Source organism: Rothia sp. 11254D007BW (assembly GCF_053548195.1).
In genome coordinates this window covers 626,899-684,569 of the sequence record NZ_JBPWPK010000001.1, presented here as the reverse complement: position 1 = coordinate 684,569, position 57,671 = coordinate 626,899, and the positions used below count along the sequence as shown (strand labels likewise).

The 57,671-nt window shown below is 59.5% G+C and carries 52 protein-coding genes (2 of these 52 only partly in view); 12 read left to right on the top strand and 40 right to left on the bottom strand.

The window, feature by feature from the left end:
• Together ACEE43_RS03160 and ACEE43_RS03155 are read right to left on the bottom strand one after the other, a co-directional pair.
• Nucleotides 1-176, bottom strand: the 5' end (the start) of a protein-coding gene (locus ACEE43_RS03160) for an SPFH domain-containing protein (protein WP_449106876.1). The gene continues 949 nt to the left of window position 1, outside the view; the window shows 176 of its 1,125 coding nt (coding positions 1-176); it begins with the start codon at nt 174-176; its stop codon lies off the left edge, out of view.
• Between the two features lie 30 nt (nt 177-206).
• Entirely contained in the window at nt 207-665 is a 459-nt protein-coding gene (locus ACEE43_RS03155) for an NfeD family protein (protein ID WP_449106875.1), read from the bottom strand.
• A 227-nt stretch (nt 666-892) separates the two neighbouring features.
• Here ACEE43_RS03155 and ACEE43_RS03150 point away from each other — a divergent pair, with 227 nt between their 5' ends.
• On the top strand, nt 893-1,276 hold the full coding sequence (locus tag ACEE43_RS03150; protein WP_237210438.1) for a DUF3054 domain-containing protein: 384 nt from the start codon (nt 893-895) through the stop codon (nt 1,274-1,276).
• 68 nt (nt 1,277-1,344) lie between these two features.
• Here ACEE43_RS03150 and trpD read toward each other — a convergent pair whose 3' ends face one another.
• On the bottom strand, nt 1,345-2,385 hold the full coding sequence (trpD, locus tag ACEE43_RS03145) for an anthranilate phosphoribosyltransferase (RefSeq protein ID WP_449106874.1): 1,041 nt from the start codon (nt 2,383-2,385) through the stop codon (nt 1,345-1,347).
• A 237-nt stretch (nt 2,386-2,622) separates the two neighbouring features.
• Between trpD and ctaE the strand changes: the two genes are divergently transcribed.
• The 4 genes from ctaE to qcrB are packed head-to-tail and all read left to right on the top strand — an operon-like array spanning nt 2,623 to nt 6,913.
• The gene (gene ctaE / locus ACEE43_RS03140) at nt 2,623-3,261 is read left to right on the top strand and encodes an aa3-type cytochrome oxidase subunit III (RefSeq protein ID WP_185172915.1); all 639 of its coding nucleotides are present in this window, start codon (nt 2,623-2,625) and stop codon (nt 3,259-3,261) included.
• Between the two features lie 52 nt (nt 3,262-3,313).
• Entirely contained in the window at nt 3,314-4,108 is a 795-nt protein-coding gene (gene qcrC / locus ACEE43_RS03135; RefSeq protein ID WP_185172914.1) for a cytochrome bc1 complex diheme cytochrome c subunit, read from the top strand.
• A 49-nt stretch (nt 4,109-4,157) separates the two neighbouring features.
• A complete protein-coding gene (gene qcrA / locus ACEE43_RS03130; protein WP_185172913.1) occupies nt 4,158-5,249 on the top strand; it encodes a cytochrome bc1 complex Rieske iron-sulfur subunit in 1,092 nt (363 codons plus the stop codon).
• Nucleotides 5,249-6,913, top strand: a complete 1,665-nt coding sequence (gene qcrB, locus ACEE43_RS03125) for a cytochrome bc1 complex cytochrome b subunit (protein ID WP_237193733.1) — start codon at nt 5,249-5,251, stop codon at nt 6,911-6,913. The genes qcrA and qcrB overlap by 1 nt, the downstream gene beginning before the upstream one ends.
• Before the next feature lie 704 nt (nt 6,914-7,617).
• Here the strand turns inward: qcrB and ACEE43_RS03120 are convergent.
• The 5 genes from ACEE43_RS03120 to ACEE43_RS03100 all read right to left on the bottom strand — a co-directional run bounded on the left by ACEE43_RS03120 (nt 7,618) and on the right by ACEE43_RS03100 (nt 12,679).
• Complete coding sequence (locus ACEE43_RS03120; RefSeq protein ID WP_185172911.1) at nt 7,618-8,019, bottom strand: cytochrome c oxidase subunit 4; 402 nt, start codon at nt 8,017-8,019, stop codon at nt 7,618-7,620.
• A gap of 9 nt (nt 8,020-8,028) precedes the next feature.
• Nucleotides 8,029-9,729 carry an aa3-type cytochrome oxidase subunit I gene (gene ctaD / locus ACEE43_RS03115; protein ID WP_185172910.1) on the bottom strand — a complete coding sequence of 567 codons (1,701 nt, stop codon included), beginning with the start codon at nt 9,727-9,729 and terminating at the stop codon, nt 8,029-8,031.
• Nucleotides 9,730-9,739: 10 nt separating this feature from the next.
• Nucleotides 9,740-10,609 carry an aa3-type cytochrome oxidase subunit II gene (ctaC, locus tag ACEE43_RS03110; protein ID WP_449106873.1) on the bottom strand — a complete coding sequence of 290 codons (870 nt, stop codon included), beginning with the start codon at nt 10,607-10,609 and terminating at the stop codon, nt 9,740-9,742.
• Between the two features lie 233 nt (nt 10,610-10,842).
• The gene (locus tag ACEE43_RS03105) at nt 10,843-11,199 is read right to left on the bottom strand and encodes a HesB/IscA family protein (RefSeq protein ID WP_237185683.1); all 357 of its coding nucleotides are present in this window, start codon (nt 11,197-11,199) and stop codon (nt 10,843-10,845) included.
• A gap of 85 nt (nt 11,200-11,284) precedes the next feature.
• Nucleotides 11,285-12,679 carry a M20/M25/M40 family metallo-hydrolase gene (locus tag ACEE43_RS03100; protein ID WP_449106872.1) on the bottom strand — a complete coding sequence of 465 codons (1,395 nt, stop codon included), beginning with the start codon at nt 12,677-12,679 and terminating at the stop codon, nt 11,285-11,287.
• A 100-nt stretch (nt 12,680-12,779) separates the two neighbouring features.
• Here ACEE43_RS03100 and ACEE43_RS03095 point away from each other — a divergent pair, with 100 nt between their 5' ends.
• Nucleotides 12,780-13,349 carry a DUF3043 domain-containing protein gene (locus ACEE43_RS03095; protein ID WP_377129395.1) on the top strand — a complete coding sequence of 190 codons (570 nt, stop codon included), beginning with the start codon at nt 12,780-12,782 and terminating at the stop codon, nt 13,347-13,349.
• 106 nt (nt 13,350-13,455) lie between these two features.
• Here ACEE43_RS03095 and ACEE43_RS03090 read toward each other — a convergent pair whose 3' ends face one another.
• From ACEE43_RS03090 to hrcA, 12 genes are all read right to left on the bottom strand, one after another.
• Entirely contained in the window at nt 13,456-14,541 is a 1,086-nt protein-coding gene (locus tag ACEE43_RS03090; protein ID WP_449106871.1) for a quinone-dependent dihydroorotate dehydrogenase, read from the bottom strand.
• A gap of 46 nt (nt 14,542-14,587) precedes the next feature.
• Nucleotides 14,588-15,367: an isoprenyl transferase gene (locus ACEE43_RS03085; RefSeq protein WP_237185687.1), complete on the bottom strand. Its 780-nt coding sequence runs from the start codon at nt 15,365-15,367 to the stop codon at nt 14,588-14,590.
• Between the two features lie 3 nt (nt 15,368-15,370).
• Entirely contained in the window at nt 15,371-16,138 is a 768-nt protein-coding gene (gene recO / locus ACEE43_RS03080; RefSeq protein ID WP_449106870.1) for a DNA repair protein RecO, read from the bottom strand.
• A gap of 111 nt (nt 16,139-16,249) precedes the next feature.
• On the bottom strand, nt 16,250-17,992 hold the full coding sequence (gene leuA, locus ACEE43_RS03075) for a 2-isopropylmalate synthase (RefSeq protein WP_449106869.1): 1,743 nt from the start codon (nt 17,990-17,992) through the stop codon (nt 16,250-16,252).
• A gap of 207 nt (nt 17,993-18,199) precedes the next feature.
• Entirely contained in the window at nt 18,200-19,609 is a 1,410-nt protein-coding gene (locus tag ACEE43_RS03070) for an LCP family protein (protein ID WP_449106868.1), read from the bottom strand.
• Between the two features lie 156 nt (nt 19,610-19,765).
• Entirely contained in the window at nt 19,766-20,848 is a 1,083-nt protein-coding gene (locus ACEE43_RS03065; protein WP_449106867.1) for a GTPase Era, read from the bottom strand.
• 39 nt (nt 20,849-20,887) lie between these two features.
• On the bottom strand, nt 20,888-22,165 hold the full coding sequence (locus tag ACEE43_RS03060) for a hemolysin family protein (protein WP_449106866.1): 1,278 nt from the start codon (nt 22,163-22,165) through the stop codon (nt 20,888-20,890).
• A gap of 3 nt (nt 22,166-22,168) precedes the next feature.
• A complete protein-coding gene (gene ybeY / locus ACEE43_RS03055) occupies nt 22,169-22,675 on the bottom strand; it encodes an rRNA maturation RNase YbeY (RefSeq protein ID WP_449106865.1) in 507 nt (168 codons plus the stop codon).
• A 4-nt stretch (nt 22,676-22,679) separates the two neighbouring features.
• Nucleotides 22,680-23,780: a PhoH family protein gene (locus ACEE43_RS03050; protein ID WP_237193767.1), complete on the bottom strand. Its 1,101-nt coding sequence runs from the start codon at nt 23,778-23,780 to the stop codon at nt 22,680-22,682.
• A gap of 82 nt (nt 23,781-23,862) precedes the next feature.
• On the bottom strand, nt 23,863-24,621 hold the full coding sequence (locus tag ACEE43_RS03045) for a 16S rRNA (uracil(1498)-N(3))-methyltransferase (protein ID WP_377129379.1): 759 nt from the start codon (nt 24,619-24,621) through the stop codon (nt 23,863-23,865).
• An 8-nt stretch (nt 24,622-24,629) separates the two neighbouring features.
• Complete coding sequence (gene dnaJ, locus ACEE43_RS03040; protein WP_431464732.1) at nt 24,630-25,760, bottom strand: molecular chaperone DnaJ; 1,131 nt, start codon at nt 25,758-25,760, stop codon at nt 24,630-24,632.
• A gap of 46 nt (nt 25,761-25,806) precedes the next feature.
• Complete coding sequence (gene hrcA / locus ACEE43_RS03035) at nt 25,807-26,799, bottom strand: heat-inducible transcriptional repressor HrcA (protein ID WP_449106864.1); 993 nt, start codon at nt 26,797-26,799, stop codon at nt 25,807-25,809.
• 177 nt (nt 26,800-26,976) lie between these two features.
• Between hrcA and ACEE43_RS03030 the strand changes: the two genes are divergently transcribed.
• Nucleotides 26,977-27,834, top strand: a complete 858-nt coding sequence (locus ACEE43_RS03030) for a DUF3097 family protein (protein ID WP_449106974.1) — start codon at nt 26,977-26,979, stop codon at nt 27,832-27,834.
• A 158-nt stretch (nt 27,835-27,992) separates the two neighbouring features.
• Complete coding sequence (locus ACEE43_RS03025; protein WP_449106863.1) at nt 27,993-28,409, top strand: DUF4870 domain-containing protein; 417 nt, start codon at nt 27,993-27,995, stop codon at nt 28,407-28,409.
• Between the two features lie 88 nt (nt 28,410-28,497).
• Here ACEE43_RS03025 and hemW read toward each other — a convergent pair whose 3' ends face one another.
• Both hemW and lepA read right to left on the bottom strand, forming a co-directional pair.
• Entirely contained in the window at nt 28,498-29,748 is a 1,251-nt protein-coding gene (gene hemW / locus ACEE43_RS03020; RefSeq protein ID WP_449106862.1) for a radical SAM family heme chaperone HemW, read from the bottom strand.
• Complete coding sequence (gene lepA / locus ACEE43_RS03015; protein WP_237185701.1) at nt 29,748-31,604, bottom strand: translation elongation factor 4; 1,857 nt, start codon at nt 31,602-31,604, stop codon at nt 29,748-29,750. Before lepA ends, hemW begins: the two co-directional genes overlap by 1 nt.
• 143 nt (nt 31,605-31,747) lie before the next feature.
• On the opposite strand from lepA, the gene ACEE43_RS03010 reads away from it, so the two are divergent.
• Together ACEE43_RS03010 and rpsT are read left to right on the top strand one after the other, a co-directional pair.
• Nucleotides 31,748-32,431 carry a type II toxin-antitoxin system PemK/MazF family toxin gene (locus ACEE43_RS03010; protein WP_449106861.1) on the top strand — a complete coding sequence of 228 codons (684 nt, stop codon included), beginning with the start codon at nt 31,748-31,750 and terminating at the stop codon, nt 32,429-32,431.
• Between the two features lie 325 nt (nt 32,432-32,756).
• Complete coding sequence (gene rpsT / locus ACEE43_RS03005; protein WP_185172890.1) at nt 32,757-33,020, top strand: 30S ribosomal protein S20; 264 nt, start codon at nt 32,757-32,759, stop codon at nt 33,018-33,020.
• A 101-nt stretch (nt 33,021-33,121) separates the two neighbouring features.
• On the opposite strand, the gene holA is transcribed toward rpsT, so the two are convergent.
• The 6 genes from holA to leuS all read right to left on the bottom strand — a co-directional run bounded on the left by holA (nt 33,122) and on the right by leuS (nt 41,270).
• Complete coding sequence (gene holA / locus ACEE43_RS03000; RefSeq protein WP_449106860.1) at nt 33,122-34,129, bottom strand: DNA polymerase III subunit delta; 1,008 nt, start codon at nt 34,127-34,129, stop codon at nt 33,122-33,124.
• A 54-nt stretch (nt 34,130-34,183) separates the two neighbouring features.
• Nucleotides 34,184-35,113, bottom strand: a complete 930-nt coding sequence (locus ACEE43_RS02995) for a ComEC/Rec2 family competence protein (RefSeq protein WP_449106859.1) — start codon at nt 35,111-35,113, stop codon at nt 34,184-34,186.
• Nucleotides 35,110-36,453, bottom strand: a complete 1,344-nt coding sequence (locus tag ACEE43_RS02990; RefSeq protein ID WP_449106858.1) for a ComEC/Rec2 family competence protein — start codon at nt 36,451-36,453, stop codon at nt 35,110-35,112. The genes ACEE43_RS02995 and ACEE43_RS02990 overlap by 4 nt, the downstream gene beginning before the upstream one ends.
• A 245-nt stretch (nt 36,454-36,698) precedes the next feature.
• The gene (locus ACEE43_RS02985) at nt 36,699-37,304 is read right to left on the bottom strand and encodes a helix-hairpin-helix domain-containing protein (protein ID WP_449106857.1); all 606 of its coding nucleotides are present in this window, start codon (nt 37,302-37,304) and stop codon (nt 36,699-36,701) included.
• Nucleotides 37,305-37,798: 494 nt separating this feature from the next.
• Entirely contained in the window at nt 37,799-38,707 is a 909-nt protein-coding gene (locus ACEE43_RS02980) for a DegV family protein (RefSeq protein ID WP_449106856.1), read from the bottom strand.
• 124 nt (nt 38,708-38,831) lie between these two features.
• The gene (leuS, locus tag ACEE43_RS02975) at nt 38,832-41,270 is read right to left on the bottom strand and encodes a leucine--tRNA ligase (RefSeq protein ID WP_449106973.1); all 2,439 of its coding nucleotides are present in this window, start codon (nt 41,268-41,270) and stop codon (nt 38,832-38,834) included.
• A 233-nt stretch (nt 41,271-41,503) separates the two neighbouring features.
• Here leuS and ACEE43_RS02970 point away from each other — a divergent pair, with 233 nt between their 5' ends.
• Together ACEE43_RS02970 and ACEE43_RS02965 are read left to right on the top strand one after the other, a co-directional pair.
• Nucleotides 41,504-42,427 (top strand): alpha/beta fold hydrolase, encoded by a 924-nt coding sequence (locus ACEE43_RS02970; RefSeq protein ID WP_449106855.1) that lies wholly within the window; start codon nt 41,504-41,506, stop codon nt 42,425-42,427.
• Entirely contained in the window at nt 42,424-43,536 is a 1,113-nt protein-coding gene (locus ACEE43_RS02965; RefSeq protein WP_449106854.1) for a glycosyltransferase family 4 protein, read from the top strand. Before ACEE43_RS02970 ends, ACEE43_RS02965 begins: the two co-directional genes overlap by 4 nt.
• A 52-nt stretch (nt 43,537-43,588) precedes the next feature.
• Here the strand turns inward: ACEE43_RS02965 and ACEE43_RS02960 are convergent, their stop codons facing one another.
• The 12 genes from ACEE43_RS02960 to ACEE43_RS02905 all read right to left on the bottom strand — a co-directional run.
• Nucleotides 43,589-45,673, bottom strand: coding sequence for a primosomal protein N' (locus tag ACEE43_RS02960; protein ID WP_449106853.1), 2,085 nt, complete (start codon nt 45,671-45,673; stop codon nt 43,589-43,591).
• Nucleotides 45,674-45,687: 14 nt separating this feature from the next.
• Complete coding sequence (gene metK / locus ACEE43_RS02955; RefSeq protein WP_237205254.1) at nt 45,688-46,893, bottom strand: methionine adenosyltransferase; 1,206 nt, start codon at nt 46,891-46,893, stop codon at nt 45,688-45,690.
• Between the two features lie 5 nt (nt 46,894-46,898).
• A complete protein-coding gene (coaBC, locus tag ACEE43_RS02950; RefSeq protein ID WP_449106852.1) occupies nt 46,899-48,197 on the bottom strand; it encodes a bifunctional phosphopantothenoylcysteine decarboxylase/phosphopantothenate--cysteine ligase CoaBC in 1,299 nt (432 codons plus the stop codon).
• A 13-nt stretch (nt 48,198-48,210) separates the two neighbouring features.
• Nucleotides 48,211-48,597, bottom strand: coding sequence for a DNA-directed RNA polymerase subunit omega (gene rpoZ, locus ACEE43_RS02945; protein ID WP_377129350.1), 387 nt, complete (start codon nt 48,595-48,597; stop codon nt 48,211-48,213).
• A 155-nt stretch (nt 48,598-48,752) separates the two neighbouring features.
• Nucleotides 48,753-49,328, bottom strand: a complete 576-nt coding sequence (gene gmk, locus ACEE43_RS02940) for a guanylate kinase (protein ID WP_449106851.1) — start codon at nt 49,326-49,328, stop codon at nt 48,753-48,755.
• Between the two features lie 8 nt (nt 49,329-49,336).
• On the bottom strand, nt 49,337-49,651 hold the full coding sequence (gene mihF, locus ACEE43_RS02935) for an integration host factor, actinobacterial type (RefSeq protein ID WP_237193816.1): 315 nt from the start codon (nt 49,649-49,651) through the stop codon (nt 49,337-49,339).
• A gap of 239 nt (nt 49,652-49,890) precedes the next feature.
• Nucleotides 49,891-50,733: an orotidine-5'-phosphate decarboxylase gene (gene pyrF / locus ACEE43_RS02930; RefSeq protein ID WP_449106850.1), complete on the bottom strand. Its 843-nt coding sequence runs from the start codon at nt 50,731-50,733 to the stop codon at nt 49,891-49,893.
• Nucleotides 50,733-54,038, bottom strand: coding sequence for a carbamoyl-phosphate synthase large subunit (gene carB / locus ACEE43_RS02925; protein WP_449106849.1), 3,306 nt, complete (start codon nt 54,036-54,038; stop codon nt 50,733-50,735). Before carB ends, pyrF begins: the two co-directional genes overlap by 1 nt.
• Before the next feature lie 12 nt (nt 54,039-54,050).
• Nucleotides 54,051-55,214, bottom strand: a complete 1,164-nt coding sequence (gene carA, locus ACEE43_RS02920; RefSeq protein WP_449106848.1) for a glutamine-hydrolyzing carbamoyl-phosphate synthase small subunit — start codon at nt 55,212-55,214, stop codon at nt 54,051-54,053.
• Nucleotides 55,215-55,266: 52 nt separating this feature from the next.
• Nucleotides 55,267-55,797, bottom strand: a complete 531-nt coding sequence (locus tag ACEE43_RS02915) for a PH-like domain-containing protein (RefSeq protein WP_237206598.1) — start codon at nt 55,795-55,797, stop codon at nt 55,267-55,269.
• Between the two features lie 15 nt (nt 55,798-55,812).
• A complete protein-coding gene (locus ACEE43_RS02910; RefSeq protein ID WP_449106847.1) occupies nt 55,813-57,120 on the bottom strand; it encodes a dihydroorotase in 1,308 nt (435 codons plus the stop codon).
• 21 nt (nt 57,121-57,141) lie between these two features.
• Nucleotides 57,142-57,671, bottom strand: partial view of an aspartate carbamoyltransferase catalytic subunit gene (locus ACEE43_RS02905; protein WP_449106846.1) — the 3' portion only. Its footprint extends 454 nt past the window's final position; the window shows 530 of its 984 coding nt (coding positions 455-984); its start codon lies off the right edge, out of view — the gene reads right to left on this strand; its stop codon occupies nt 57,142-57,144.

Here is a 57,671-nt window from a genome sequence, read left to right as displayed (position 1 = left end):
ATAAAGGGAACGGTGACGTGGAAGCCGGGGTTGAGGGTGGTGTGGTACTTACCCAGACGTTCGACGATGCCAGCACGGGCCTGGGGAATAATACGTACAGCCTTGAGCAGGGTGATGAGCACCAAGAGGACGAGGGCTGTAAGCAGGATGGTTGTGGTGATGGTTGAAGCTGTCATAGGTTACGACCTTAATCTTTAAGTTAAAGGTTATTTTGTGGTGTGAGGGGCTAGGTAGGCGGTTGCGCCACGGATTGCCACAACGGTTGCTGTTGACCCTTCAGGGAGAACCAGCTGGTTGCTTTCGGGGCGGGCCGTCCAGGTGTCACCGGCGATATGGGCAAGACCTGTCTGCTCTGTGACCGTCTGGGTAATAAGAGCGTCCTGGCCAATAAGCCCATCAGAGTTCATCGCAATATTGGGCGAGCTTTGATGGAAACGCTTAATAAGCGGTGGGCGGAGCCCTAAGAGAAGGGCGATACTAACAACTGCAAAAAGAACAACCTGACCAACAAAGGAGTCGAGGAAAGTGGTGCTCAGTGTTGCCGACAGGGCAGCTAAGGCCATCATTAGAAAGATGAAGTCGAGCATCAAAATCTCGATAATGGCTAGAATAATCGCAGCGGTGAGCCAGAAAGCCCAGAGGTTCTGTGCGAACCAATCAATCATGTGTACCTCCCACAGGTCGGTGTGTGTTAGTACTTATCTATTCTCCCTGATGTGGTTTCTCCGTGCTAGTCATTACGTGAGGTATGAGAGGATTTGGCCAGCTCAGCCAGGCTTTCCATAAAGCCGATAATATACATTATGTAAAGTAAAGCTAAAAATGCTCCCCTAGACGCCCTCGATTACCCCCGCAGCTGCTGAGCTTAGCGCTCCTGCGTTAGAGTAAAACTATGCTCAGTTCAGTTGATTCAGGTAAATATTTTTCCCAGCCCATCCGTGCCCTGGTTGACCTGGCCCTCGTCCTTCTTTTTATTACCATCGGGCTCACCAGCCACCAGGAACCGCTATCCCAGCTATTAGCCACCGCCGCACCTTTCTTGCTGGCTGCCTGTGCTGGCCATCTTGGTGTGTGGGCCGTGAGCTCCAGGCGGCAGCTTCCCCTTTTGCTCGAAGGTTTTATGATGTGGGTCAGCACCCTGGTGCTTGGGCTTGGCCTGCGCCTCTCCTTTGGTGATACTGCCGCAACTGCTTTTGTTCTTGTCTCAGCCCTTACCCTTCTGGTCTTCTTGGTGGGCTGGCGCCTTATCCTTGCCCTGGTGCGTCGCAAGGCCTAAATTCCTCGATGTAGACAGTCTTTAAAAAGGTGTGGCTCCAGAAAGTCTGGGGCCACACCTTTTTGTTGTTATTTACTGTTGCTGTAAGCAATCCAACGTTCAAGCACAGCCTTAGCTTTACCTGATTCTACTGATTGGCGAGCGTCCCGCAGGGCTTCCTCAAAGCGTTCGGTAAAAGGTCTGCCGTCGACCGGACGGTAAGCAGTCAAGCCTGCTGCAGCATTCAGCAAAACCGCGTTGAGGATTGGACCGGGAGTGCCGTCGAGAACCTGATGCACAACCTGGGCGTTATGCTGGGCATCTCCCCCGCGTAGATCGTCCAGGGTGGCGCAATCAATACCAAAATCGGTGGGGGTTAGTGAATGGTGCTCAACTCCCCCATTGAAGGTTTCCCAAACTTGTGATTCGCCGGTGATGGTAATTTCGTCCAGGCCGTCATTCCCGCGGAAGATCAGGGCATGGTCGCCGCGGGAAGCGAAAACGGCGGCAATTTTCTCGGCCATCTCGGGGTCTGCTACACCGATGGCTGAAGCCCGGACACGAGCAGGATTGGTCATGGGGCCGAGGTAGTTGAAGGCTGTAGGTACACCAATGGAGCGGCGGGCAGGTGCTACATGCCGCATGGAGGGGTGGAACACCTGGGCAAACAGGAAGGTGATGCCCGCAGCATCTACCGCACCTGCCACATCTTTAATGTTTAGGTTTAGATTTATGCCTAGCTCAGCCAGTACATCTGCACTTCCACTTGATGATGAAGAGGCCCTGTTGCCGTGCTTAATGACGGGCACACCCGCCCCCGCAATCACCAGTGAGGCCATAGTGGAAATATTGACGGTATTCTGCTGGTCTCCCCCGGTACCCACAATGTCTACAGCATCTCGGGTGACCTCTATGTGTTCCGCCTTGTCAAGCATGCCTTGCGCTAGCGCAGCAAGTTCTTCAGGGGTTTCACCTTTAACATGAAGTCCAACCAGGAAAGCTCCGATAATAGCTTCCGGGGTTGATCCCGCCATGATGTCTTGCATGGCCCAGCTAATCTGGTCTGACGAGAGGTCCTGCTGGGCTACGAGTTGATTGAGAATGAGTTTCCACGTGATGGTGCCTGTCATGGCTCACATTCTACGGTTCTTTTAGTTCCCGGGCGAGCTCATGAGACGGACGCCGGAGAGACTTTTTGCGTCAGGGCAATTGATATTTGGGTTACGCAAGTTTTACACACAACGTGTCGCCAAGCCTGCAGTAAAAACCCCTAGATTAGGGGGAAGATATGCAGGATTTACAACACACCTCCTAGCAAACCCCCTTACCTATTGGTTCACGGGCACTTTTACAGACATAATGTCTATGTGACAACTGCAACCCATACCCCAAGTAAGTCGGCACATGCCGCTCTGAATCGACCCAACCAGGTGTCTGTCGGCACCGTCGTTTGGCTTGCCTCAGAGCTCATGTTCTTCGCCGGCCTGTTCGCAATGTACTTCACTCTGCGCGCTTCTCGCCCCGACATTTGGGCTGAGAACACCCCGCTGCTTGAAGTCCCTCTCGCTCTCGCCAACACCATCGTGCTGGTGCTGAGCTCCGTTACCTGCCAGTTTGGTGTTTTCAAGGCTGAACAGCTCAAGCCCCGCCGCACCGGTTCCCTCTTCAATGTCCGTGAATGGGGCATGGTTGAGTGGTTCCTGCTCACCTTCATCATGGGTGCGTTCTTCGTTTCCGTCCAGGCTTACGAATACGCAAACCTTGTAGCTGAAGGTATGACTATCGCGTCAAGTGCTTACGGCTCAGCTTTCTACATCACCACCGGTTTCCACGCACTCCACGTAACCGGCGGCCTGATCGCCTTCTTGCTGATCATCGGCCGTGCCTATGTTGCTAAGCGTTTCGGTCACTACGAAGCAACCTCAGCAATCGTTGTTTCTTACTACTGGCACTTCGTAGACGTCGTCTGGATCGCCCTGTTCCTTATCGTCTACTTCCTCAAGTAACCGGTAACCGCTAAAAGTAAACCAACTAGCACACACACAAAGGAACAACGACGTGAAGGCACTTTCTCAAAAGCGACGTCATCCGCTCGCAGCTCTCGTGTTGCTTGCCCTTGCCCTCCTCCTATCTGGTGGCCTCTACGCAGTTGCCACGGCTACTAACGAGGCTCAAGCCGCTACAAGCACCACCTACACTGCAGAAGACATCTCAGAAGGCCAGAAACTCTTTCTGGCCAACTGTGCAACCTGCCACGGTACTAACGCAGAAGGCTCAGTAGACGGCCCCGCACTCATTGGTGTTGGCGCTGCTGCTGTTGACTTCCAGGTAGGCACCGGCCGCATGCCCATGCAGATGCAGGGCGTTCAGGCTCAGCTGAAGCCCGGCCAGTTCAACGATGAGCAGACTAAGCAGCTCGCAGCCTACGTTGCATCACTCGGTGCAGGCCCCACCATCCCCGAAGAAGAGTACCTCGATGTTTCCAAGGGCGATGCAGCCAACGGCGCAAAGGTATTCCTCGCAAACTGCGCTATGTGCCACAACGCTGCTGGCGTTGGTGGTGCTCTTACCCGCGGTAAGTTTGCTCCTACCCTGATGGGCGTTTCAGAGAAGCACATCTACGAGGCTATGGAAACTGGCCCGCAGAACATGCCCGTCTTTAACGACGCAAACATCACCCCCGAAGAAAAGCGCGATGTCATTACTTACCTGAAGTCACAGGAAGTTAACGCATCTGTTGGTGGTTTCAAGCTTGGCTCACTCGGCCCCGTGTCTGAAGGTCTTCTGATCTGGACCCTCGGCCTGGTTATCGTCATTGCATTCACCCTCTGGCTGACTTCACGAGCTGCATAAGCTCACGCACACACATAAATTTCGTACCAAGGAAGATTTGAGGCAACACATGGGAAACCATAGTGACGGCGCACATGAAAAGGCTGCCGTAGTTACCTCTCAAGAGGCAAGTCAGGAGAAGTTCGCTAACCCCGGACTTCCCCCGCATGCTCCCCGACTCACCGACGTCGATTCCAAAAAAGCTAAGGGTGCCGAGCGACAGGTAGTTCTGCTATTCGTCATCTCCATGCTGGGCTCCCTGCTTTTCTGGATTGGCTACTTCGGTGTAGAGGTAAGCGGCAACTTCTACGATGTCATGAACCCCGAAGCAAACAACATGCTTCGTCTGCAGAACCTTCTGCTGGGTCTCGGCATCGCTTTTGCCATGTTCGGTATCGGTATCGGTATCGTCCACTGGGCACGCTCACTCATGCCCGACCACGAAATGGTCGAAGAGCGTCACGCGGTTACCTCTGAAGAGGACCGTGCAGAGGCTCAGGAAATCGTTGAAACCATCATCGAAGAATCAGGCATCAAGCGTCGCCCGCTTCTTCGTAACACCCTCATCGGTTCCGTCATCCTCGCTCCCCTGACCTTCGTCACCCTGTTCCGTGACCTGGGCCCCGCAGACCCCTCAGTACTCAAGTACACCCTGTGGGACGAAGGCGTCCGCCTCGTGCGCGACCCCTCCGGCACCCCCATTAAGGCTGCCGACGTTACTCTGGGCTCTGCCTACCACGTCCTGCCCGAAACCCTCTCTAGCCTGACCCACGAGAACGGCTACCTCGAGGAAAAGGCCAAGGCAGTTGTACTGCTCATGCGTCTGGATCCCGCTGACATCAAGAAGGTCACCCCCGGTCGCGAAAACTGGAACGTCGACGGCATCTACGCCTACTCCAAGGTTTGCACCCACGTAGGCTGCCCCATCGCTCTGTACGAGCAGCGCACCCACCACCTGCTCTGCCCCTGCCACCAGTCAACCTTTGACGCGGCAGAAGAGTGCAAGGTTATCTTCGGCCCCGCAGGCCACGCCCTGCCCCAGCTGCCCATCGCAGTTGACTCCGAAGGCTACCTGGTCGCCCAGAGTGACTTCCACGAGCCCGTTGGCCCCGGCTACTGGGAGCGTGCAAAGCACATCAAGGAAATGGCAGGTGAAGCATAATGTCGACTTCAATGCAGTCTGATTACAAGGCGAAGACCTCAACCGGTCGTATCGCCCACTACGTAGATCAGCGTGTTGGTGCTTCAGGCATCATCAAGGAATTTGGTCGCAAAATCTTCCCCGACCACTGGTCATTCATGTTCGGTGAAGTTGCGCTTTACAGCCTGGTTATCCTGATTATCTCAGGTACCTTCCTCACCTTCTTCTTCAACCCCACCATGGTGTCGGTAACCTACGACGGTTCCTACGTTCCCATGAAGGGCACCCACATGTCTGCCGCTTACGCCTCTACCCTGGACATCTCCTTTGACGTCCGCGGTGGTCTGCTGATGCGTCAGATTCACCACTGGGCAGCTCTGATGTTCATGATGGCGATGACCGTGCACATGCTGCGCGTCTTCTTCACCGGCGCTTTCCGCCGTCCTCGTGAACTGAACTGGGTTGTTGGTTGTACCCTGCTCATCATCGGTATTCTGGCTGGCTTCACTGGCTACTCACTGCCCGATGACGTGCTCTCAGGTAACGGTCTGCGTATTATCGACGGTATTTTCAAGTCAATCCCGCTGGTTGGTACCTACATCTCGCTCTTCTTCTTCGGCGGCGAGTTCCCCGGTACGGCTGTGATTGGTCGCCTCTACACCCTGCACATCATGATTATCCCCGCGATGCTTCTGCTGCTCGTGGCTATTCACATGTTCATGGTTGTACTGCACAAGCACACCCAGTACCCCGGCCCCGGCCGCACCGAGAACAACGTCGTTGGCTTCCCCGTAGGCCCCGTCTACGCAGCCAAGGCTGGCGGTTTCTTCTTCATCGTGTTCGGTATCATCGCCTTCCTCGGCGCAACCTTTACCATCAACGCGATTTGGAACTACGGCCCCTACGACCCCTCACCGGTACAGGCCGGTACCCAGCCTGACTGGTACGTAGGCTTCGGTGACGGCGCCCTGCGTCTGTGGCCTGGCGTCTGGCCCTGGCCCTGGGAATTCGAATTCCTCGGTGGTACCTGGGTTCTGAGCGTCCTTCTCCCCTTCGCTCTGATGGCTGGCTCAGTCATGATGGCCATGGTCTTCTGGCCCTGGATCGAGCAGTGGGTTACCAAGGACAACCGCGTCCACAACATCCTGGATCGCCCCCGCAACGCCCCCTTCCGTACCGGTGTGGGTGTAGCAGGCATCATTGGTTACGCATCCCTGATGATCGCGGCAAGCTCCGACCTGATTGCAACTCACTTCCATGTATCGCTGAACGACGTTGCCTACTGGCTCCGCTTTACCTTCGTATTCGGTCCCCTCATCGGCTTCTTCATCACCCAGCGCATCTGCCTGGCTCTGCAGCGTAAGGACCGTGAGCTCGTACTGCACGGTATCGAAACCGGTAAGGTCGTCCAGCTCCCCCACGGTGAGTTCATCGAGGTTCACAAGCCTCTCGACGAATACCGCCGCTACAAACTGGTTTCCTTCGAGTCACCCGAGCCCATCCCGGCTCAGCCCAACAAGAAGGGCAAGGTTGGCCTGATCGAGAAGACCCGCGCAGGTCTCTCAAAGATCTGGTTCGAAGACCGCGTAGTTGCCGTAACTCCCGCTGAGCTCGAAGCAGCTCACCATGAGCACCACGGTGCACATGAGGTTGACGGCCACAAGGCCGACTCAATCGAAAAATAACATACGGTTGTAGTAACAGTGTGGGGCACCCCTGACGGGGTGCCCCACACGTGTTTTAACAGGCTTTCGCTGGCCCTGCGTAAAAGTTATCAATGCCCGGAACCAATCATCGCCTCTAGGGGCTCTCTGCGCCTTGCAAGCGCCAAATACTAGTCGGTGGGTTTAAGTCAGTTGCCCTGCACGGCTATGACAGTTCTGGAAAAAGTAGCGCACTCCCGAGACCGCGTGTGCTGGGCCCGTTCTGCGCAAGATGCAGGGGATGATGCAGGGTAAATGAGGTAGCTCTCCCCCAGCTCACAGGGGGACTTATACCTTTGAACCGCTGTGCTGTGCATTGAGGATGCGGGTCACAGCGCACCGTTTCAACCGGGGCGTCCCGCTGAGATCCTGCTATAGGGAAGTGGTCTCCCAGCTCAGGGAGCCATAACGGCGGGCGCTCTTGGCTGGTAATCACATCAGTAAAAGATTCTTTAAGTGGCTCGGCGTGTCGTACCCCTAGGGTGGGCTGGCAGGGTCAGGCTGGCTCCTGTGCCGTCCTGTGCCGTCCTGTGCCGTCCTGTGCCGTCCTGTGCCGTCCTGTGCCGTCCTGTGCCGTCCTGTGCCGTCCTCCCAACCTCCCCTCAGCAATCTAAAAATGGCACAAAAAAGGGTGGGGCCCCTATCCGAGAGGATAGGGGCCCCACCCCTTGAGCCAGGTAAGACTCTTAGTGGGCGTGGTCGCCGCGGTTGTATTCGTAAACCCAACCCAGAACAGCTGCTGCTGCGAAGGGGATGGCAACGAGTACGATCCACCAGTCGATAGCCAGACCTACAACAACGATGGTGCAAGCAACACCGATGAAGAGGGGCCACCATGACCACGGTGAGTAGAAGCCGTAGTCGCCAGCGCCATCAGCGATTTCACCTTCGAGGTTCTCGTAGGGCATGTCGGGGTGCTTCTTGTCGGTGAAGTTCAGGAAGTACCAGAGGAAGAGACACATCACGGCGGTAGCCAGAATCGCGGGGAAACCGGCCCACTCGGTGAAGTCAGTCATCAGACCGTAGACAATGCCAACGGGAATCAGGAAGACGCCGATGAAACCGAAAATCTTAGCAAGAAGTTTCACAGTGGCCTCCTAGCGTGCAGTTGCCTGGCGGGCTGCTGCAGCGACGTCATTGTTGGTGGACAGTTCAGGGTGGTGCAGGTCAAGTGCAGGACGCTCTGAACGGATACGGGGCAGGGCGGTGAAGTTGTGGCGCGGGGGCGGGCAAGAAGTTGCCCATTCCAGTGAGCCACCGAAGCCCCAGGGGTCATCAACCTCAACACGCTTGCCGTTGCGGGCAGTGGTGTAGACGTTCCAGAACCAGGGAATCATGGAGATTGCCAGAATCATGGAGCCTACGGTTGAGAGCTGGTTCATCCAGGTGAAGCCATCTTCAGGCATGTAGTCTGCGTAGCGGCGGGGCATGCCGTCGACACCGAGCCAGTGCTGGATGAGGAAGGTCATGTGGAAGCCGATGAACAGCAGCCAGAAGTGGATCTTGCCCAGGCGCTCGTTCAGCATCTTGCCGGTGAACTTGGGCCACCAGAAGTAGAGAGCTGCGAACATACCGAAGACGAGGGTACCGAAGATGACGTAGTGGAAGTGAGCGACCACGAAGTAGGAGTCAGACAGGTGGAAGTCCAGCGGCGGGGTTGCCAGGATAATACCGGTGATACCACCGAAGAGGAAGGTGATCAGGAAGCCGATAACCCAGAGCATGGGGGTCTCAAAGGTGATGGAGCCCTGCCACATGGTGCCGATCCAGTTGAAGAACTTCACGCCGGTAGGAATACCAATCAGCATGGTCATGAAGGAGAAGAAGGGCAGCATGACCGCGCCGGTGACGTACATGTGGTGTGCCCACACGGTAACTGACAGAGCCGCAATAGCGATGGTTGCAAAAATCAGACCCTTGTAACCGAAAATCGGCTTACGTGAGAAGACGGGGATGATTTCTGAAACGATGCCGAAGAAGGGCAGAGCCAGAACGTAAACCTCGGGGTGACCGAAGAACCAGAAGAGGTGCTGCCAGAGGACGGCGCCACCGTTTTCGGGGTCGAAGATGTGGCCACCGAGACGGCGATCCATACCGAGGGCGAACAGGGCGGACGCCAGCGGCGGGAAGATCATGATGATCAGGATTGCGGTGATCAGGGTGGTCCAGGTGAAGACCGACATACGCCACATGGTCATACCGGGGGCGCGCATGCAGAGGATGGTGGTCAGGAAGTTGACGCCACCCATGATGGTGCCGAAGCCCTGAAGAGCCAGACCGAAGATCCAGAGGTCACCACCGACAGAGGGGCTGTAGGTGGTGCTGTTCAGCGGAGCGTATGCGAACCAGCCGAAGGAAGCTGCACCCTGGGGGGTAAGGAAGCCAGCGATGGCGACCAGTGAGCCGAACAGGAAGAACCAGAAGGCCAGGGAGTTCAGGCGGGGGAAGGCAACGTCGGGTGCACCAATCTGCAGGGGTACCAGGACGTTAGCGAAACCGGTGAACAGCGGGGTACCAAACATGAGCAGCATCAGGGTGCCGTGCATGGTGAAGAGCTGGTTGAACTGTTCCTTGGTTTCGAGGAACTGCATACCGGGGGTGAAGAGCTCCAGGCGCATAAGCAGAGCCATGACACCGGCAAAGCAGAAGAAAATAAACGCGGCGATCAGGTACATGTACCCGATGGTCTTGTGGTCGGTGGAAGTCAGCCAGTTGACGATAATTCGTCCCTTGGACTTAGGAACCACCCGCGGGACAACGCTACCGGTTGTCTCAGCTGAATACTCAAGAGTAGTCACGGGTTACCTCTTAGTTGTTGGTGTTCATGTTGGGGTTACGGTTGTACTCGTCACCCAGACGGCCAATGTTGCCTTCATCTTCCAGTGACTGGACGTAGGCGTCGTAGTCTTCCTGGCTGACAACTTCAACGTTGAAGAGCATCTCTGAGTGGTACTCACCGCAGAGTTCGGCGCACTTACCCTGGTAGCGAGCGGGCTCGGAACCGGTGGTGAAGTACATGTGGTTGGTCATGCCGGGAATGGTGTCGCGCTTCTCAAGGAAGGCGGGAACCCAGAAGGAGTGGATGACGTCACGGGACTTGAGCTGCAGGTCTACGGTTGAGTTGACCGGCAGGTAAAGGGTGGGGAGGGTTTCCTCAACGCCTTCCTTGCCTTCCTTGTCGAGGCGAGCCTGGACGCCGGCGAAGTAGACGTTTTCGTCGAGGTAGTTGAAATCCCATGCCCACTGCTTACCGTAAACCTCGATGGTGACATCGGCGGTTTCAGACTTGGGAGCGGTGATTTCGCGCTCGGCACGGTCTGAGAAGGTGAAGAAGCTGACGATCAGGATGATCGGGATAGCGGTGTAGAAAATTTCCAGCGGAGCGTGGTAGCTCACCTGGCGGGGGTAGCCGGTTTCGTACTTGCGACGGCGGTAGGCGATGATGCACCAAAGCATGAGGCCCCAGGTCACAAGACCTACAGCCAACGCGGCGATCCATGTACCAATCCAGAGGTCCATGATGGTATCGGCGTTATCGGTTACACCACGCTGAGTGGGCAGCCAGCCCACTGATGCCTGTTCTGAACAACCGGTCAAGAGCAGCGCTGAAACGGCTGTGGCAGCGGCTACTGCCTTGCCCTTAAGCCCCTTGCTGCTGGTTCGATGCTGCGAACTCACAGACGGCCCTTCCTGTAGCGATGTGCGTGTCACCTGGTGCTGTGTGTGGACAGCATTAACCCAGGTGTTAATTCTTTCAATACGAGCTTACCCTCAAACGGGCGTTTCTGGTGACAACCTGTCAATGAACTGACGTGTCATTACATAAGTATTTCATGTTTGGGCGGGCTGAAACAGAAAAGTGGGGGTATGCCGGAGCATACCCCCACCTGTGAAGCGGGCTGGGCGGACGCTTAGTGGAAGGAATCTCCACAGGCGCAGGAGCCCTGGGCGTTGGGGTTATCGATGGAGAACCCCTGCTTCTGAATGGTGTCTTCGAAGTCGATGGTTGAGCCTTCGAGGTAGGGAACACTCATACGATCAACGATGACTTCTACGCCGTCGAAGTCGCGGACGGCATCACCGTCGAGCACGCGCTCGTCGAAGTAGAGCTGGTAAATCAGGCCTGAACAGCCGCCGGGCTGCACGGCGATGCGCAGGCGCAGGTCGGTGCGTCCTTCCTGCTCAAGCAGGGAACGAACCTTACCGGCTGCAACCTCGGTGAGGTTAACGCCGTGGGTGGGGAGATCTTCAAGTACTGCCTCAGACATGAGCAATCCTTTCGTGGGGTGTTTTGATGTCAATCTTACGCCTCTTGGGTGCGGGGCGCGAGATGTTCGCAGTCAAGTGAATTTCCTAGTTGCCGGTGTGAGCTGCCGCCAGCATAAGGGCCTCAGCCAGGATTGCCTTTTGGAAGTCGGGGATGAACAGAGACTCGTTGGCGCTGTGGGCACGGGTGTCGGGGTCTTCGATACCGGTAATCAGAATGTGGGCATCGGGGTAGACCTCGGTGAGGGTCGCAATGAAGGGGATGGACCCGCCCATGCCGGTGGTGACAGGCTCAACTCCCCAGGCCTCCCCCAGTGCTGCCAGGGCTAGCTGGGCGCCACTGCCAGAAAGGTCGGCCTGGTAGGGCTGGCCGGAGTCTTCTGCGTGGTAGGTCACCTCTGCCCCGTGATGGTTGTGGCGGGCGAAGTGCTCGGCAAGTGCCCGGTGGGCTGCGGCGGGATCCTGGCCGGGAGCCAGGCGGACGCTGATGCGCGCCTTGGCTGTGGCAGCAATAGTATTTGAGGACTCGGCAACCGAGGTGATGTCCATACCGATGACGGAGATAGCGGGCTGGGACCAGAGGCGGGAGGAGATGGACCCCTGACCTGCCAGCTTCATGCTGTCGAGAATGCCAGAATCGGTGCGGAAATCGGTCTCAGGGTATTCAACGTCAGGTTCAGGTGCAGTAACTAAACCTTCAACCGCAACTGAACCTTGAGTATCGTGCAGGGTGGCGAGTAGCTGGATAAGGACGGTGTTGGCGTCCAGCAGGGGGCCGCCGAACATGCCGGAGTGAACCGAGTGGCTGCTCACGCGTACAGAAATATCACCGCTCGCCACACCACGCAGGCCCGCGGTAAGGGCCGGTACGCCGGTTTTCCAGTTAGCCGAGTCTGCTACAACGATGTAGTCGCCAGCAAGCTTGTCACGGTAGGTATGCAGGAAGCTATCAAAGCTGGGTGAACCAGCCTCTTCCTCGCCCTCGATAAAGAGGGTGACGCCAACCTTAAAGTCGTCGCCTAATACTTCACGCGCAGCCTTAAAGGCAGCCAGGTGGGCGATGACGCCGGCCTTGTCGTCCGCAGCTCCGCGGCCGTAGAGGCGATCGCCCTTGCGAGTGGCGACAAAAGGCTCGGTTTCCCAGAGGGAGCGGTCGCCAGCTGGCTGCACATCGTGGTGGGCATAGAGCAAGAAGGTGGGGAAGCCAGGTGCAGCCGGTGAGTGGGCTACGACCGCAGGCATACCCTGCTGGCCTTCCCCGTAGGACGCTGAGAGAATCTCAACACTTTCAAAACCGGCATCTACTGCCAGGCTCTTCACCTTTTCGGCACTGCGCTGTACTTCGGTGAGGTCAAAAGACTCCCAGGCAACAGAAGGGATAGCCACGAGCTCAGCTAGATGTTCAAGCTGAGCTTCAAAGTTCTCTTCGATGTAGGTTGCTAGAGCCGGGCGGGCAGAAAAATCAAAATCGTGTGTTGTCATACATCTCAGAATACGCTCTGACTGTATATCTACGCACGAACTTGGTTATTCTTAAGGGGTGTTTGGTCGTAATAAGAAATCATCAGAAAATGCTGGTTCTGTGGTTGCCGAGGCTACTCCGGTAGCAAGCGAAACCCCTGAAACCACCCAGCCGGGGTACACCGCGCCCAAGGGGCGTCCTACCCCTTCCCGAAAAGAACGTGAAGCTGCCCGCCGCACTCCCCTGGTTCCCGCAGACCGCAAGGCCGCAAAGGACGCCCAGCGTGAAGCCGACCGCGAGTTCCGGGCGAAGCAGCAGCAGGCCCTGCAAACCGGCGATGAGCGCTACCTGCCCGCCAACGATCGTGGCCCCCAGCGCCGCTATATCCGTGACTACGTTGATGCCCGTTTCAACGTAGGTGACATCATGCTTATCGTTATTCTGGCTGTCTTCATTGTCGGCCTTTTCACCCCCAGCATGCGGGAGTACACCACCTTGTTGATGTGGGGCATGATTCTGCTCTGGGTCATCGACTACATGATTATGTGGCGCGGGCTCAAGAAGAAGTTGACCGAAAAGTTTGGTTCCATTGAGCCCCGCTCCGGCTTCTACGCCTTCAACCGCGTCATGATGATTCGCCGTTTCCGCCTGCCCAAGCCTCAGGTTAAGCGCGGCGAATACCCCAAGTAAGGCCACGACGGAGTAAATCCGCTCTAGCTTTCAACCTTAAATTCAAAGGGGCGCTACCTCTCTAGAGAGGTAGCGCCCCTTTGTGTCATGATCTCACGTGTCTAGTCTAGCGGGTTTTCCGCAATTTCAACAGTCCCCGATTGACATGAGCTGCCCAGAGTGGGCCTTCGTAGATAAATGCAGAATAACCCTGCACTAGATTGGCGCCCGCATCCAGACGGTCGGCGACGTCCTGAGCAGTGGTAACGCCACCTACCGAGATAAGAGCCAGTTGGTCGCCCACCTCAGCTTTCAGCAGACGGAGAACCTCAAGTGAACGCTTCTTGAGGGGCTCGCCCGAGAGTCCACCCGCGCCAATTTCCTCAACCTTAGCTTGAGGGCTAACCAGGCCCAGCCCTTCACGAGCAATCGTGGTGTTCGTGGCAATAATGCCATCTAGCCCCAGACGCAGAGCCATCGCGGCAACGTCCTTAATATCTTCATCGGCCAGATCAGGAGCAATCTTCACGACCAGGGGCACGCGGCGCCCCTGCACAACGCGGTCGGCTTCAGTACGTACAGCCTCAAGTAGAGGTTCAAGAGTCTCAATCGCCTGAAGGTCACGCAGACCCGGAGTATTCGGTGAGCTGACATTCACAGCCAGATAGTCAGCCTGGGGCGCAAGAACCCGAGTGCTCACCAGGTAGTCCTCGATGGCGTCCTCAAGGGCTACCACCTTGGTTTTACCGATATTGACACCAATAATGGGGCGTACCTTACCCCGATATTCGGCTTCAAGGTCCGCGCGGGCGGCAGCAACACGGGGCCCAGCTGCTGCCGCACCATCGTTATTGAAGCCCATGCGGTTAATAATGGCTTTATCATCTACCAGACGGAAAAGGCGGGGCTGGGGGTTGCCCGGCTGAGCCTGACCGGTAATAGTGCCGATTTCAATGTGTCCAAAACCCAGGTTACCCAGCGCCGGAATTGCCTTACCACCCTTATCAAAACCAGCAGCAACGCCGAAAGGCGAGGGGAAAGTAAGGCCCATGACCTCGGTAGCCAGTGACGGGTGTGGCGCAAAGTAGCGGCCCCCCAGGCGAGAAATACCGGTGCGGCGAAGGGTCTGCACCCCCCACATGCCCACATGGTGCGCCTTCTCGGCGTCCATGGGTTTGAAGAAGAGTTTGAACAGGGTTGGGTAGATCCGCATATCGGACCCCTTTCAGCCGCGGCTTTCGCCTAGTATGGGAGGAAACTTAGGGTTGGGTCACCTTATCAACGGCCCCTCCGTAGCGGCGGTCACGGAGGGCATATTCTTCTACCGCCTGCCACAGTACCGTACGGTCAACATCGGGCCAGAGCACGTTCATAAAGACCATCTCGGCATAGGCACTCTGCCAGAGAAGGAAGTTAGAGAAACGCTGTTCACCCGAGGTTCGGAGGAAAAGATCAACGTCGGGCAGGTCAGGCTCGTCGAGATAGTTCTGAAAGATTTTTTCGTTGATGTGCTTGGGCTTGAGGCGCCCGGCTGCGACGTCCTCGGCAATCAGGGCGGCGGCGTCCGCAATTTCTGCCCTACCCCCGTAGTTGACGCACATGGTCAGGGTACACAGGGTGTTGTGCCTAGTTTCTTCTTCGCACTTTTCGAGCAGCTTGATAACCGACTTCCAGAGCTTGGGCCGACGGCCGGCCCAGCGGATGCGCACCCCCCAGCTCTTGAGGGTCTCTAGCTGACGTTCTAGAACCTCAGAGGAGAACCGCATGAGGAAGGCGACCTCGTCGGGGCTACGACGCCAGTTCTCGGTTGAAAAGGCATAGGCAGAAACATAGGGAATACCCATTTCGATAGCACCAGCTACCACATCGAGCAGGGCTGCTTCACCGGCTCGGTGGCCCTCATTGCGGGGTAGGCCGCGTTCATTCGCCCAGCGTCCATTGCCGTCCATCACCACGGCCACGTGCTGGGGCACGAACTTGCTCGGAATCGCAGGGGCTACGGCGCCGCTGGGGTGGCTGTAGGGCTTCACCGGTGTCATCAACTAGATTTCCTTCTCTAGGGTGGTCAGAGTTTTGAGCGGCCGCTCAAGCTGCCACTGCACATAGTCCATGATATGCCGTTCTGCCCTCTGCCGGAGCGCGGGCGGGTGCTCGCTCAAAATGCCGGGCCAGTCGCCGGTGGCCAGAGCCGCTAAATAGGCAGGTTCTTCAGGAGCCAAGGGGCTGAGCTGAGGGAAGTCACCGGTGCGCGCACACCCGGTGCACAGCACCCCCAGGGAGGGGGAAAAATAGGTGAGGTCATCCAGGCTACCGCAGGCGGCACAGGCGCCAATGGCCATGCTCCAGCCCGCCCTGTGCAGGGCTCGCAGCAGATAGGAATCAAGGATGCGGTGGGGCGGGTAGGTGCCCCGCGCTAGGGCTGAGAGGGCGCCGGCTAACAGCGTGAACTGCTCCTCTAGGCGCTCTTGTTCGTGGTTGAGCAGTTGTTCTGCCACCTCGGCTAAGACAGCTGCGACCGTGTAACGGGTGTAGTCGTTGATAATCGGCCCCAAATAGGCGCGGCGGGTAACCACCTGCGAAATCGTAGCGAGTTTTTTACCGGGGGCAGCCGAAATATCGACCAGCATGAAGGGCTCGAGCCGGGCACCAATCTTTGAGCTACTCTTGCGCACTCCCCTGGCTACTGCATGCACAATCCCCCGCTGCCGGGTAGCAAGGATGATAATGCGATCGTGCTCCCCCAAATCTTGGGTGCGTAAAACAATAGCGCTATCACGAATGGTCTTAGTCGTAGATAGCGCTGAAGTCACGTCTTTATTCTCCCACATTCAGTGTGCCAGGTCTCTACCCTGACCTGTTATACGGGGCACTGTCAGAAGATGGGCCGTACCGGAAGTCCCGGTACGGCCCACGCTTATGCTCTACTCAGCAGAGTCACGCAGTGCGCGGTTCACCGCTGAAATCATAGCCTTGAGTGAGGCACGAGTGGTCGAGCTGTCGATACCGACACCCCACAGCACCCGGTTCCCCACCGCTGCCTCAATGTATGAGGCCGCCTGGGCGCTCGCCGCAGAAGCCAGGGTGTGCTCCGAGTAGTCGAGCACGCGGACGTCCACGCCCTCCTTGGCCAAAATCGACTGTAGCGCCTCGATAGGGCCGCTACCCTGACCCACTCGGTTGTAGGTATGACCAGCAATATTCAGGCCAACCCGCATAGTGGTCTCGCCGTGCTCCTCAGAGTCAATAGAGAGCGATTCAATGCGGTACTTACCCCAGCGGGCTTCCGCCTCCCTGCTCGGCAGGTACTCATCGGCAAAAATATCCCACAGGGCCTTGCTCTCAACCTCGCCACCCTGGGCATCGGTCTGAGCCTGCACAATAGCAGAGAACTCCTGCTGAGCGCGCTTGGGCAAATCGAGCCCAAAGTCCTTCTTGAGCAGGTAAGCCACCCCGCCCTTGCCCGACTGGGAGTTCACACGAATCACAGCCTCGTAGGTACGGCCCAGATCCTTGGGATCAATGGGCAGGTAAGGAACAGCCCATACTAAATCATCGACGCTCTTACCCTGCTCAGCAGCGTCCTTCTCCATACGCTCGAAGCCCTTCTTGATGGCGTCCTGGTGTGAGCCTGAGAAGGCGGTGAAGACCAGGTCGCCACCGTAGGGGGAACGCTCATGAACGGATAGCTGGTTGCAGTACTCAACGGTTCTGCGAATCTCGTCGATGTCGGAGAAATCAATTTCGGGGTCGATACCCTGGGTGTACATGTTCAGGCCCAGGGTAATCAGGTCAACGTTACCGGTGCGCTCGCCATTGCCAAAGAGACAGCCCTCGATACGGTCTGCACCGGCCAGGTAGCCCAGCTCAGCTGCAGCCACACCGGTGCCCCGGTCGTTGTGGGGATGCAGGGAGAGGATGACGTGCTCCCGGTTGGTCAGGTTGCGGCTGACCCACTCTACAGAGTCGGCATACACGTTCGGGGTAGCCATTTCGACAGTGGCCGGGAGGTTGATAATAACCTCGTTGCCCTCGCCAATACCCAGCTCATCGGTCACAGCATTGCAGACCCGCACCGCGTATTCCAGCTCGGTACCGGTGAAGGACTCCGGTGAGTACTCGTAGGTAATCTTGGTGTCGCCAGCCAGCTGTTCTTCGTACTTCTTACAGAGACGGGCTCCGGTGAGGGCGATATCCAAGATACCGTCCTGGTCCTGGTTGAAAACCACACGACGCTGCAGCACAGAGGTGGAGTTGTAGAAGTGGACGATAGCCTTGGGAGCCCCGTCGATAGCCTCAAAAGTCTTCTGAATCAGGTGCTCACGGCACTGCACCAGCACCTGAATGGTGACGTCATTGGGAATATGACCCTCTTCGATGAGGGTGCGCACGAAGTTAAAATCGGTGGCTGAAGCTGAGGGGAAGCCAACCTCGATTTCCTTGTAGCCCATCTTGACCAAGAGCTTGAACATGGCCAGCTTGCGCTCGGTGTCCATGGGGTCAATCAGGGCCTGATTGCCGTCACGCAGGTCAACAGCGCACCAGCGGGGGGCCTTGGTCATGGTCTTATTAGGCCAGGTGCGGTCGGGCAAAGAAACCTGAATCTGCTGGTCAAATGGCACGTACTTGTGCACGGGCATGGGTGAGGGCTTCTGAAAGTTTTTCATCGTAATGACCTTAGATGTTGAGATCGGTGAGGAAGGGGTATCGTCCCGGGTAGCACTGACCCGTATCGAAGCTACACCCGGGGCGCTTCGATACGGCAGATAAGGAGTACCAGTGTCATCTCACTCATACTGTCACGGTACCACGCAGAGACGGGCGGCGGCAGAACCTGCCACCGCCCGTCCACTATTTGGAACCGCTGTGGGTGCTTAGTAGCTGAAAGACTGCTGGCAGGTCACCTGATCGGCGGTCTGGCCGGTAGCACCCGCTGCAATCTCAGATTGGGGGGCTTCAATGGTGTCGCTCTCAGCCAGGTCTGATCCCAGAACAACGGCAATTCCCACGTACTGGTCCGAGGGAGTCAGGGAGGTTATACCGAAGAGATCGGCAATAGCCTGAGCTTCGGCCTCATAACCGTAGGGGTAGTAAATTGCCGACTCGGTGTAGACCGCATCGGTGGTGGTGGTTGTCACCGAGGTGAAGCCAGCCTGCTCAATCTTGGGAGCCAGTTCTTCAGCACGGTCCTCAACACCGGTGGCATCGGTAACGCTCACACCCAGCGAATAGGTCAGTTCAGCAGCCGGGGCGGACGATTCACTCGCGCTAGCAGAGGCAGTGGCAGCAGGCTCGACGAGGGATTCATCATTTTGAAGCTTCGTAAAGAAAGCTTCTGAATCGGCCGATAGCTGGAGCTTATTTGCATCGTAGATATAGGGTTCGTTGGGGACGGTTGCAAAGACAACCTTGCTCAGATCAACCTTGGCAAAGATAGTTCCGATGCTCACCAGGTTACCCAGGTTAGTTAGTTCCTTATCGATAGTGACATTCTGGGTAATAGCCTCAGCAATGTTGAGCAGCATTGCCGGGTTGGTGAGAGTGCCCTCAGCCTGGACCTTCCGGAGCAGGGAGGCAAGGAAGCTCTGCTGGGCCTGGATACGGGCGGTGTCGCTACCGTCGCCAAAGCCATGGCGAGAACGTAGGAAGGCCAGTGCCTGTTCGCCCTCAACGCTTGAAGTGCCGGCGGGGAGCTTGAGCCCGCTGTAGGTGTCGTCAATCGGCTCGGTCACACAGACCTCAACGCCGCCCACGACACTCGACAGAGCCTTAACGGCGTTAAAATCTACCAGCATAAAGTGGTCAATAGCTATGCCGGTGAGGTTGCTAATCGTGGCTACGGTACAGCCGGGGCCACCGCGTTCGAGGGATTCATTAATCTGGGTTTCGGTGGTAGCCGGGTAGACCTCACCTGTTTCGGCATCCGTGCACTTAGGAATATCGACCATCAGGTCGCGAGGGAAAGATATGACGTTGACGTTAGAACGGTCTTCGCTCACCTGAACCAGCATCATCACATCGGAGCGCGCCCCGGAGGCGGCGTCCTCAGCTGTGCCGTAGGCGCCATTGCTACCCGCACGGGTATCGGAGCCAATCACGAGAATGTCGAGTGGGCCACTGGCAAGGTTCGACGAGAGCTCACCAATGTTTATCTCGGCGGTCTGTACGTTGCTGCGCAAACGCACCAGGGCAAAACCGCTAAAAGCAACCACCATAGCGAGAAGGGCAACGCACGAGAGCGCTATCCACTTGACCCGCTGGGACTTAAGCGGTTGGTTGCTCATATGACGCCCCAAGGGCGTAACAACTCGCTGCGGGGGCTGACCCTGTGGCGCCATAAAAGGTATCTCCGATTCGTCTACGGTACGGGGGTGACCGATTTTCTTCAGCCCAGCTTAGGGGGTAAGGCTGGGAGGAAACTCCTGGTCAGAGGAGAAAACTTAGAAGCCCAGCTTGCCCAGAGCACGGGGGTCGCGCTGCCAGTCCTTGGCAACCTTCACGTGAATGGAGAGGAAGACCTTGGTGCCGAGCAGAGCCTCGATGTTCTTACGGGCAGTTTGACCGATTTCTTTCAGGCGAGCTCCCCGCTTACCGATAATAATTCCTTTTTGGGAGTCGCGCTCCACAAAGAGGTTCACGTGAATATCGAGTAGGGGGTTCTCCTTGCTACGGCCCTCGCGCAGTTCCATTTCTTCAACGGTGACGGCTACCGAGTGGGGCAGTTCGTCCTGCACGCCTTCCAGAGCCGCTTCTCGCACCAGCTCAGCTACCAGGGTGGCCTCAGGCTCGTCGGTCAGCTCGCCGGTGGGGTACAGAGGGGGTGAGTCAGGCAGGTAGGAAGAAAGGAGCTTCGCGACCTCTTCTACCTGGTAGTCCTTGACCGCAGAAACCGGGATGATATCTGCCCAGCCGCCACGGCCGTCATTAACGGGAGCAGGCGCAGCCTTACCCTTCTCACGGGTAGCGGCCGGGCCGCTACCCTTACGGAAGGGAAGCTCCTCCCCTTTCTTCTTGCGTTCCTGACGTTCGCGGCGCTGCTGGCGGGCAGCCCGCTCAGCGCTCATAATCTCATCGCCCAGCGCCGAAACGGCAAGAAGCTGCTCGGTCAGCTGCTCATGGCCCACCTTATCGGCCTTGGTGACGATAGCGACGATGGGCTTGTTGCCCGAGGCAGCCAGCTGCTGCGCAATGTAGCGGTCCCCGGGGCCGATTTTTTCGTCGGCAGGAATGCAGAAACCAATGACGTCGACCTCAGAGAGAGTCTGAGCCACCATGTCGTTCAGACGCTCACCCAGCAGGGTACGGGGGCGGTGCAGGCCGGGAGTATCAACCAGCACCAGCTGGAAGTCCTCACGGTGCACAATACCGCGGATGGTGTGGCGGGTAGTCTGCGGGCGGTTGGAGGTAATAGCGACCTTCTGCCCGACCAGCGCATTGGTGAGGGTTGACTTACCGGCGTTGGGGCGGCCTACCAGAACGGCAAAGCCCGCAGTGTAGTCGTCGGGGAAGGAAGCAAACTCCATGCAGATACTCCAATGATGGGATTAAGTAATGTCTTGGCTTTACTTTACAGGGTGTTGCGACGCAGGGTCCGCCCAAACAGAGAGCGTGCCAATCTTATTGCGGCGCCCACGAGAACCAATAGCCTTAATGTGAATACCCTCAACAACAACTTCGCTGCCGATAATCGGTACCCGACCCAGGTGTTTAGCTAGCAGACCGCCGACCGTATCGACGTCCTCATCATCAAGTTCTAGGCCGAAGAGCTCGCCCAGCTCCCAGATGCTCAGGCGGGAACTAATCTTGAAGGTGCCGTCCTCTTGCAGAGTAATTTCAGGCTTCTCGTTGTCGTACTCGTCAGAGATATCGCCGACCAGTTCTTCAATGAGATCCTCTAAGGTCACAAGGCCGGCGGTTCCGCCGTACTCATCAACGACTACAGCGACGTGGGTAGATTCACGCTGCATTTCCTTGAGCAGGTCCATCACGCGCTTGGATTCTGGCTCATAGCGGACCGGGCGCATCAGAGAGGTAATCCCCAAGCTCTTAAGGTCTGCCCCCGCCTCGCGTGAGGCGGCCAGGGCGTCCTTGAGGTAGAGCATGCCACGCACATCGTCAAAGGACTCCCCCAGTACCGGCACGCGGGAGTAGCCCGACCGCAGGAAGAGGGAGATAGCGTCGTCCAGGCTTTCGGTCACGTCAACCGTCACCATATCGGCACGCGGCACCATAATTGAGCGGATGCGGGTCTCATCGAGTTCAAAGATGGACTGAACCATCTCTGCCTCGTCGTCTTCGATAGCCTCAGAAGAACTTGCGCGGTCAACGAACTCAAGAATCTCATCTTCAGTGAAAATGCCGGTCACCTGCTCGGAGTCCTTAGGGCTGACCTTGCGGGACAGGGCGGTGAGAGCGGACGAGAAGGGACGGGTGAGCACGCCCAGCCCGTAAACCACCCCGGCCATCGCCGAGAAGACCTGGGTGTGCTTGGTGCGGCCCACCAGGCGAGGGGCAACCCCGAAGAAGGCAAAGACCACAACGGTCATGACCAGCAGGGTGACCAGGACGCTCACCCAGGTGCGGCTGAAAAGGTCGTGGACCAGCAGGAAGAAACAGACGACCGAAGACACCTCAGCCAGAACCCGCCAGATACGCAGGGACCGGAAGTAGGGCTCGGGGTCAGTGAGAATAGCCCGAATGCTCTTGTTCTCGGGCTCCTCCCCCAGGCGCTGGGCCTCAGAGCGGGGCAGATAGGTGTAGGACGACTCAACGGCGGTGAGCAGGTAGCCCACTAATACTAAGAGTAGGACGGCACAGGCCAGCAAAGCAGAAGAAAGCACCGGTTAGTGCCTCGTCTCTACAGGTGCCGGGCGCCCCAGAAACTCTTCAAGAATGGTGCGCTGAATACTGAACATTTCGGCCTCTTCTTCCGCGGTGGCGTGGTCATAACCCAGGCAGTGCAGGATGCCGTGGGTGGTGAGTAGGCAGAGCTCATCGAGGGTGCTGTGGCCGGCGTCCGCCCCCTGACGGGCGGCAACGGGCGGGCACAGGACAATATCACCGAGGACGCCGGTGGCCGGCTGGTCGTCGGTGCCGGGGGTGAGCTCGTCCATGGGGAAGCTCATCACGTCGGTGGGGCCGGGCAGGTCCATCCAATCGATGTGGATGCGCTCCATTTCGCTTTCGCCCACAATAGCGATAGACAGCTCAGTCTCAGGCGAGACCTTCATATGGGCAAAGGCATGGGCTACAAGCTTCTCCAGCACACCGGTATCAACAGCCTCAAAAGACTCACGCACAAAGTCGCTCGCCTCTGCGCCGGGCTCTTCAATATCAAACTCAATATTCACAGGGCTAGGCCTTCTCTTCGGGGGTTACATCAATACCTGACTGCTGCAGCAGCTTTTCGGCCGCGGCCTCAATGGTCTGGCGCTTGACCTTGCGATTGCGGCGGCGCTCCATCGAGGTCTTGGCATCATCCCACTTATCGTAGGCACTTACAATATCCGAGACCAAGGAGTGGCGTACCACGTCCTCAGCCTGCAGAACCGCGAAATGGATATCGTCAATACCCTCAAGAATCTGACGAATCTGCTTCAGACCTGAGGACTGACCACCGGGCAGGTCCACCTGGGTGACGTCACCGGTAATCACCATCTTCGACCCAAAGCCCAAACGGGTCAGGAACATCTTCATCTGCTCCACCGTAGTGTTCTGCGCTTCGTCCAAAATAATAAAAGCGTCGTTCAGGGTACGACCGCGCATATAGGCCAGGGGCGCCACCTCAATGGTCCCGGCCTCCATCAGGCGGGGAATGGTCTCGGGGTCCAACATATCGTGCAGCGCATCGTAGAGCGGGCGTAGATAGGGGTCAATTTTCTCGTTCAACGACCCGGGTAGGAAGCCTAGGCGCTCGCCAGCTTCAACAGCGGGGCGGGTCAGAATGATGCGGTTGACTTCCTTTGACTGGAGGGCCTGTACCGCCTTGGCCATGGCCAGGTAGGTCTTACCGGTACCTGCCGGGCCGATGCCAAAGACCACGGTGTTGGCATCGATAGCATCGACATAGGACTTCTGGTTAATGGTCTTCGGGCGAATATTCTTGCCCCGGGAGCTCAGAATATTCTGGCTAATCGCGGTAGCTGGGTGGGAGAGGCTGGCGGTCATCATGCCCATGATGCGCTTGACCACCTCGCCGGTGACCTGGGTGTCGTTCTCTACCAAAATGGTGAGTTCAGCCAGCAGACGGACGGTGGTGGCTACGGTTTCTGAGGGACCGGTAACGATGACGTCTAGCCCCTTAGGGCGAATGGTGAGCCCGGGAAAGGCCTGCTCGATGAGGGTGATATTTCCGTCGTGGGGGCCAAGCACCGCGACCATCTCTTCGGTTGACCGGAAGGAGAAGGTGCGGGCAACAGAGAGGGGGCGGCTGCTAGCCGTAGATGAGGTAGTCATAGATGCCCGTGCGGGCTGTCAGAGCTCCTTGAAATACAAAGCGTACGCGGTAGTTCTTACTTTACCTGTAGCAGAACGGGGTTTACCAGCGTCCTAGCGCAACGTTGAGGGCAGAAATAGCGGCTGCACCGGCGGTAGAACTGCGGAGGATTTCTGGGCCAAGCAGTACCGTGTGGGCCCCGGCTTCTGCGAGCAGGTCGAGTTCTCGGGGGCTGATACCGCCTTCGGGGCCCACGATGAAGTAGACCTCTTTCACCCGATCGGTCAGGTGCCGCTCAAGTGCTTGGGTGAGACGGTAGTCTGCCTGCTCGTGGAGAACCAGGAAGAGGCCGTCCTCCCCCAGCTCGTGGGCAAGGTCGGCTAAATCTGCGGTTGAGTGCTGCTCGTAGACCGGGGGCAGCAGGGCCCGGCGGGACTGCTTAGCTGCTGCCCGCACCGTATTCTGCCACTTTGCCCGTGCTTTGACGGCCCGCTCCATCTTCCAGCGCACAATAGACCGGTCGGCGCTCCAGGGCACAATACCGTGGGCACCCAGCTCGGTGGCCATCTCAATGGCCTGGATATCCCTATCCCCCTTAGCCAGGGCCTGCACAAGGTATATCTCTACCCCCACCGTATCTTCGGTGAGCTCGAGGACCTCAAGCACGGGGCCGTCCTGACCCAGCTCAGTAACCCGGGTGATAGCGCGGTTGCCCTCACCGTCTACTACGTCGAGCCCTTCCCCGAGCTCCGGACGTTTAACGAGGGCATGGTGCCCCTCGTCGCCGGTCAGGTGCAGGGTGGCACCTGGCGTCAGGGCAGCCAGCTCGTCAGGTTCGATGTAGTAGACAGCGTTGCTCATGGGTCGTCCTATTTGAGGTGGTCTTTGAGGCGGGAGAAGAAGCCGCCCTGCTTATGGGTGACGGTTTCGCTAACCTGCAGGTCTTCGCCGCGAAGCTCGGAGAACTGCTTGAGCAGGTTCTTCTGCTCCTCGGTGAGGTCGGTGGGGGTACGTACCTCAATCTGCACACGGATGTCGCCGCGGCCGCCGCCGCGCAGGTGGGTGACGCCCAGGTCCTTGAGAGTGACCACGTCACCTGACTGGGTTCCGGTGGGAATCTGTACCTGCTGGGGGCCGTCGAAGGTGTCGAGGGTGATGGTGGTGCCCAGGGCCGCTGCGGTCATGGACACACCGACGGTAGCTACCAGGTCATCGCCGTCCCGGCTGAAGGTGGGGTCGGGGTTGACGCGCAGCTCAACGTAGAGGTCGCCGTTGGGGCCGCCTGCGGTACCGGCTTCACCCTGGCCTGCCAGGCGGATGCGGGCGCCATTGGTGACGCCGGCGGGAATTTTGATGGTGAGGGGCTTGCGTTCCCGCACGCGGCCTTCGCCGTAGCATTCAGCGCAGGGGTGCTTGATGACGGTGCCGAACCCGCGGCAGGTGGGGCACTCAACGGGCTGCACGACGGTGCCCAGAATTGACTGGACCTGGCGCTGCATGTAGCCCTGGCCGTGGCAGGTGTCGCAGGTTTCGGGGTGGGTGCCCTCGGCGGTTCCTTCGCCCTTGCAGAGGTCACAGGTAACGGCGGTATCAACGGTGATGGGCTTGTTGGTGCCGAAGACGGCATCTTTGAGGTCGATCTTGACGTTGATGAGGGCGTCCTGGCCCTGGCGGACGCGGCTCTGGGGGCCGCGCGGGGCAGAGTTGAAGAAGGTATCGAAGATATCTTGGAAGCCGCCAAAGCCCCCGCCGAAGCCGCCTGCTCCTGCACCGAAGCCACCGGCGGTGCCGTTTTCGTTGCCGGTCTGGTCGTAGATGCGGCGCTTTTCGGGGTCAGAGAGCACATCGTGGGCGAGGGAGACGCGCTTGAACTCCTCGGCAGCTTCTTCCGAAGGGTTGATGTCGGGGTGCAACTGGCGGGCCTTCTTACGGTAGGCCTTCTTGATTTCTTCGGGGCTGGCATCGCGTGAGACGCCGAGGGTTTCGTAGTGACTGCTCACTGGTTCTCTCTTTCGATGGGCTGGTTTAAAGGGGGTAGGCGCAGGGCTAGGCCTGGCCCAAAATCTTGGATAGGTAGCGGGCTACGGCGTTGACCTTGGAGACGGTGCTGGTGTAGTCCATGCGGGTGGGGCCAACGACTCCCACGTGGGCAGCTCCCCCGGGCCCGTAGCTACTGGCGACGACCGAGGTTTCGGCTAGGGATTCGCTGCGGTTCTCAGAGCCGATACTCACGGCAAATCCGCGTTCATCGTGGTCTAGGTCGGTGAGTAACTTCAGCAGCACAACCTGCTCTTCTAGGGCATCGAGCACCGGGGCGATGCTGCCCCTGAAATCTACGGTCGAGGCGGCAAGGTAGGAGGTACCTGCAATCAGTACCTGAGAAGAGGCACCCTGGGCGGCGAGTAGGTGCAGGGCCTCGGTGAGGGGGCTGAGCAGGTTATTGCCGGGGGCGGACGCCGGTGCTGCGGCTATGCTGTCGAGCGTACGGTTGGCGTAGAGGTCAAGGAGCTGCTGGCGGGCTACTGCAAGCTCTTCGGGGTTGTGGGCAAGGGTGAGGGTGCGCTGGTTTACCTGGCCGGAGTCGGTAATAAGAATCAGCAGAACCGTGGTGCTGGAGAGGGAAACCAGCTCGATATGGCGCACGCTGGTAGCCGGGCCGGTGGGGTACTGCACCATAGCTACCTGGTGGGTGAGCGATGAGAGTAGACGCACGCTGGTCTTCATCATCTCATCAACGCTTTCGGCGCTATCGAGAAGGGTTCGAATCGCCCGTTTTTCAGCGTCAGAGAGAGGCTGTAGGGACGATATCTGGTCAACGAAAAGGCGGTAGCCCCGGTCGGTGGGCACCCGCCCGGCACTGGCGTGGGGGGCCTGGATCAGGCCCTGCTCTTCGAGGGCCGCCATATCGTTACGCACGGTGGCGCTGGAAACCCCCAGCTGATGCCGCTCAAGCAGGGTTTTAGACCCCACGGGCTCACGGGTGTGCACGTATTCTTCGACGATGGCTTGCAGAACTTGCAAGCGTCTCGGGTGGTTCACGGCACCTCCTGGGCTCATAGGTCTTCGCCTGGTGGGCGAAGAGGTCTGCGGGGCTAGGTTAGCACTTGATGACCTTGAGTGCTAAGTTACCCGTTAACTCTAATACCACTGAACTAGAATCAGAACTCGATACGCTGACGGCTAATGCCCCTGGATGAGAGAGTGAGAGACACACCGATGGACTACCGCGATACCTGGGGTCAGGCTGACCTCACCTCCCACCGTCCTGCCCTGCCCAAGGTACCTCTTGCCCCCGGCATGGTGCTAGAGGACGCCGCCACCGGCTTTGTGGGGGCGGCAGTGACCCTGCGGGCTACGGCGTCCGGCCCTCAAGTGGGCCTCGAAGACCGGCGGGGCCGTATCAAGTTCTTCCCCCTGGGCCCGGGTTTTTTGCTTGAGGGCCGCAGCATTGATCTAACCAAACCTCAACAGAAACCTAAGACCGCTACACGGCAGGTTTCTCGGTCGGGGTCGGTTGCGGTGGAGAACGCTCCGGCACGGACGGCCAGGGCCAGCCGTATCTGGGTGGAGGGCGTGCACGATGCTGAGCTTATTGAGAAGGTCTGGGGCCACGACCTACGGGTTGAGGGTATCGTGGTGGAACCCCTGCACGGGGTTGACGATCTCGCCGCAGCGGTTACAGGTTTTGGCCCGGCCTCCCACCGCAAACTCGGAATTCTGGTAGACCACCTGGTGGCAGGGAGTAAGGAAGAGCGCATCGCGCAAGAGGCTATGGCTGTGGCAGGTGCCCGCGATAACGTGCTGATTGTGGGCCACCCCTTTGTGGATATTTGGCAGGCCGTCAAGCCCCAGGTATTGGGCTTACAGGCCTGGCCCGAGGTTCCCCGCGGGGAAGACTGGAAGACCGGCATACTGCGGCGTTTCGGGCGGGCGGCAGAGACCCCCGAGGACGTCCGCGCTGGCTGGGATTCCATTCTCAAGAGGGTCAACTCCTACACCGACCTTGAACCAAGTCTCTTAGGGCCGGTAGAACACCTCATTGACTTCGTCACCCTTGACGGGCCAGCAGGCTAGAGCGGGTACAGGCAGTGTGACAAATATCGTCCTGCTCCCCCATAAATTCGCAGGCTTCACATATACCGCCCTCCCCCGGCTTTGACTAAAATTGTGACTGGTGGGCTTAAAAGCCTGCGCATCACTCATTCGCCCTTCAACCTCAAAGAGAAGAATTCTTGAAGACCGCATCAGCACCTTCCTCGACCGCCTACAAGGGGTCACCTGCAACCGCTGCACACCTGTCTGTTAGCGCAGACCGCAATATCGCAACCGCTGCACACTTTGGGGGCGTGCTAGGTTGTATTCCCGCGGCCGTCATCTACTACCTCTACCGAGGCCGCGGCCCCTTCACCGAGCAGGAATCCCGTGAAGCTCTCGACTTCACCCTGCTGCCCACCCTGGTTCTGGCCGTCTCTATTATGCTCAGCAACATTCCGGCTATCGGCTGGCTCTTTGGCCTGATTGCTGCCCTGGCCTGGACCTACCTGGCTATCTCAGCTCTGATCGCCGGTGTAAAGGTAACCCGCGGCAACCCCTACCAGTACAAGGGCAATACCCGTCTTTTCAGCAAGCTCACTCGCCGCGGTAAGTAGGCACCCGGGTTGCTAGAACATGAAGGGGGCGGTCTGACTCAGCTGAGTCAGACCGCCCCCTATCGTTTCCCCTGGTGGGGAAAAGCAGTTAGCTGTCAATATCGGGGAGGAGCTCCCTGGTCACCGCGTCGCCCAGCAGGCGCCCCTGGAGGGTGAGCTGCACTCGTCCGCCTGCTCTCGCCTCGGGGTCAATCAAACCCTGCCCCTCAAGCCAGTTCAGGGACGCCTCGATTCGGGCAGCATCGCCACCCTCCAGCAGGCGGGAAATATCTAGGCCGTCAATGACCCTGACCTGTAGCATGATGTCCTCAAACCTACGGGTCTGCTCCCCCAAAACCTCGCGGGCAGCAGCCGGGCTTTGACCAGTCCGGACTCGGTTGGCATAGGGTACCGGGTGTTTGAGGTTCCACCAGCGGGTGCCGTTTACATGCGAGTGGGCGCCGGGGCCAATTCCCCACCAGTCCTGGTTGCGCCAGTAGGCATAGTTATGGCGGGAACGGTACTCCGGTGACTTGGCGTAGTTCGACACCTCGTACCAGTGGTAGCCGGCCTCATTGAAAATCTGCTCAGCCAGCAGGTACATATCTGCCATCAGGTCCTCATCGGGCATGGTGTAGTCACCCCGCCGAATCTGGGCAGCTAGCTTGGTACCCTCTTCAACAATGAGCGAATAGGCAGAAATATGGTCGGGGGCATACGACACCGCAGCCCGCACCGACTGCTCCCACTGGGCCAGACTCTCCCCCGGTGACCCGTAAATCAGATCAACCGACACCTGCAGCCCAACCTCTTTGGCCCAGGCAACCACCTTGGGAACATTCGCCGGAGTGTGGGTACGATCAAGCACCTCAAGTACCTCAGGTACCACCGACTGCATACCGAAGGACACCCGGGTAAAGCCACCGGCCTTCAGCGTCTCAAGGTCCTCACGGGTCACCGAGTCGGGGTTGGCCTCGGTCGTTACCTCAGCACCCTCTTCTACACCAAACAGCTCAACCGCTTCGCGCAGAATCCTCACAAGGTCAGCTGCCGGCAGCTTGGTGGGGGTACCCCCACCAAAAAAGACCGAGTAGAGCAGACGGTCAGCGACGCCCGACTCCTGCAAAACCTTCCGGGCAAAACGCAACTCAGCGATCGCGTCCTCGGCATAAGTGCCCAAACCCACCCCGTTGCCGAAATCCTCGGTGGCATAGGTATTGAAATCACAGTAACCGCACCGCACCGAACAGAAGGGCACGTGCACGTAGAGAGAAAAATCACGCTCAAGACCGAGGACGGCAGAATCAGCGGGGATTCTGCCGTCCAAGGGGGCCGGAGCGCCCAGGGGTTGGGCTGGCATTACTTCTTGCCCTTGTCCTTACCTTCTTCACCGGAGGACAGGGCAGCGATGAAGGCTTCCTGGGGGACCTCAACACGGCCCACCATCTTCATACGCTTCTTACCTTCCTTCTGCTTCTCCAGCAGCTTACGCTTACGCGAAATATCGCCACCGTAGCACTTAGACAGAACGTCCTTACGCATAGCGCGGATATTTTCACGGGCAATAATGCGGGAACCGATAGCAGCCTGAATCGGCACCTCGAACTGCTGACGAGGGATCAGTTCGCGCAGCTTGCCGGTCATCATCACGCCGTAGGAGTAGGCCTTATCGCGGTGGGTAATAGCTGAGAAAGCGTCAACCTTCTCACCCTGCAGCAGAATATCGACCTTGACCAGATCGGCTTCTTCCTCACCGTCAAACTTCCAGTCCAGAGAAGCATAACCGCGGGTCTTGGACTTGAGCTGGTCGAAGAAGTCAAAGACAATTTCGGCCAGGGGCAGGCGGTAGCGCAGTTCCACGCGATCCTGGGAAAGGTAGTCCATGCCGCCCATGGTGCCGCGGCGGGACTGGCACAGCTCCATAATCGCGCCCACAAACTCGTTCGGGGCAATGATGGTGCAAGCTACCATCGGTTCGCGAATGGTAGCGACCTTACCCTCGGGGAACTCGGAGGGGTTAGTCACGCGCTGGGCGGTGCCGTCCTCAGCCACCACATCGTAGATAACGTTGGGGGCAGTAGAAATCAGGTCGAGGTTGAACTCGCGTTCCAGACGCTCACGCACAATTTCAAGGTGAAGCAGGCCCAGGAAGCCACAGCGGAAACCAAAGCCTAGAGCCGCAGAGGTCTCAGGCTCGTAAATCAGGGCGGCGTCGTTGAGCTGCAGCTTATCGAGGGCGTCACGCAGGGCCGGGTAGTCAGAGCCGTCAATCGGGAAGAGACCAGAGAAAACCATGGGCTTGGGGTCTTCGTAGCCACCCAGCTCTTCTGCGGCAGGCTTGTGGGCACCGGTAACGGTATCACCCACGCGGGACAGGCGGACGTCCTTCACACCGGTAATCAGGTAGCCCACCTCGCCCACGCCCAGGCCGTCGGTCGGCTTGGGCTCGGGAGAAATCACACCGATTTCCAGCAGGTCGTGCTCGGCGCCGGTAGACATCATCTTAATCTTCTGGCGGGGTTCCAGCTTGCCGTCCACCACACGAACATAGGTGACCACACCGCGGTAGGAGTCGTAGACAGAGTCAAAAATCATGGCGCGAGCGGGGGCATCAGCCTGACCCTCGGGCGCGGGCAGTAGCTCAACGATGCGGTCCAGCAGCTCGGGCACACCCTCACCGGTCTTACCCGAAACCCGCAGCACATCCTCAGGCTCAACACCAATCAGGTTAGCCAGCTCCTCGGCATACTTATCGGGCTGGGCTGCCGGAAGGTCAATCTTATTGAGCACCGGAATAATGGTCAGGTCATTTTCCATAGCCAGGTAGAGGTTAGCCAGGGTCTGAGCCTCAATACCCTGAGCAGCATCCACCAGCAGCAGGGCACCCTCACACGCAGCCAGAGAACGAGAGACCTCGTAGGTGAAGTCCACGTGACCGGGGGTGTCAATCATATTCAGGGCATAGTTGACGCCGTCCACCTCCCAGGGCATACGAACAGCCTGGGACTTAATAGTGATACCGCGCTCACGCTCGATATCCATGCGGTCAAGGTACTGGGCCTTCATCTCGCGCGGAGTAACCACGCCGGTGGCCTGCAGCATGCGGTCAGCCAGGGTGGACTTACCGTGGTCAATATGCGCAATGATGCAGAAGTTACGGATAACGGAAGGGTCAGTGGCCGCCGGTTTGGGCGGGTTGGTCGCCAAGGGTGACACGTGTGTTGGGTCCTTTCACGACTCTCAGAAAGCTCATGGGAGCCTACCGGGTCTCTGACGGTAGAAATCAGTTAACCAGTTTCTCACATTTAGCCGGTGCGTGTCTGCTCGCGCGCCGATGAGCAGCGATTATTGTAGTGACCATGAAGATCAACATGCGAACTATCCAGCAGGCACTGAACATCGGCCAGCGCATCTACCGGGAATGGAACAAGTACCAGAACCAGAAGAACAAGCAGCAGGGCGCCGGCACCCGAACCCAGCAGCGTCCGGACGCCGGTAGCGGCAACTTCGGTACCTTCGGCTCAGGCGGTACCCAGCAGGCCCCAACTGGTGGTTCCACCCGACCTTCTGCTCCCTCTAACCCCTACGCCACCGGCTACCCGGCAGGAAAGGGGGCGGGTGCGTCCGCTCCTGCTGGCGGAAGCTGGGAGCAGGGCGGCTACCCCGGCGACTACTTCGGCTCGGTAGCCTTTGACTACTCCCCCGCTCTCGACGGCGACGCCGACCCCGGCGAGGTCGTCTGGGCCTGGGTCCCCTTTGAAGAAGACTACAGCCAGGGCAAGGACCGTCCTGTCCTAGTCATCGGACGTTCCGGTTCCTACCTTCTGGGACTGATGCTCACCAGCAAGGACCATTCCAACTCCCGCACCGTCGACCCCAACTACCTGGACATCGGCGCAGGCGTATGGGACAAGGAAGGACGCGACTCCGAGGTCAAACTCAACCGGGTCATCCAGCTCAACCCGAACGGTATCCGCCGCGAGGGAGCCATCATGGACCGGGCAACCTTCGACTTCATCGCCGAAGCCTACCGCCGTCGCTAAGAGACTTACTCAAAGGGGTTACACAGGCTCGCGCTCGCTGCCGACCCTCTCGCTGGTTCGCTTCGCTCACAAGCGATTCACGCCAGCCGCCGAGCCAGCAGCTTCGCTGCGAGCCTGCTCCACCCAACCTGGCAGGGTCTAAGAAAAATTGTTGCTTATATCTCTGCCCTAAGCATGGGTGGAGCTGATAAAGTTAACCCTTGTGTGTCCGATGGTCATCGGGCACTGCTGACTGGTTGCCATAGGCATCCCCACGCCGCTCAGTCGATGACCGGTCAGCGCAGCCCTCACCGACCAATTAGACAAAAACAGAAAGTTTTTAATCGTGGCTAACATCAAGTCCCAGAAGAAGCGCATCCTCACCAACGAGAAGGCTCGTCTGCGCAACAACGCAATCAAGTCAGATCTCAAGACCTCCATCCGTAAGGTCAACGAGGCAGTTGAAGCTCAGAACGTTGAAGCAGCAACTGAAGCTCTTCGTGTTGCGAACCGCAAGCTGGACAAGGCTGTTTCTAAGGGTGTTCTGCACAAGAAGAACGCAGCTAACAAGAAGTCCGGTCTGACCGTTCTCGTCAACAAGCTTTCCTAAGTTCTATATTCCGGCCCCTCTAGCCGGCGTCTAAGAGCGAAGTGACGCAAGGCCCCGCTCCCTTTCATGGGAGCGGGGCCTTGTGCTTTCTTGCCCTGTCGCTAGTGGGTGCGGGAGGCCTGGGAAATAGCCAGGACGGCTTTTTCTAGGGGGTAGAAAGAGTCAAGATTCTCGCCCTTGAGCTGGGCATCGGTATCGGCCAGCAGGGCAAGGACGCGAGCCAGGTCGGCAGGCGCATACCTGCGGGAATCCCGCTGGGCAGCTTCTACCTGCCAGGGAGCCATCTTAAGGTCGCCCGCCAACTGGTTGGAGTTGCCGCGCACCCCGTGCACTTTGGCAATGTTGCGCATGCGGGCAGCCAGGGCACCCAGGATGGGGATAGGATCGCTTCCGGTATCGATCGCCTGGCGGAGCAGTTTAATGGCTTCCCTGCTGTTGCCAGCTACCGCAGCATCGCCCACCTTAAAGGCGGTGACCTCGGTACGGCCGCCAAAGTAGCGGTCGATGGTGTCTACAGTGATGGTACCCGGCTCATCTGCAATGAGCTGGCGGGCAGCCGAGGCTAGTTCTGAGATATCACTGGTTGCTGCCGCGAGAGCTGCCGCTGCGGGCGGGTCAATAGAGCGCTGGGCTGAGCGGAACTCGTAAATGACGAAATCCAGCCGGTCGCGTTCATTCTTAAGGGCCTTACACTCGACCACCGGGTAGGACTTATTGGCCTTGATGGTATCAATGAGCTTTTTGCCCCTGTTACCGCCTGCGTGGTGCAGTATCACCAGGGTGGAGTCGTGGGGCGCAGCGGCATAGGCAAGAGCGTCCTGCAGGAAGGCGTCGCTCATGGAGGCCACCTGGGTGACCTCAATGATTTTGGGTTCGTCGAAAAGGGAGGGGCTGGCAAGGACGTCTAGCTGCCCGGCCCGGTAATCTTTGGCCGAGAGACTTGTGAGCTCGTAACTTCCCTGGGCCTCTGCAAAGAGCTGGCGAAGCCGCTGGGTTGCCCGGGAGGCAAAGTATTCTTCGGGCCCGTACAGCAAAACAAGCGGAGCAAGCGGGACCGATCGCCAACCGTTATCTGGGCCAGCTGAGCGGGTGCGGGGTGTGCGTGCCATGTATCCTCCTTGGGTGCCTTTCTATCTTGTCAGATAAAGCGCTTTTGTGCAGGTTTAGCCCGAGGCGGTCACCTCAATCCCCCGGTCACTGGTGGTCAGCGCCAGATGCCCCGAAAGGTCAGTGCGGGCAGCGGGGATAGAACGTCGGTTCAGGAAGCTGAGAATACTCTCATGCGGGTGCCCATAACTGTTGCCTGCTCCCACAGGGATGAGCGCTAGGGAAGGGCTGGCTGCGATGATCAGGTCGGTGCCGCTGCCCGCCGAGCCGTGGTGGGCTATTTTAAGGACGTCGGCAGGCACCTGCTCTGCCGATTCGGCAAGAAGCCGGTGGGCGGCGTCCGCTTCAAGATCCCCCGTGGTGAGCACGGTCAGCGGCCTCTGACCGGTCGCCCTGGCAGGCAGAGACCAGTGGATGACGAGGGAGGAATTGTTGATCCAGCTAGAGGAACCGGTCGCACCGGGAATCCTCTGGGCCTGGGCCGGGGGCCAGAGCACCCGGCCCAGGGGCTGACCGGCTACCTCGTACCGCCCTGCGGTAACAGACTCTGAGGGGAAAGCCGAGCCCGCAGCAAGCCGATAGGCAGCTATTCCTTGCGTGACCGGGGTCTGCTCCCCCTGCCTGCTGTAATGGGGTGACGTCACCAGCGTCGGCTGGGCGAAGTCACTTTGAACCTGTTGTAGTGCCCCATCGTGGTCGCTGTGGGCATGGGTAATGAGCACGGCTTCCAGCTGGTCTACTCCGGCCCAGTCAAGGCAAGATTTGAGGGCCGAGTAATCGTTGCCGGTATCGAGAAGGTAGGCCGATTGCTGGCCGGTGCGGATGAGGTGGGCGTCCCCCTGGCCTACATCGCAGGTAATCCACTGCCAGTTATCAGGGGCCCGGTGTGCAGCCGGCCAACGGTCGTGGAGCAGGAAAACCGCTAGACCTATCACGAGCACTAGAAGGGTCAGATCGACGAGGCTTTTGTTTCTCCTGCGGTTCACGTCCTGCCCCCTAGCAGCCGAGGCAAGCGAGCCTGAGGCAGGGAGTTGAGAGACCTATCCGCTGCGAGAACCAGCCAGCTGATACCCACAACGGCCAGCAGGGTCAGCCCTAGAGTAAGCGGTGAAAGCGCTAGGGGCAGCTGGCTGGCAGGTAACTTGTAGCACCACGCAGCAACCGCTAGTAGCCCCTGGGTAAGAAAGCCACCGAGATTCATGTGGGCATCGAGCAGGGGTTGGGCTAGTCCCAGGGCGTAGCCGATGAGGGCCAGTAACCCCAGCACAGTAATAGGTGCTACCAAAGGGGCGGCTAGGAGATTAGCTAGGACCGTATAGGGGTAGAAGGACTCGGAAAGTATCAGGATAACCGGCGCGCACCAGAGGCTAGCTGCACAGGGTAGGGCTACCACATCTGCAAGCAGAAGGGGAAGTACCCTGCTGAGGAGACGCGAGATTGCCGGTGCCAGGATCAGGAGGGACGCTGTAGCCACGACCGAGAGAATAAAGCCATAGTGGGTGGCAAGGGGTGGCGCTGCCAGAAGAAGAGCCATCACGCAGGTCGAGAGGAAAGCCAGACGATAGGCTCCGTGGCCAAGAATCAGACCTAGAGCTCCCAGCAGCCCCATTACCCAGGCTCTGAGTACAGAACCGTCAAGCCCTACCAGCACGACGTAGGCCGATGACGCGGCTACTCCGACTGCTATGAGGGCAGGGCGCCGGGGCCACAGCGGGTAGAGCAGACGGTAGGCGACGACAAAAATCAGGGTAATGTTGGCTCCCGAAACAGCTGTCAGGTGCGTTAGACCGGCTACCCGCAAAGATGAAAGAGCCGGTGCAGGCAGGGAAGAATCATCGCCGTAGGCCATACCCAGGAGCAGGCCAGCTCGTTCGGCACCTAGCTGGTCCACTGCCCTATCGCGCAACCCGCTCTTAAGTTCGAAGAGAGGGGCTGCAGAAGCCGGTTGCTCCAGTAGGCTCACAGTTCCCTGCAACCTGTAGTAGGTTCCGCTGACCTTCAACTCCCCCACCGCACTGACAGTGCTCCCCGGAATAAAAAGTTTATCTGTATAGACGGTGAGCGGTGCCCGCTGGTCCCAGGTTCTTGAAGCCTGTCTCATCTCCACGGTTACTACCTGCAACCTATACCCACCCGTCGGAGCAGGCCTGGCCTCAGTTACTTCAGCTGTCACTCGTACTCCCTGCCCGTTTAGAGCCTGCATCAGCTCCCACTGTTGAGGGTAGCCCCTGGTCTGAAGGGCAACCGTCTGTAAGGCAGCGAGCAGGCAGGTTAGCGCCAGGGCATACGACACAAAGATCGGTGCCTGGGCCAGTGAACCTTTCACCTTCACAACACTTTTCCGGGCTAAAAGCTGCGCACTGCACCAGAAGCCCAGGGCAAGGCAGGCGAGCAAGGCTCCAGCCCAGATCGCCCACCGGGATCCGGCAAGAATCCACAGGGCAGTAAAACACCAGAGACCAACAGCAGGTACCACAAGACGGGCGTCGGTCAAGCGCGGTTGTACCCGCCGATGTTCGGCCCGTTCTGCTTGAGCCTTTTGCCAGCTCCGCCCAGCAGCCAGAACCCTTTTCATACCGTCACCAACGGGCGGAGAGCTTCAAGAGTGGCTGGCCCAATACCCGAAACCTGATCCAGCTCATCCACCGAGCTGAAACCCCCGTACTGCTCCCGCCAGCTAATAATCGATGCAGCCAGCACCGGGCCGACCTTCGGCAGGGTCTGAAGTTCTTCGGCACTTGCCGTATTGATATTCACTAGCCCGGCGGCGTCCGCACCCCGGTCTGTACCGAGGCCCATACCCGCGAAACTATGAGCGGCCTCTGTGCCTCCCGCCGAACTAGGTAGTGCCTCGCCCTGCACCGGAATATAGACCTGGCTCCCGTCACTGGCAGAGGCTGCCAGGTTAATCGCCGATGTATCAGCATCGCCCCTGAGACCACCGGCAGCTGTAACCGCATCGTTCACCCGGCTTCCAGAATCCAGCTCGTAGACTCCCGGAGTCTGCACCGCGCCGGCAACATGAACCACCACAGGCGCACCTCCCCCTTGCGTCTCCGTTGAGGCAGCGGCCTCCCCGGTGCCCAGTCCCTGCCCAGCCCCATCACCCGGCACCGGGCTGCCCCCATCGCCCGGCACCACGGCGCCCTCAGAAGGAGCCACAGGAACCGCTGACACAGACGAGCCACTACCAGAAAACACCACAGGCCACAGAGCAACCAGACCCAAGACAAGAGCAAGAATCACCAGAGCACCCGTGGGTACCCGCCACCGGGTCACCGAAGCCTGCGGACCAAGACCGGGGGCCTCCGAACCGGAAGACGCCAAAGCACGCTCAAGAAGCGCCCGATGACGGGGATTCCGGGAGGCGCTCGCAGAGGCCTCACCGTGGCGCCTGCTGCGCAAGAGATAATCGGTCTGACTCGGCTGATCTGCATAGGTATCGGCAGTTTCATCCGAGATAGACGGTAGGGTATCAGCGGGGTACCTAGAGTTCTGAGACATGGCCCCAGGCTAAGAGCTTCCGAGCGGCTAGGCCAAGGCCGACGGCACCTGTGGATAGAGCCCCTCTCACCAGCCTGCGGAAATTAGCCCCAGAAACTTCGCAGGTGGTGCACTCGAGTCACAAGATGTCGCGCTCCAGTCCTCTATCCACAGGGGTTCTGTACCACCTAGAAAATAACGGCTGCCAGGGCCCCCAAACCCGTATGGGCAGAGAGCACCGGGGGCAGGGGCGTTAGCACGGCCCCCAAGGCGATAGACCCCAGGGTCTGTTTAAACTCCCGCGCCTGCTCCTCATTGCCGCTGTAATGGATGGCAACCACCTGCCCCTGGCGGCGCAGCAGATTGGCTGACTCCCTATCTTTCAGAGGCACGTCCAGGGGGAGCTCACCCGCCCGCTGAGCACTGGCCTGTTCGGTCAATGCCGCAAGCCGTTCAATCGCCTTAGCCGTAGTTCGTGGACGCTCCACATAGTGCAACTTCCCATCGAGCACGGTAGCTACAGGGCGAATTTGAAACATTTGCCCCACCGTAGCCAGAGCGGGGCTGACACGTCCGCCTCGTTTCAGAGCATCCAGGGTCGGGATAAAGAAAAAAAGCTCAGTAGCGGCACACAGCTCCTCGGCAAGAGCCGTCGCCTGCTCAACATTATGCTCGTGAGCTAGCAGGCGGTGTAGCCGCACCACCGGCTCCCCCAGCCCCATCGCCAGGTTCAGCGAATCAACCACCACCACCGGCACATCGACCAGTTGCGCCGCTAAACGGGCCGCATCGCAGGTACCCGACAGCTCCCCCGATAAATGAACCGAAATAATCGCAGAGTAGCCCTGGGCTGCCAGCTGCTCGTAGGCGTCCACCAGGGTACCCGGCGCAACGCCGGAGGTCAGCACCTGCTCCCCCTGAACATGGGCTAAAGCGATAGCGGCATCTACCTGATCGGCCGGTAGGTCATTTAAAGCACGGTCGCCCACCGATACAGGTAGCTCAACCAGACTAAACCCGCCCTCGGCCTTGAGTAGTTCAAGGGTGGGGGCGGGTATGGCGGACGATGAATCGGTGACCAGGGCTATAGAACGCACCTCACTACTCTACCGCCTAGCCAAGCCCTTGGAGTGACTCAGTCCATAGCAATCACCCAAAAGATAGAAAATCGGGTGCCCCTCGCTACGGAAGGAGCACCCGATGATATCTATCTAGATCTCACTAGATCACAATGTTGACCAGCTTGGGGGCACGCACAATAACCTTGCGCACCTCAGCGTCGCCTAGGGCTCGCTGAACGGCCTCTGATCCCAGAGCTAGGGCTTCCAGGTCGGCTTCAGAAATATCCTTAGAGACCTCTAGGCGGTCCTTGACCTTACCCTTGACCTGAACAATCGCGGTGACGGTATCGTCTACCAGCTGGGCCGGATCAACCTCGGGCCAGCCCGCAGTCAGAACAGGGGAATCGTGGCCTAGCAGGTGCCAGGCGTCCTCGGCGGTGTAGGGAGCGTAGAGTGAGAGCAAGATAGCGATAGCTTCGGCAGCCTCGCGGACGGCGGGGTCGGCTGCGCCTGCACCTGAGTCAATGACCTTGCGGGTAGCGTTGACCAGCTCCATGGTCTTGGCCACGGCAACGTTGAACTTGCCGTTCTCTACCAGGGCATCGACGTCGTGGACGGTGCGGTGCACCAGCTTGTGCAGGGCAGCGTCGCCGGTTGCGCCGTCCGCCCCGACCTCACTGGTGACGTCCTGGGCAACGCGCCAGGCGCGGGCCAGGAACTTCTGCATACCTGCGGGGGAAACGTCGGCCCAGTCGACATCGTCCTCGGGTGGGGAGGCGAAGACCATGACGGTGCGGACGGCATCGACGCCGAACTTATCGAGCTGCTGGCCCAGGTCAACACCGTTACCCAGTGACTTGGACATAGCCTTACCCTGGTTGAGCACCTGGCCCTGGTTCATCAGGGCCTTAAAAGGCTCAGAGTGTTCAATCAGACCCAGGTCGCGGATGACCTTGGTGAAGAAGCGGGCGTAGAGCAGGTGCAGAATCGCGTGCTCAACACCGCCGACGTACATGTCGACCTGGTTCCACTTCTTCATCTGCTCGGGGTCGAAGATAGCCTGGTCGTAATTCGGTGAGACGTAGCGCAGGAAGTACCAGGAGGAATCCACGAAGGTGTCCATGGTGTCTGAGTCGCGCTTGGCGTCCTTACCGCAGACGGGGCAGGGAACGGTGTTCCAGTCGGTGGCAGCTGCCAGGGGCGACTGACCCTTGGGCGCCAGGTCTTCACCGGCCAGGTTATCGGGAAGCAGGACGGGCAGCTGCTCTTCCGGAACCAGCTGTTCACCGTGCTCTTCACAGTGGATGACGGGGATGGGGCAGCCCCAGAAGCGCTGGCGGGAAAGCAGCCAGTCACGCAGGCGGAAGTTGACCTTGCCGGTGCCCACGCCCTTCTCTTCAAGAATCTCAATGGCCTTTGAGATGCCGTCAGCCTTGTTCAGGCCATCCAGCGGGCCGGAGTTGATGTGCACGCCATCGCCGGTGGTAGCGACGCCGGTTTCTGCCGGGTCGTCCTCACCGGTGTCGAGAACGGTGATGACAGGAATGTCGAACTTACGGGCGAAGTCCAGGTCGCGCTGGTCGTGGGCGGGAACCGCCATCAGCGCACCGGTGCCGTAGTCAGCCAGGGCGTAGTCCGAGGCCCACAGGGGCAGCTTATCGCCGGTCAGGGGGTTGATGGCGTAACGGCCCAGGAAAACACCGGTCTTCTCACGGTCGGTGGACTGGCGGTCGATATCCGACAGAACCTTGATCTCTTCGCGGTAGGCTTCCAGGGCTTCCCGCTGGTCGTCGGTTACCAGGTCGAGGGCCAGATCGGCGTCGGCTGCCACGATGAAGAAGGTTGCGCCGTAGAGGGTATCGGGGCGGGTGGTGAAGACGTCTACGGTGGTGGCGGGCTTGTTACCGGCAGCCTCAACCTCAAAAGTAACCTCGGCACCCTCGGAGCGGCCGATCCAGTTACGCTGCATAGCCAGCACGCGGTCGGGCCAGTGGCCCTCCAGCTCCTTCATGTCGTCCAGCAGTTCCTGGGCGTAGTCGGTGATCTTGAAGTACCACTGGTTCAGAGACTTTTTGGTCACGGGGGTGTGGCAGCGTTCGCACTCGCCGTTGACAACCTGCTCGTTGGCCAGCACGGTCTGGTCCTTGGGGCACCAGTTAACCTGGGAGTACTTACGGTAGGCCAGGCCCTTCTTGTAGAACTGCTGGAAGAGCCACTGGGTCCACTTGTAGTATTCGGGGTCAGAGGTGTGCAGGCGGCGGGACCAGTCGGTCATAATGCCGTAGCGCTTGAAAGAGCCGGCCTGGGTCTCGATGTTCTTGTAGGTCCACTCTTTGGGGTGGGTGTTGTTCTTGATGGCTGCGTTTTCTGCGGGCAGGCCGAAGGAGTCCCAGCCGATGGGGTGTAGCACATCGTAGCCCTTTTGCTTCCAGAAGCGGGCGGTGACGTCGCCAATGGCGAAGGCTTCGGCGTGGCCCATGTGGAGGTCGCCGGAGGGGTAGGGGAACATGTCCGCTACGTAGCGGGTTTCCTTGCCTTCTTCGTTGGTGGGTTCAAAAACCTTGGTTTCTTCCCAGTAGGGCTGCCACTTGGCTTCCATGGAGCGGAAGTCCCAGGTGGTTTCGTTCTGTTCGGTAGGTTCTACCTCAGCAGTCACCGTGTTTCCTGTCTGTCGAGTGGTGCTTACGCTTTTTGGGCGCGCACGAGTCTGAGCTGTCAATAGTTTGCTTCCTAGTGTACCGCGCTTGGGCTTGCTTTGCCCGGTGGCAGTTTGACCACTGAGAAGTATGCGGTGAGGCGGTACAGTGGTGGGGGTAGAGAGAAGGAGTCACTATGTCTGCAAGCCCCCGCTCGGCCGGTGTTTTTGAGCCGGTACCTCAGCAGGTTCCTGCTGGGACGCGCTACGAGGGCTGGGTTGGCGGCACCTATAGCCGCTGGTGGGTGTATGGAAAGGCGGACGCCGCTCCCCTGGTTTTGGTGCACGGCTTTAGGGGCGATCACCACGGCCTCGAAATCATTGCCACCGGCCTGAAGGATTTTTGTGTTTATATCCCTGATCTGCCGGGCTTTGGTAAGACCGCCCCGATTGAGGGGGCTGAGCATACGGTGAGCACCTATGCTGCCTGGTTGGTTGATTTCATTGAGACCGCTGTGGGCAGCCCGGTGCATCTGGTGGGTCACTCTTTTGGGTCAATCGTGAGCTCTTATACTGCCCTGGTGCGCCCCCATCTGGTAGAGCGTTTGACCCTGATTAACCCCATCTGTCAGCCTGCTCTTGAGGGGGATCAAAAGGTGATGAGCCGCCTGGCTGAGCTCTATTATGGTACGGGAGCTGCCCTACCTGCTTCCCTGGGTTTTGCTCTGCTGCGCTCCCGCCTGGTGACCAGATTGAGCAGTGAGTTCATGATGAAGAATCACGACCCCGCCCTGCGCCGGTTCATCAACGGCCAGCACGATGCCTACTTCGGTGCCTTTGCCTCCCGCGAGGCGGTTCTACAGGCCTACCGGGCCTCTATCAGCACCACCGCAGCTGATTTCACCCCGGCCCTGCCGATGCCGGTCCAGCTCATTGTGGCGGAGAAGGATGACCTGGGTACTCTGGAACTTCAGCAGGCCATGGCCCGTAAACTCCAGCGGGGGCGGCTCGATGTCATTCCCGAGGTCGGCCATCTGATTCACTATGAGACTCCCCTGCGGGCTGCCTCCCTGATTGCTGACTTTCATTCCCAAGGCCTAGAGGAGGGGCAGGTAGCATGAAACTTTTTATTGATGCCCGCTATACCCGCATCGGTTTTCACGACGGCATTAGCCGCTACACCGCGTCCTTACTCTTTGCCCTCAAGGAGCTAGCGGACGCCGGTGACCGGCGCCTGCCCGAAGGCCTGGAGCTCACCATGGTCATTAGCGATCAGCGTCAGCTTGAGATGCTCCCCGACCTGCCGTCCGTGAAAATCTGTGCACCGACGTCCGCCCTGGAACCCACCGCCGCCCTGCAGCTCAACCGCTACTTACCCGACGTGGTCTTCTCGCCCATGCAAACCATCGGGCTGGGTGGGCTGGGCAGGCAGTTCAAGCTGATCCTGACCCTGCACGATTTGATTTACTACTCCCACCCCACGCCGCCGGGCTTCCTCCCCCTGCCGGTGCGGCTGGGCTGGCGGGCCTTCCACACCACCTACGCGCCCCAGCGCTACCTGCTGAACCGAGCGGACGCCGTCGCTACGGTCTCGCAGACCACGGCAGCTTTGATGCGGGAGCACGAGCTGACCACCAACTCCGTTACAGTGATACCCAATGCCCCCCAGGCTAAGGATTTTGTGACCCAGGAGCAGGCGCTCGAGCTGGCCCCGGCCCGCACCAAAGACCTGATCTATATGGGCTCTTTCATGCCCTACAAAAACGTTGAAACCCTGCTGCAGGCCATGAAGTTCCTGCCGGACTACCGCCTGCACCTACTTTCCAAGGCAGCCCCGGCGCGCCTGGAGGAACTTGCACCTCTCGCGGGAGAAAACGTGGTGTTCCACGGGGGAACCAGCGATGAAGACTACCGCCAGCTGCTAGGCACCGCTGCCGCCCTGCTCACTGCCTCGCGGGAAGAAGGCTACGGCCTGCCGGTGGTAGAGGCCCAGTCGGCGGGCTGCCCCGTGGTGCTGTCGGATATCCCGATTTTCCGGGAAATTGCCCCCTCAGCCCGCTTTGCTGAGACCAGCTCTCCCTTCGCCTTTGCGCAGGCGGTACGCGACCTAGAAGACCGGCAAGTCCAGCAGACCAGCATTGTGAACGGTCTTGCGGACGCCGCCCGCTACACCTGGGAGCAGAGCGCCCTCACCCTGCTGGAACTGGCCTCTTCCCTGCATCGGCAGTAGAAACCTAACCGCCTCAGGCGCTTGCCCCAGCTGCCCCAGGCACCGGGCAGACCTAGAGAATATCGAGCCCGTCGCAGCGTATCTGCACGGGCTCGCTCTTTTTCAGGGCAGCTAGTGAAGCCTTGATAGAGCGCAGGTGGTGGGTGAGTTTGGCACCCACGGCATAGGGGAAGAAGATAATGGCGCGGTAGAGGTCGCTGTCGGTCTCCCCCTCGTAGTAGCCGGTTGAATCGGCCAGGGGCATGGGGCCGTTGACGCGGGCCTCATCGGGCAGGGTAATAGCCTCCAAAAAGACCTGCACGGCACGCTCACTACCGGTAATGGCGGCGGTGCGGACGGCCGGGGGCAGGCCAATCTCGGCACGCTCGTCCATTTCCCAGAGGGCAAAGCCCATGGGGTCCCAGCGCACCAGGGCTTCAAGAGCTGCGGAGGGGCTGGCCGTGGTGACGACGCGGCCGCCCACGGCAAAGGAGCGCACCAGGGCTGCTGCGTTGAGCCAGCGCCGAAGGGCGGTTTCGGGGGCGCGCAGGGAGTCGAACTGCAGCATCCGGTCGGCATCGAGCAGCAGGGCGGCTGCATAACCGCCCTCAGCTACCGGTTCGCCGCCGGGGGTGGCAATGACCAAGGCCGGTTCTGGGCCGATACTGGTTTTGATGTTCTCGCCGCTGGAGGTGATCACCGGGACGCCTGGGAATGCCCGACCCAGTTCTTCTGCGGTTCGCAGGGCACCGGCGATACCGGTACGCCAGCGGTTATACCCGCAGTCAAGACAGTGCCAGTGGTGGGCCAGGTGGCCGCACCAGCCGCACTGGGGGGCACTTCCCCCGGTGGGCTGGGTCAGGGGGCCGCGACAGTTATCGCAGCGGGCGGGCATGCGGCAGCGCTGGCAGGCCAGGGCGGGGATGTAGCCGGCACGGGCCACCTGGATTAGCACGGGCCCCGTAGCGAGGGCGTCCTTGGCTACGGCGAAAGCCTGGTGGGGTATGCGGGCAATCGCTGCCAGGGGGTCGCGGGCAAGCTGATAGTCGTCGCCGGTAGGCATAACCCGGGGAGTAAAAGACCTGACCAGGGCCCTGTCTGCCCCCAGGAAGCTAGCCCAGCGGGTGCGGACCAGGCGGGCAGCCTCACTAGAGACCGCATAGCCCATGAAGAGGGCCGCTGTCTTTTCGAGGGTGGCCCGCAGTAGAAGAACGTCACGGGCCTGGCAGTAGGGGGCCCGCTGCTCAACCAGGGAAGAGTCCCCGTCATCCCAGCAGGCAACTAAACCCAGGTTCGCTACGGGAGCGTAGGCGGCTGAACGAGTACCAATCACGATACGCACCTGGCCGCTTTGGGTTTTCAGATAACTGCGGTAGCGGGGGGTGGGCTTGTCGTTGGCGGTCAACCGCACGAAGGCGCTCTTATCTACGAGCTCTTCGAGGGCGGCTGTGAGCCGGTCAAGGCTCTTATGGTCTGGCACCACGGCTAGGGCTCCCCTGCCGGTGGAGGCGGTAGCTACCAGGGCGGACGCCAGCAGCTGCTCCCAGCTCCTTTCAGGGTGGGAAGGCAGCACGGCCATCACCGCCCGGGCCTGATGGCCGGCAAGCAGGTCCTCACAGAACTCTGCCCCCTGGGCGTAGTCGGAGAAGCCGGTGAGGTCGGGGCAGTCTGGTGTGGGCGCTTCAGCCGGGTCCTCGGACTCTATAAAAGCTTTCTCAACGCTAGCGACCCGCGGGGGTACAGCCAGGCGGAGCACATCGGGCACCAGCCCCGCGTAGCGCTCCGCTAGGGCGTCAGCTAACTCAAAGACTTCAGGGGTAACAACAGGCAGGGGCGAAATCACCTTGTGCAGGGGTACCAGGCGGGCGGGGGCGTCCGAATGTTCTACCCGCTCCCGCAACCAGCCGGTAACCTCCCGCCCTCCGAACTTAACCCGCACCCGCACCCCGGGCTGGGCCTCTTCATCAAGAGCCGCTGGCACCCGGTAGTCAAAGAGCCTATCGAGGTGGGGCACGTGGGTGTCGATGTGCACGCGGGCAATCGGCAGCTGCACCGCAGCGTCCTCGGCTGCCGTGGAGCCGACTAGGTGCGCATCGGGTATGTCGAATCCCTGCAACAAATCAGGTTGCAGGGATTCGGGGGTGGGTGCCGTTGTCATACAGACATTTTAGCCTAGAGGCCTACAGCCGCCTTGAGTTCGCTGACGCGGTTGGTGCGTTCCCAGGTGAACTCGCGCTCTTCGCGGCCGAAGTGACCGTTGGCTGCGGTCTTGGCGTAGATAGGACGGCGCAGCTCTAGGTCGCGAATGATGGCCAGCGGGCGCAGGTCGAAGACCTCGCGGATAGCCTGTTCAATCTTGAAGGTTTCGACCTTTTCGGTGCCGAAGGTTTCAACGTAGATACCGACAGGTGCAGCCTGGCCAATAGCGTAGGCGACCTGAACCTCGGCACGGTCGGCGAGACCGGCAGCAACGATGTTCTTGGCAACCCAGCGCATGGCGTAGGCGGCAGAACGGTCAACCTTGGAGGGGTCCTTACCTGAGAAGGCACCGCCACCGTGGCGAGCCATGCCACCGTAGGTATCCACAATAATCTTGCGGCCGGTCAGACCGGCATCGCCCACGGGGCCACCCTGAACGAAGCGACCTGCGGGGTTGATGATGAACTTGGCCTGAGACGAGTCAAAGTCGAAGCTGGCCAGAACCGGCTCAATCACGTGCTGCTGAATATCGGCTGCAAGCTGGTCGAGATCGTAGTCTGCGGTGTGCTGGGTTGAGACCACAACGGTATCAATCATGACGGGCTTGAAGTTCTCGTCGTAGCCCAGGGTCACCTGGGTCTTACCGTCGGGGCGCAGGTTGGGCAGGGTGCCGTCCTTGCGTACCTTGGTCAGCTGCTCGGCCAGGCGGTGCGCAACGTAAATGGGGGCGGGCATGAGCACTTCGGTCTCATTGGTGGCGTAACCGAACATGATGCCCTGGTCGCCTGCGCCCTGGCGGTCCAGATCGTCGGCTGCGGTGCCCTGGCGGGCTTCAAGGGAGTTGTAAACACCCGAGTTAATGTCGGGTGACTGCTCGCCAATCGATACAGACACGCCACAGAATTCGCCGTCGAAGCCGTGGGTGGATGAGTTGTAGCCGATGTTGAGGATAGTCTTGCGCACAATGCTGGGGATATCGACGTAACCATTGGTGGTCACCTCACCCGCTACGTGCACCTGGCCGGTGGTGACCAGGGTTTCAACCGCTACGTTAGAGAGGGGGTCTACGGTCAGCAGGGCGTCCAGGATTGAGTCAGAGATCTGGTCACAAATCTTGTCGGGGTGGCCCTCGGTCACGGACTCACTGGTGAATAAACGAAGATGATTATTTTCAGTCACGGTTTTTACTGTACTTCTCTCAGCCCGGTGGGGCTACTTGGTGAATGATTGTTGAATTCTTGCGCTATATGACGAAGTATTGCGCGGGAGACGTCGAGCTTGCTGCCCTGGAGGGTTACCTCGCGGTCATTCTGGCCCGAGAGCAGGGTAATAGTGTTGCTATCTGCCCCAAATCCCTGTGTTTCGCTCACGGTGTTCACCGCCAGGTAGTCGCAGCCCTTGCGCGCCAGCTTGGCGCGGCCGTAGGCGAGTGGGCTGGTGGTGGCATCCCCGGTCTCGGCGGCAAAACCAACGATGGTGTGGGGTGCTCGCTGCGGGTTTTCCTCGCGGTAGAGCACGGCTTCTTTGAGGACGTCGGGGTTACGCACCAGCTGTATGACGGGATCCTGGGTGGGGTCGTCCGTCTTTTTAATCTTGGTACCAACGTAGTCAGCCGGCCTAAAGTCGGCTACCGCTGCCGTCATCATCAGGACGTCGGTATCAGCCAGGTGTGCAAAGACAGCATCACGCAGTTGAAGGGCACTCGATACCCGGGTAACCCTGTCTAGGTGACCCGGTATCTCAACCTCTACGTGGGCTGCAATGAGGTGAACCTTAGCGCCGAGTTCACTGGCTGCGGTAGCCAGTGCGATCCCCTGCTTTCCCGAAGAGCGGTTGCCCAAGAACCGCACCGGGTCAAGCGCTTCGCGGGTACCACCAGCTGTAATGAGCAGGCGTTGCCCAGCTAGGGGCAGCTCACCTGCCTCAACCGACTGACCCTCCCCCGCGGCGTCCTGATTCCAGCCCAAAAGGGCTAGGGCCTGGGCATATATATCCTCGGGTTCAGGCAGGCGCCCCACCCCGGAGTCGGGGCCGGTCAGACGGCCCACGGCAGGCTCGATGACGTGGTAGCCGTAGGATTTCAGGGTCGCTACGTTGGCCTGGGTAGCCGGGTGCTCCCACATCTGGGTGTGCATCGCCGGCGCTAAAATGACCGGGGCGTGAGTGGTCAGCACGGTTGCGGTCAGCAGGTCGTTAGCCCGCCCAGCCGCTAAACGAGCCATGAGGTCGGCTGTCGCCGGGGCAACGATTACAGCGTCAGCCTGCTCAGCCTGCCGCACGTGATTCACCTCGGGAACCCGCTCAAAGACGTCCACCGACACCGGGCTGCCGCTCAGGGCTTCAAGAGTAGGCTGCCCCACAAACTTGAGGGCAGCCTCGGTGGGCACCGCAATAACCTCGTGCCCGGCCTTACCAAAAAGACGAAGGAGCATTGCCGCCTTATAGGCAGCAATGCCCCCTCCAATGCCAATAACAACTCGCATGAGCTACTGCAGATTAGGCCTGATCTGCATCTTCAGCGTCGACATATTCAACGAAGGGCTCGTCGATGTAGAAGTCGCCACCGGCCAGGAAGGCGCTGGGCTCATCCTCGTGCAGCAGGGTGCCGTTTTCATCGAACTGGCCATCAGTAATATGGCGGGCCTCAATCAGGCCTTCGTTGATTTCACGCATAGCCACAGAGAGCGACTTTTCGTTGGGCTCAGAATCTACCAGGGGGCCAACGTGATCGTACAGGTTCTCGTGAAGCTGTGAGTAGTAGGCGTTAATCTGGCGAGCACGGCGAGCACCAAAAATCACCAGACCGTACTTCGACTCAGCTTTTTGGATCAGAGCGTCTGCGCTGGGATTGATGATACCTTCATCGTTGTGTGCGTTTGCCACGTAAGACTCCATCTTGACTGTGCTTGCTCACCACCGGGTCTACCGGTGGCATAAAACTCTACCTATACTATCGGTCAACCGTTTTTTTGTCACGCAAAAGGGCGGCGGTGCAGGGGTGATATTCCCCTAAACCGCCGCCCTAGCGACTCCCTGGCTTACTTGCGGTGAGCACCCATGAGGCGCACGATTTCTTCCGCCGCTTCTGCCACGGTTTCGTTGATGACGGTGTAATCGAACTCGGGCTCGGCAGCCAGCTCAATCTTGGCGGTATCGAGGCGGGCCTCCTGCTCCTGCGGCGACTCAGTTCCCCGACCAATGAGGCGGGATACCAGTTCGTCCCAGCTGGGAGGAGCCAAGAAAATGAGCTGCGCTTCGGGCATGGCGTTGCGCACCTGGCGGGCGCCCTGCAGGTCGATTTCAAGTAGCACGTGCTTACCGGCGTCGAGCTGCTTCTGCACCATGGAGCGGATCGTGCCGTACTTGTAGGAATTGTGGACGGTTGCCCATTCCAGCATCTGGCGGTTCTCTACCATCGACTCAAACTCTTCGTCTGAGACGAAGTAGTAGTGCACGCCATCCTCTTCGCCCGGGCGGGGGTCGCGGGTAGTGGCGGAGACAGAGAACCACACCTCGGGGTAGTGCTCACGAATGTAAGCAGAAACGGTTCCCTTGCCAACGGCGGTGGGGCCAGCTAGCACGGTCAGTTTAGGTGCGGAAGTCTGTTCAGCCATGGTTTCCCTTATCGGTCGAGAAGATTGATGAGTGCCTTGCGCTGGTGGATACCAAGACCACGCAGACGGCGGGACGCAGCAATGTTCAGTTCGTTCAAAATGTTCTCGGTACGAACCTCGCCCACACCCGGCAGGGAGGTGAGCAGGTCGGTTACCTTCAGTCTAGCGACTGCTTCGTCAGTTTCGGCACGCTTGAGAACTTCTGCAATAGTAATCTGCTTGTTCTTTACGGCGTCCTTGATTTCGGCGCGGGTGACGCGGGCCTTCTTGGCCTTTTCGCGGGCGGCGGCGCGCTGTTCTTCGGTGAGGGGCTGAAGAGGCATAATCGTTGTCCTTCTGTGCGAGATGCCTATAGGGCAGGAGTGGGGTGTGTTGGAATAAACAAGCAACCGAGCAGCTTTGCTCATTCTTGGGGGTTGTTGCTTATCTATTTGCGAACCAACAATTACAAAATAGCATGTCAGAAACGGTTATGGAAGATAGTTACCCGTCGGTAACCTTGTTTTAAACAAAAATGGTGGGAATTTGAAACAAATTCCCACCATTTTTGTTGGTCTAGACTCTACCGGGCGTTTACAAGCTCGTCACGAGCCTTTTCAGCGGCCTGACGAAGCCCCTGAACCGACGGCCCCGCCGCCAGCACACCTCGGCTCGAGTTCACCAGAACCTGGTTCTCGATACCGGCAAAAACGGTATAGAGGTCCCGGGCCGTAGCCCCCTGGGCACCGAAACCCGGTGCCAGAATGGGCCCGTTGAAGGTTGAGAGGTCAATCTCTAGCTTCTGCAGGGCATCAGCGACTGTTGCGCCTACAACCAGTCCGCAGGGGCCCATGGCCTCCCACTGGCGCTGGTCGTTCTCGGCACGGGCTGCAGCGATGATCGATGCGGCAACAGATGAGGTACCGCCGACATGCTGCACGGTCTGCCCCTCGGGGTTTGAGGTCAGCGCCAGCACGAAGGTGCCCCGGTCATTGCGGTCGGCCAGGTCAAGGGCAGGGCGCAGTGACTCAAATCCCAGGTAGGGGCTCAAGGTCACTGAATCGGTGCCCAGCGGCGAGGTCTCCCCCAGCCAGGCGTCCGCATAGGCAGCCATGGTCGAGCCGATATCGCCGCGCTTGGCGTCGGCAACAACCAGAACACCGGCGTCCGCAGCATCCCGCTGCAGCTGCTCGAGGGCAGCCAGACCCGCCGAACCGTGGCGCTCAAAGAGCGCCACCTGGGGCTTGAGGGCTGCGGCTACCCGACCGCATGCCTCAAGCACGGTCGAGGCAAAGGTGGTTAAGGACGCCGCGGTGTCGGGCAGCCCCCAGGCATCGAGCAGGGCGGGGTGGGGGTCAATGCCCACGCAGAGGGGCCCCTTCTCCCCCATGGCCGCAGCCAGGCGATCACCAAAACCGCTTGACATTAGGCCTCCCGAGCTTTCAGGGCAGCCTCAATGGAGGCGCCGTGTTCCTGCAGGCTCATGACATCCCAGCTGTATTCGCGCAGGGCGTTAATACCCTGAACGGCTGCACCGAATTCAGAGACGGTGGTCATCACGGGGCAGCCTACCGAGGTGGCAGCAGCGCGGATCTCGTAGCCATCGCCACGAGCCTGACCGCCGGAGGGGGTGTTGAAAATCAGGTCGATGTCACCATCGCGCACCATATCAACGATGGAGCGCTCCCCGTCCTTGGTTTCCGCAATCTTGGGAACGACCAGGGACTCCACCCCGTTACGGCGCAGAACGTCTGCGGTACCGCCGGTGGAGACAATCTCGAAGCCCAGCTGCTGCAGCATCTTCACGTAGATGATGGAGTTGCGCTTGTCGCGGTTAGCTACAGAAACGAAGACCTTACCCTCGGTCGGCAGCTTAGAACCTGCAGACGCTTCAGCCTTAGCAAAGGCGGTATCGAAGTGGCGGTCCAGGCCCATGACCTCACCTGTTGAGCGCATTTCGGGGCCGAGCAGGGAGTCAACCACGATGCCCTCGGGGGTGCGGAAGCGGCTGAAGGGCAGCACAGCTTCCTTGACCGCGATGGCGGTTTCAGCAGGCAGGGTGGCACCGTCCATGGTGGCAGGCAGGTAGCCTTCGGCCTTGAGATCTGCAATGGTCTTGCCGGTACCGATTAGAGCCGCTGCCTTAGCCATCTGCACACCGGTTGCCTTTGAAACAAAGGGCACGGTGCGAGAAGCGCGGGGGTTAGCCTCGATGACGTAGAGAATCTCAGAAGCTACAGCGAACTGAATGTTGATCAGACCGCGCACGCCCACGCCGGCGGCAATCTTGTAGGTTGCCTCCTTGACCTGCTGAATGACGTCCGGCCCCAGGGTAATGGGGGGCAGGGTGCAGGCAGAGTCACCCGAGTGAATACCGGCCTCTTCGATGTGCTCCATGACGCCGCCCAGGTAGAGCTCTTCACCGTCAAAGAGGGCATCGACGTCGATTTCGACGGCGTCCTCAAGGAACTTGTCAATCAGAGCGGGCTGGGAGGGGGAAACCTCGGTGGCGTTCTCTAGGTAGCGGGCCAGCTGGGCTTCGGAGTAGACAATTTCCATGCCACGGCCACCCAGTACGTAAGAGGGGCGCACCAGCACGGGGTAGCCAATCTCGTCCGCAATCTTCTTGGCATTCTCGAAGGTGTAGGCGGTGCCGTTCTTGGGGGAAAGCAAACCAGCTTCTTCGAGCACACGGGAGAATTCGCCGCGGTCCTCGGCCAGGTCGATAGCCTCGGGTGAGGTACCCAGAATCGGAATACCGGCTGCCTTAAGTTCCTGAGCAAGCTTGAGCGGGGTCTGACCGCCGAGCTGAACGAAGACGCCCAGCAGGCCACCGGTACGGCGCTCGGCCTCAACAATTTCAAGCACATCTTCTAGGGTCAGGGGCTCAAAATAGAGGCGAGTTGAGATGTCGTAGTCGGTAGATACGGTCTCGGGGTTGCAGTTGACCATCACGGTCTCGTAGCCAGCTTCACGCAGCACCATGGAGGCGTGAACACAGGAGTAGTCGAACTCGATACCCTGGCCGATGCGGTTGGGGCCGGAGCCCAGAATCATGATTGAGGGCTTCTCGTGGTGGGCTACTTCGTCCTCCTGGTCGTAGGAAGAGTAGTGGTAGGGGGTGAAGGCCTCAAACTCGGCTGCACAGGTGTCTACAGTCTTGAAGACGGGGCGGATGTTCAGGGCGTGGCGGATACCGCGCACTACTGCCTCGCTCATGCCAAGAATCTCACCGATCTGCGCATCGGAGAAGCCGTGACGCTTGGCCAGGCGCAGGGTGCGCTCATCCAGGGTCTTAGAGGCGGCGATTTCTGCGGCAACCTCGTTGAGGAGCACCAGCTGGTCGAGGAACCAGGGGTCAATGGCGGTTGCCTCGTACATTTGCTCGACGGTAGCACCAGCCAGCAGGGCTCGCTGGACCTGGAAGATACGGTCGGTGGTAGCGGTCTTGCTCTGCTCAATCAGGGCGGCCAGCTCGTCCGCACCGAGTTCGGGGTTGTCGAAGCGGAAGGTTGAGCCCTTCTGCTCCATGGAGCGCATGGCCTTCTGCAGGGCTTCGGTGAAGTTGCGGCCCAGGGCCATGGCCTCGCCCACCGACTTCATGGTGGTGGTCAGGGTGGGGTCTGCTGCCGGGAACTTCTCGAAGGCAAAGCGGGGAACCTTGACCACGACGTAGTCGAGGGTGGGCTCGAAGGATGCCGGGGTCTTCTGGGTGATGTCGTTGGGGATCTCGTCCAGGGTGTAGCCCAGGGAGAGCTTGGTGGCGATCTTTGCAATCGGGAAGCCGGTTGCCTTTGATGCCAGAGCGGACGAGCGGGACACGCGGGGGTTCATTTCGATGACGATGACGCGGCCTGTTGCCGGGTCGATGGCGAACTGGATGTTACAGCCGCCGGTGTCAACGCCGACCTCGCGAATCACGTTGATGGCGATGTCGCGAAGCTTCTGGTATTCGCGGTCGGTGAGGGTGAGGGCGGGGGCTACGGTGATGGAGTCACCGGTGTGTACACCCACGGGGTCGAAGTTTTCGATGGAGCAGACGACAACCACGTTATCGTTCTTATCTCGCATCATTTCCAGCTCGTATTCCTTCCAGCCCAGGATGGATTCTTCGAGCAGGACCTCGCTGGTGGGGCTGTACTGGATGCCGGCACCGGCGATGCGGTGCAGGTCTTCTTCGTTGTAGGCCATGCCCGAGCCCAGGCCGCCCATGGTGAAGGAGGGGCGCACGACCATGGGGTAGCCCAGTTCCTTGGCGGCTTCGAGGGCTTCTTCCATGGTGTGCACGATGACGGAGCGGGCAGATTCGCCGCCTGCGCGCTCAACGACGCCCTTGAAGGCCTCGCGGTCTTCGCCCAGGTTGATAGCTTCGATGTTGGCGCCGATGAGCTCTACGCCGTATTTGTCGAGAATGCCCTGCTCATCGAGGGAGATAGCCGCGTTGAGGGCGGTCTGACCACCGAGGGTGGGCAGAATAGCGTCGGGCTTTTCCTTGGCAATAATCTTTTCGATGACCTCGGGGGTGATCGGTTCGATGTAGGTGGCGTCGGCGAACTCGGGGTCGGTCATGATGGTGGCCGGGTTGGAGTTGACCAGAATGACGCGCACGCCTTCTTCTTTGAGAACGCGCAGGGCCTGGGTGCCCGAGTAGTCGAATTCGGCGGCCTGACCAATGACGATCGGGCCAGAACCGATGACGAGGATTGAGTTGAGATCGTTACGCTTCGGCATGGTTCGGTGTCCTTAGTTCTTCTTCTCGAGCATGAGATCGATGAAACGGTCAAAGAGGTAGGCAGCGTCGTGGGGGCCTGCGGCTGCTTCGGGGTGGTACTGCACCGAGAAGGCGGGGATGTCGAGGCAACGGAGGCCTTCGACCACCTGGTCGTTGAGGCCCACGTGGGAGACCTCGACTCGGCCGAATTCTTCGTTGGGGGCAGTGACGGCGCCGTCCAGCGGTGCATCTACGGCGAAGCCGTGGTTCTGGGCGGTGATTTCTACCTTGCCGGTGGTGCGGTCCATGACGGGCTGGTTGATACCGCGGTGGCCGAAGGGCAGCTTGTAGGTGCCAAAGCCCAGGGCGCGGCCCAGTAGCTGGTTGCCGAAGCAGATACCGAAGAAGGGGGTGCCGGTGCGCAGGACGGACTGCAGGAGCTGAACCTGGTCGTTCGCGGTTGCGGGGTCACCGGGGCCGTTGGAGAAGAAGACACCATCGGGGTTGAGGGCAGTGATGTCTTCGAGGGTGGCGGTTGCGGGCAGCACGTGCACGCGGACGCCGCGCTCGGCAAAGCGTTTCGGGGTCATGGCCTTGATACCCAGGTCGAGGGCAACCAGGGTGGCCTTGACGTCGCCGCTCCAGCCCTGGTCAGCGGGTTCTACGATGTAGGCTTCTTCGATAGAAACGGAGTCAGCCAGTTTCTGGCCCTTCATTTCGGCTGCTGCCTGTACCTGGGCAACCAGGTCTGCCAGGGGCAGCTCGGCGTCTGCACCGGTGAAGATCCCGGCGCGCATGGAACCGGCACTACGCAGGTGGCGGGTCAGAGCACGGGTGTCGATACCCTGAATACCCACGATGCCCTGCTCTACCAGCTCTTCATCGAGAGACCGCTCTGAGCGCCAGTTGGAGGGGCGGCGGGCGGCGTCGCGCACGGCGTAGCCTGCAACCCAGATTTTGCGGGATTCGGCGTCCTCGGTGTTAACGCCGGTGTTGCCGATATGGGGTGCGGTCTGAACCACGATCTGCCCCGCGTAGGAGGGGTCGGTCAGGGTTTCCTGGTAGCCGGTCATGCCGGTTGAGAAGACCGCTTCGCCAAGGGTCTTGCCGGTGGCGCCGTAGCTTTCGCCGCAGTAGAAGGTACCGTCTTCAAGGACGAGTACTGCTGCACGTGGGGTGGGTGCTGGGTGGGACATTCACACACTTCCTGTTGGTTGGTGTAGTCACCTGCAATCAGCAGGTGGAAACTTAGGGGCGGGCCAGAGTGTCGTGGCCGACGGTTGCCTGGGGCGCGATAGCTGCAACGGCATCGAGGATTGATTTTTTATCAGCCGCATAGCGGGTGCGGAAGCCGGTATCGACGGGATTGCCGTTGAGTGACCAGGAGAGGACGGCCAGGCCGTCCTTCTCGACGAACTTACCGTTCATACCGGCTTCGGTGCGCACACCGATAATGTCGCTGGCGGGAATCCAGATATCTTGGGAGCCGTTGCGCATGATGATGACGGCGTCCTCGTAGACGAAGAAGACACCGGTTGATTTCACGCCCAGGGTGTTGGTGGCGATACGGTCGAGCCAGTCCCCCATGACGGTAGTGGCAACGTAGGTGCCGGGTACCGCAAGCAGGGATTCGGCGTCGTCGTAGCGTTCGGGCACATCGAGTAGGGTGCCCGTGTGGATCTGACGCTGTTTCCTGTTCTTCCAGCCCTGCCACATAGCCCAAAAGATGAGGGCTGCGATGAGGGCCAAAATCATGGTGGGAATCAGCTTGTCAGACACGGGCGCTCCTAGCGATTAGTTTGCGGTCGGGGTGTTGAGCTTACCGTCGAGCACGGTGGGGTGGCCGCCGAAGAAGGTGGCTACGACCGCGCCGGGTACTTCCAGGCCCCGGTAGGGGTTGTTCTTCCCCTTGGTTGCCTGAGCGGCAGGGTCAATGACGCGGGTGGCTGCGGGGTCAACCAAGACCAGGTGGGCGGGCTCCCCCGCTTCGAGCGGACGGCCCTGGTCGGCTGCCAGACCGATTTCGGCGGGCTTGGTACTCATAATGCGGGCAACGTCGGCCCAGGTAATGTAGCCGGTATCAACCAGGGTCTTCTGGATGATGGACAGTGCCTGCTCAAGGCCGGTCATACCGTTGGCAGCGCAGGCCCACTCACAATCCTTGGATTCTGCGGGGTGGGGGGCGTGGTCGGTGCCAATGATGTCGATAATGCCGTCGGCAACAGCCTGGCGCAGGGCCAGTACGTCCTCTTCGGTGCGCAGGGGCGGGTTGACCTTGTAGACGGGGTCGTAGGTTCGTACCAGCTCATCGGTCAGCAGCAGGTGGTGGGGGGTGACCTCAGCGGTTACCTTGATACCGCGCTCCTTAGCCCAGCGCACGATCTCAACCGAACCCTTGGTTGAAAGGTGGCAGATATGCAGACGGGAGCCAACATGTTCTGCCAGCAGCACGTCACGGGCGATGATGGATTCTTCAGCGACAGCGGGCCAACCAGCCAGACCGAGCTCGGCAGAAACCTTACCCTCGTTCATCTGGGCGCCTTCGGTCAGGCGGGGCTCCTGGGCGTGCTGGGCGATAACGCCGTTGAAGGTCTTCACGTATTCCAGGGCTCGACGCATCAGGGCCGGATCCCAGACGCACATGCCGTCGTCTGAGAAGACGCGTACCTGGGCACGGGATTCAGCCATAGCCCCGATATCTGAGAGGCGCTCCCCTGCCAGGCCCACGGTAACAGCACCAATGGGCTGAACCTTGACCCAGCCGGAGTTTTTACCCAGCTCGTAGACCTGCTCCACTACGCCGGCAGTATCGGCAACGGGGTTAGAGTTAGCCATGGCAAAGACGGCGGTGTAGCCGCCCAGGGCTGCAGCACGGGTACCGGTTTCGACGGTTTCGGCGTCCTCCTGGCCGGGTTCACGCAGGTGGGTGTGCAGGTCGACCAGGCCCGGTAGGGCGATAAGCCCCTGGGCATCGACGACCTGGGCATCGGCGTCCTCAAGGTTCTCGCCAACTTCAGCGATGAGGCCGTCCTTGATCAAAATATCGGCGGTTTTCTCACCTAGCAGTGAGGCGCCCTTGATGAGGTAAACAGATTCAGTCATTGTTTCTCTTTCGTGAAGGGCTTAGGAGCCGGGGTAGAAGTCGTTGGCGGAGCCGCCGGTCATGAGCAGGTAGAGCACCGCCATACGTACTGACACGCCGTTAGTCACCTGGCGTAGCACCCAGGACCGCGATGAGTCTGCTGCTTCGGCGCAGATTTCGAGGCCGCGGTTCATGGGCCCGGGGTGCAAAATGGCGGTTTCGTGGGCGGACGTATCAAGGCGGGCAAAGCGCTCGGGGGTCAGTCCCCACAGGCGGGAGTATTCCTCGGAAGAAGGGAAGAAGGCCGCGTTCATGCGTTCTTTCTGGATACGCAGCATCATCACCGCGTCAACTCCCGATTCGATGGCGTCGTCGAGGTTGTAGTAAATCTCAGCCGGCCAGTTCTCGATGTCGACGGGCAGCAAGGTGGGTGGGGCAACGAACTTGACGGTTGCTCCCAGGGTGTGGAGCAGCCAGAGGTTGGAGCGGGCCACGCGGGAGTGCAGGATATCGCCCACGATCGCCACCCGCAGACCCTCTAGAGTGAGGCCACGGGTTATGACGCCCTCAA

Coding starts and splice junctions, on each gene's coding strand:
- ACEE43_RS03065 (WP_449106867.1), bottom strand. CDS start 20,848: ATGGAGTTTGCTTCCTTCCCCGACGACTACACTGCGGGCTTTGCCGTT.
- ACEE43_RS03070 (WP_449106868.1), bottom strand. CDS start 19,609: ATGAGCAACCAACCGCTTAAGTCCCAGCGGGTCAAGTGGATAGCGCTC.
- ACEE43_RS03090 (WP_449106871.1), bottom strand. CDS start 14,541: ATGCGGATCTACCCAACCCTGTTCAAACTCTTCTTCAAACCCATGGAC.
- ACEE43_RS03050 (WP_237193767.1), bottom strand. CDS start 23,780: ATGACTACCTCATCTACGGCTAGCAGCCGCCCCCTCTCTGTTGCCCGC.
- ACEE43_RS03030 (WP_449106974.1), top strand. CDS start 26,977: ATGGACTACCGCGATACCTGGGGTCAGGCTGACCTCACCTCCCACCGT.
- gmk (WP_449106851.1), bottom strand. CDS start 49,328: ATGGCTGAACAGACTTCCGCACCTAAACTGACCGTGCTAGCTGGCCCC.
- ACEE43_RS03105 (WP_237185683.1), bottom strand. CDS start 11,199: ATGTCTGAGGCAGTACTTGAAGATCTCCCCACCCACGGCGTTAACCTC.
- ACEE43_RS02970 (WP_449106855.1), top strand. CDS start 41,504: ATGTCTGCAAGCCCCCGCTCGGCCGGTGTTTTTGAGCCGGTACCTCAG.
- pyrF (WP_449106850.1), bottom strand. CDS start 50,733: ATGTCAAGCGGTTTTGGTGATCGCCTGGCTGCGGCCATGGGGGAGAAG.
- qcrA (WP_185172913.1), top strand. CDS start 4,158: ATGGGAAACCATAGTGACGGCGCACATGAAAAGGCTGCCGTAGTTACC.
- ACEE43_RS03100 (WP_449106872.1), bottom strand. CDS start 12,679: ATGACAACACACGATTTTGATTTTTCTGCCCGCCCGGCTCTAGCAACC.
- hemW (WP_449106862.1), bottom strand. CDS start 29,748: ATGCCAGCCCAACCCCTGGGCGCTCCGGCCCCCTTGGACGGCAGAATC.
- ACEE43_RS02960 (WP_449106853.1), bottom strand. CDS start 45,673: ATGACAACGGCACCCACCCCCGAATCCCTGCAACCTGATTTGTTGCAG.
- trpD (WP_449106874.1), bottom strand. CDS start 2,385: ATGACAGGCACCATCACGTGGAAACTCATTCTCAATCAACTCGTAGCC.
- ACEE43_RS03085 (WP_237185687.1), bottom strand. CDS start 15,367: ATGACACCGGTGAAGCCCTACAGCCACCCCAGCGGCGCCGTAGCCCCT.
- ACEE43_RS03045 (WP_377129379.1), bottom strand. CDS start 24,621: ATGAGCAACGCTGTCTACTACATCGAACCTGACGAGCTGGCTGCCCTG.
- qcrB (WP_237193733.1), top strand. CDS start 5,249: ATGTCGACTTCAATGCAGTCTGATTACAAGGCGAAGACCTCAACCGGT.
- ACEE43_RS02910 (WP_449106847.1), bottom strand. CDS start 57,120: ATGACTGAATCTGTTTACCTCATCAAGGGCGCCTCACTGCTAGGTGAG.
- ACEE43_RS03150 (WP_237210438.1), top strand. CDS start 893: ATGCTCAGTTCAGTTGATTCAGGTAAATATTTTTCCCAGCCCATCCGT.
- ACEE43_RS02965 (WP_449106854.1), top strand. CDS start 42,424: ATGAAACTTTTTATTGATGCCCGCTATACCCGCATCGGTTTTCACGAC.
- ACEE43_RS03155 (WP_449106875.1), bottom strand. CDS start 665: ATGATTGATTGGTTCGCACAGAACCTCTGGGCTTTCTGGCTCACCGCT.
- holA (WP_449106860.1), bottom strand. CDS start 34,129: ATGGCACGCACACCCCGCACCCGCTCAGCTGGCCCAGATAACGGTTGG.
- leuA (WP_449106869.1), bottom strand. CDS start 17,992: ATGAAAAACTTTCAGAAGCCCTCACCCATGCCCGTGCACAAGTACGTG.
- carB (WP_449106849.1), bottom strand. CDS start 54,038: ATGCCGAAGCGTAACGATCTCAACTCAATCCTCGTCATCGGTTCTGGC.
- coaBC (WP_449106852.1), bottom strand. CDS start 48,197: ATGCGAGTTGTTATTGGCATTGGAGGGGGCATTGCTGCCTATAAGGCG.
- ACEE43_RS03010 (WP_449106861.1), top strand. CDS start 31,748: ATGAAGATCAACATGCGAACTATCCAGCAGGCACTGAACATCGGCCAG.
- carA (WP_449106848.1), bottom strand. CDS start 55,214: ATGTCCCACCCAGCACCCACCCCACGTGCAGCAGTACTCGTCCTTGAA.
- mihF (WP_237193816.1), bottom strand. CDS start 49,651: ATGCCTCTTCAGCCCCTCACCGAAGAACAGCGCGCCGCCGCCCGCGAA.
- leuS (WP_449106973.1), bottom strand. CDS start 41,270: ATGGAAGCCAAGTGGCAGCCCTACTGGGAAGAAACCAAGGTTTTTGAA.